At 64.8% G+C, this 56442-nt stretch carries 51 protein-coding genes (2 of these 51 running past the window's edge); 27 read left to right on the top strand and 24 right to left on the bottom strand.

Translation table 11 applies throughout. The annotated features are described in order from the left end of the window. The 4 genes in view from ACQR0W_RS27595 to ACQR0W_RS27580 are tightly spaced (at most 20 nt apart) and all read right to left on the bottom strand, a layout consistent with a single transcriptional unit that may run on beyond the window. Nucleotides 1-417, bottom strand: the 5' portion of a protein-coding gene (locus ACQR0W_RS27595) for an ATP-binding protein (protein WP_434840856.1). The gene continues 375 nt to the left of window position 1, outside the view; 417 of the gene's 792 nt are visible here — the first part of the coding sequence; the start codon lies at nt 415-417; the stop codon falls past the left edge of the window. Continuing rightward, nucleotides 410-1516 carry a hypothetical protein gene (locus ACQR0W_RS27590; RefSeq protein WP_434840857.1) on the bottom strand — a complete coding sequence of 369 codons (1107 nt, stop codon included), beginning with the start codon at nt 1514-1516 and terminating at the stop codon, nt 410-412. The genes ACQR0W_RS27595 and ACQR0W_RS27590 overlap by 8 nt, the downstream gene beginning before the upstream one ends. A gap of 20 nt (nt 1517-1536) precedes the next feature. Next, nucleotides 1537-1899: a hypothetical protein gene (locus ACQR0W_RS27585; protein WP_434840858.1), complete on the bottom strand. Its 363-nt coding sequence runs from the start codon at nt 1897-1899 to the stop codon at nt 1537-1539. 4 nt (nt 1900-1903) lie between these two features. Continuing rightward, complete coding sequence (locus ACQR0W_RS27580) at nt 1904-2470, bottom strand: hypothetical protein (RefSeq protein WP_434840859.1); 567 nt, start codon at nt 2468-2470, stop codon at nt 1904-1906. A gap of 132 nt (nt 2471-2602) precedes the next feature. On the opposite strand from ACQR0W_RS27580, the gene ACQR0W_RS27575 reads away from it, so the two are divergent. From ACQR0W_RS27575 to ACQR0W_RS27565, 3 genes are all read left to right on the top strand, one after another. Beyond that, nucleotides 2603-3013, top strand: coding sequence for a hypothetical protein (locus tag ACQR0W_RS27575; RefSeq protein WP_434840869.1), 411 nt, complete (start codon nt 2603-2605; stop codon nt 3011-3013). Between the two features lie 87 nt (nt 3014-3100). Beyond that, entirely contained in the window at nt 3101-3976 is an 876-nt protein-coding gene (locus tag ACQR0W_RS27570) for a hypothetical protein (protein WP_434840860.1), read from the top strand. A gap of 310 nt (nt 3977-4286) precedes the next feature. Beyond that, on the top strand, nt 4287-5798 hold the full coding sequence (locus ACQR0W_RS27565; protein ID WP_434840861.1) for an AlbA family DNA-binding domain-containing protein: 1512 nt from the start codon (nt 4287-4289) through the stop codon (nt 5796-5798). A gap of 374 nt (nt 5799-6172) precedes the next feature. Here the strand turns inward: ACQR0W_RS27565 and ACQR0W_RS27560 are convergent, their stop codons facing one another. Further along, nucleotides 6173-6478 carry a hypothetical protein gene (locus tag ACQR0W_RS27560; protein ID WP_434840862.1) on the bottom strand — a complete coding sequence of 102 codons (306 nt, stop codon included), beginning with the start codon at nt 6476-6478 and terminating at the stop codon, nt 6173-6175. 236 nt (nt 6479-6714) lie between these two features. Between ACQR0W_RS27560 and ACQR0W_RS27555 the strand changes: the two genes are divergently transcribed. Beyond that, nucleotides 6715-7812 (top strand): DUF4145 domain-containing protein, encoded by a 1098-nt coding sequence (locus ACQR0W_RS27555; protein ID WP_434840863.1) that lies wholly within the window; start codon nt 6715-6717, stop codon nt 7810-7812. A 6-nt stretch (nt 7813-7818) separates the two neighbouring features. On the opposite strand, the gene ACQR0W_RS27550 is transcribed toward ACQR0W_RS27555, so the two are convergent. Further along, entirely contained in the window at nt 7819-8646 is an 828-nt protein-coding gene (locus ACQR0W_RS27550; RefSeq protein WP_434888674.1) for a S1 family peptidase, read from the bottom strand. A gap of 61 nt (nt 8647-8707) precedes the next feature. Between ACQR0W_RS27550 and ACQR0W_RS27545 the strand changes: the two genes are divergently transcribed. After that, entirely contained in the window at nt 8708-9640 is a 933-nt protein-coding gene (locus ACQR0W_RS27545) for a dCTP deaminase domain-containing protein (protein ID WP_434840865.1), read from the top strand. Beyond that, the gene (locus ACQR0W_RS27540) at nt 9609-10628 is read left to right on the top strand and encodes a hypothetical protein (protein WP_434840866.1); all 1020 of its coding nucleotides are present in this window, start codon (nt 9609-9611) and stop codon (nt 10626-10628) included. The genes ACQR0W_RS27545 and ACQR0W_RS27540 overlap by 32 nt, the downstream gene beginning before the upstream one ends. Nucleotides 10629-10675: 47 nt before the next feature. On the opposite strand, the gene ACQR0W_RS27535 is transcribed toward ACQR0W_RS27540, so the two are convergent. After that, complete coding sequence (locus tag ACQR0W_RS27535) at nt 10676-11473, bottom strand: hypothetical protein (protein ID WP_434840867.1); 798 nt, start codon at nt 11471-11473, stop codon at nt 10676-10678. Nucleotides 11474-11911: 438 nt separating this feature from the next. Between ACQR0W_RS27535 and ACQR0W_RS27530 the strand changes: the two genes are divergently transcribed. Beyond that, on the top strand, nt 11912-12118 hold the full coding sequence (locus ACQR0W_RS27530; RefSeq protein ID WP_434840868.1) for a hypothetical protein: 207 nt from the start codon (nt 11912-11914) through the stop codon (nt 12116-12118). Nucleotides 12119-12487: 369 nt separating this feature from the next. On the opposite strand, the gene ACQR0W_RS27525 is transcribed toward ACQR0W_RS27530, so the two are convergent. Continuing rightward, nucleotides 12488-13387 (bottom strand): helix-turn-helix domain-containing protein, encoded by a 900-nt coding sequence (locus ACQR0W_RS27525; protein WP_315750793.1) that lies wholly within the window; start codon nt 13385-13387, stop codon nt 12488-12490. A gap of 184 nt (nt 13388-13571) precedes the next feature. Here ACQR0W_RS27525 and ACQR0W_RS27520 point away from each other — a divergent pair, with 184 nt between their 5' ends. The 3 genes from ACQR0W_RS27520 to ACQR0W_RS27510 all read left to right on the top strand — a co-directional run bounded on the left by ACQR0W_RS27520 (nt 13572) and on the right by ACQR0W_RS27510 (nt 18659). Then, nucleotides 13572-14504: an alpha/beta hydrolase gene (locus tag ACQR0W_RS27520; protein WP_316169889.1), complete on the top strand. Its 933-nt coding sequence runs from the start codon at nt 13572-13574 to the stop codon at nt 14502-14504. A gap of 403 nt (nt 14505-14907) precedes the next feature. Beyond that, a complete protein-coding gene (locus tag ACQR0W_RS27515; protein WP_315750797.1) occupies nt 14908-16113 on the top strand; it encodes an MFS transporter in 1206 nt (401 codons plus the stop codon). Nucleotides 16114-16961: 848 nt separating this feature from the next. Continuing rightward, nucleotides 16962-18659, top strand: a complete 1698-nt coding sequence (locus ACQR0W_RS27510) for a methyl-accepting chemotaxis protein (protein ID WP_316169888.1) — start codon at nt 16962-16964, stop codon at nt 18657-18659. A gap of 23 nt (nt 18660-18682) precedes the next feature. Here ACQR0W_RS27510 and ACQR0W_RS27505 read toward each other — a convergent pair whose 3' ends face one another. From ACQR0W_RS27505 to ACQR0W_RS27485, 5 genes are all read right to left on the bottom strand, one after another. Then, on the bottom strand, nt 18683-19144 hold the full coding sequence (locus tag ACQR0W_RS27505) for an NUDIX domain-containing protein (protein WP_316169887.1): 462 nt from the start codon (nt 19142-19144) through the stop codon (nt 18683-18685). 4 nt (nt 19145-19148) lie between these two features. Beyond that, complete coding sequence (locus ACQR0W_RS27500; protein WP_316169886.1) at nt 19149-20390, bottom strand: DUF763 domain-containing protein; 1242 nt, start codon at nt 20388-20390, stop codon at nt 19149-19151. An 87-nt stretch (nt 20391-20477) separates the two neighbouring features. Then, the gene (metA, locus tag ACQR0W_RS27495; RefSeq protein ID WP_316169885.1) at nt 20478-21458 is read right to left on the bottom strand and encodes a homoserine O-succinyltransferase MetA; all 981 of its coding nucleotides are present in this window, start codon (nt 21456-21458) and stop codon (nt 20478-20480) included. A gap of 12 nt (nt 21459-21470) precedes the next feature. After that, nucleotides 21471-22775, bottom strand: coding sequence for an O-acetylhomoserine aminocarboxypropyltransferase/cysteine synthase family protein (locus ACQR0W_RS27490; RefSeq protein ID WP_315750808.1), 1305 nt, complete (start codon nt 22773-22775; stop codon nt 21471-21473). A 150-nt stretch (nt 22776-22925) separates the two neighbouring features. Continuing rightward, the gene (locus tag ACQR0W_RS27485; RefSeq protein WP_315750809.1) at nt 22926-23882 is read right to left on the bottom strand and encodes an alpha/beta hydrolase; all 957 of its coding nucleotides are present in this window, start codon (nt 23880-23882) and stop codon (nt 22926-22928) included. A 141-nt stretch (nt 23883-24023) separates the two neighbouring features. Between ACQR0W_RS27485 and ACQR0W_RS27480 the strand changes: the two genes are divergently transcribed. Beyond that, entirely contained in the window at nt 24024-24908 is an 885-nt protein-coding gene (locus tag ACQR0W_RS27480; protein WP_316169884.1) for a branched-chain amino acid aminotransferase, read from the top strand. Between the two features lies 1 nt (nt 24909). On the opposite strand, the gene ACQR0W_RS27475 is transcribed toward ACQR0W_RS27480, so the two are convergent. From ACQR0W_RS27475 to ACQR0W_RS27465, 3 genes are read right to left on the bottom strand one after another with little or no spacing between them, the layout of a single operon-like run. Continuing rightward, nucleotides 24910-25791 (bottom strand): acyl-CoA acyltransferase, encoded by an 882-nt coding sequence (locus ACQR0W_RS27475; RefSeq protein WP_316169883.1) that lies wholly within the window; start codon nt 25789-25791, stop codon nt 24910-24912. Nucleotides 25792-25830: 39 nt separating this feature from the next. Continuing rightward, nucleotides 25831-26793, bottom strand: a complete 963-nt coding sequence (locus ACQR0W_RS27470) for an amino acid--[acyl-carrier-protein] ligase (protein WP_316169882.1) — start codon at nt 26791-26793, stop codon at nt 25831-25833. Between the two features lie 42 nt (nt 26794-26835). Continuing rightward, nucleotides 26836-28062 (bottom strand): acyl-CoA dehydrogenase family protein, encoded by a 1227-nt coding sequence (locus ACQR0W_RS27465; protein WP_316169881.1) that lies wholly within the window; start codon nt 28060-28062, stop codon nt 26836-26838. A gap of 342 nt (nt 28063-28404) precedes the next feature. Between ACQR0W_RS27465 and ACQR0W_RS27460 the strand changes: the two genes are divergently transcribed. From ACQR0W_RS27460 to mtnA, 3 genes are all read left to right on the top strand, one after another. Continuing rightward, nucleotides 28405-28677 carry a phosphopantetheine-binding protein gene (locus tag ACQR0W_RS27460; protein WP_315717167.1) on the top strand — a complete coding sequence of 91 codons (273 nt, stop codon included), beginning with the start codon at nt 28405-28407 and terminating at the stop codon, nt 28675-28677. Nucleotides 28678-28767: 90 nt separating this feature from the next. Then, nucleotides 28768-29643, top strand: a complete 876-nt coding sequence (locus ACQR0W_RS27455) for an S-methyl-5'-thioadenosine phosphorylase (protein ID WP_316169880.1) — start codon at nt 28768-28770, stop codon at nt 29641-29643. Between the two features lie 12 nt (nt 29644-29655). Beyond that, a complete protein-coding gene (gene mtnA / locus ACQR0W_RS27450) occupies nt 29656-30762 on the top strand; it encodes an S-methyl-5-thioribose-1-phosphate isomerase (protein WP_315750817.1) in 1107 nt (368 codons plus the stop codon). Nucleotides 30763-30851: 89 nt separating this feature from the next. On the opposite strand, the gene ACQR0W_RS27445 is transcribed toward mtnA, so the two are convergent. After that, nucleotides 30852-31487, bottom strand: coding sequence for an HAD-IA family hydrolase (locus ACQR0W_RS27445; RefSeq protein ID WP_315750818.1), 636 nt, complete (start codon nt 31485-31487; stop codon nt 30852-30854). A gap of 90 nt (nt 31488-31577) precedes the next feature. Here ACQR0W_RS27445 and ACQR0W_RS27440 point away from each other — a divergent pair, with 90 nt between their 5' ends. Both ACQR0W_RS27440 and ACQR0W_RS27435 read left to right on the top strand, forming a co-directional pair. After that, nucleotides 31578-32348, top strand: coding sequence for a S1 family peptidase (locus tag ACQR0W_RS27440; protein ID WP_409998635.1), 771 nt, complete (start codon nt 31578-31580; stop codon nt 32346-32348). Between the two features lie 110 nt (nt 32349-32458). Next, the gene (locus ACQR0W_RS27435; protein WP_316169879.1) at nt 32459-33961 is read left to right on the top strand and encodes a flavin-containing monooxygenase; all 1503 of its coding nucleotides are present in this window, start codon (nt 32459-32461) and stop codon (nt 33959-33961) included. A 217-nt stretch (nt 33962-34178) separates the two neighbouring features. On the opposite strand, the gene ACQR0W_RS27430 is transcribed toward ACQR0W_RS27435, so the two are convergent. Both ACQR0W_RS27430 and ACQR0W_RS27425 read right to left on the bottom strand, forming a co-directional pair. Continuing rightward, nucleotides 34179-35096, bottom strand: a complete 918-nt coding sequence (locus tag ACQR0W_RS27430) for a response regulator transcription factor (protein WP_316170080.1) — start codon at nt 35094-35096, stop codon at nt 34179-34181. Next, nucleotides 35086-38460, bottom strand: a complete 3375-nt coding sequence (locus ACQR0W_RS27425) for a hybrid sensor histidine kinase/response regulator (protein WP_316169878.1) — start codon at nt 38458-38460, stop codon at nt 35086-35088. The genes ACQR0W_RS27430 and ACQR0W_RS27425 overlap by 11 nt, the downstream gene beginning before the upstream one ends. Before the next feature lie 186 nt (nt 38461-38646). Between ACQR0W_RS27425 and urtA the strand changes: the two genes are divergently transcribed. The 7 genes from urtA to ACQR0W_RS27390 all read left to right on the top strand — a co-directional run bounded on the left by urtA (nt 38647) and on the right by ACQR0W_RS27390 (nt 45622). Next, entirely contained in the window at nt 38647-39909 is a 1263-nt protein-coding gene (gene urtA, locus ACQR0W_RS27420; RefSeq protein ID WP_315750826.1) for an urea ABC transporter substrate-binding protein, read from the top strand. 241 nt (nt 39910-40150) lie between these two features. Next, a complete protein-coding gene (urtB, locus tag ACQR0W_RS27415) occupies nt 40151-41077 on the top strand; it encodes an urea ABC transporter permease subunit UrtB (protein ID WP_315751133.1) in 927 nt (308 codons plus the stop codon). A gap of 39 nt (nt 41078-41116) precedes the next feature. Continuing rightward, nucleotides 41117-42256 carry an urea ABC transporter permease subunit UrtC gene (urtC, locus tag ACQR0W_RS27410; RefSeq protein WP_315751134.1) on the top strand — a complete coding sequence of 380 codons (1140 nt, stop codon included), beginning with the start codon at nt 41117-41119 and terminating at the stop codon, nt 42254-42256. A gap of 10 nt (nt 42257-42266) precedes the next feature. Then, nucleotides 42267-43022 (top strand): urea ABC transporter ATP-binding protein UrtD, encoded by a 756-nt coding sequence (urtD, locus tag ACQR0W_RS27405; RefSeq protein ID WP_315751135.1) that lies wholly within the window; start codon nt 42267-42269, stop codon nt 43020-43022. 204 nt (nt 43023-43226) lie between these two features. Then, the gene (gene urtE / locus ACQR0W_RS27400; RefSeq protein ID WP_315751136.1) at nt 43227-43916 is read left to right on the top strand and encodes an urea ABC transporter ATP-binding subunit UrtE; all 690 of its coding nucleotides are present in this window, start codon (nt 43227-43229) and stop codon (nt 43914-43916) included. A gap of 36 nt (nt 43917-43952) precedes the next feature. Continuing rightward, nucleotides 43953-45182: a formamidase gene (fmdA, locus tag ACQR0W_RS27395; RefSeq protein WP_315827910.1), complete on the top strand. Its 1230-nt coding sequence runs from the start codon at nt 43953-43955 to the stop codon at nt 45180-45182. A gap of 98 nt (nt 45183-45280) precedes the next feature. After that, on the top strand, nt 45281-45622 hold the full coding sequence (locus ACQR0W_RS27390) for an FmdB family zinc ribbon protein (RefSeq protein WP_316169877.1): 342 nt from the start codon (nt 45281-45283) through the stop codon (nt 45620-45622). A 29-nt stretch (nt 45623-45651) separates the two neighbouring features. Here ACQR0W_RS27390 and ACQR0W_RS27385 read toward each other — a convergent pair whose 3' ends face one another. The 4 genes from ACQR0W_RS27385 to ACQR0W_RS27370 form a co-directional block, all read right to left on the bottom strand. Beyond that, complete coding sequence (locus ACQR0W_RS27385; RefSeq protein ID WP_315717051.1) at nt 45652-46476, bottom strand: MlaD family protein; 825 nt, start codon at nt 46474-46476, stop codon at nt 45652-45654. A gap of 56 nt (nt 46477-46532) precedes the next feature. After that, nucleotides 46533-47249 (bottom strand): DUF1614 domain-containing protein, encoded by a 717-nt coding sequence (locus ACQR0W_RS27380; protein ID WP_316165663.1) that lies wholly within the window; start codon nt 47247-47249, stop codon nt 46533-46535. A 113-nt stretch (nt 47250-47362) separates the two neighbouring features. Next, nucleotides 47363-47932, bottom strand: coding sequence for a class GN sortase (locus tag ACQR0W_RS27375; protein ID WP_316169876.1), 570 nt, complete (start codon nt 47930-47932; stop codon nt 47363-47365). Nucleotides 47933-48032: 100 nt separating this feature from the next. After that, nucleotides 48033-50300 (bottom strand): marine proteobacterial sortase target protein, encoded by a 2268-nt coding sequence (locus ACQR0W_RS27370; protein WP_316169875.1) that lies wholly within the window; start codon nt 50298-50300, stop codon nt 48033-48035. On the opposite strand from ACQR0W_RS27370, the gene ACQR0W_RS27365 reads away from it, so the two are divergent. Further along, nucleotides 50233-50433 (top strand): hypothetical protein, encoded by a 201-nt coding sequence (locus ACQR0W_RS27365; RefSeq protein ID WP_315813924.1) that lies wholly within the window; start codon nt 50233-50235, stop codon nt 50431-50433. The genes ACQR0W_RS27370 and ACQR0W_RS27365 overlap by 68 nt on opposite strands. A 67-nt stretch (nt 50434-50500) precedes the next feature. Continuing rightward, nucleotides 50501-51274, top strand: coding sequence for a helix-turn-helix domain-containing protein (locus tag ACQR0W_RS27360; protein WP_315717055.1), 774 nt, complete (start codon nt 50501-50503; stop codon nt 51272-51274). 1153 nt (nt 51275-52427) lie between these two features. On the opposite strand, the gene ACQR0W_RS27355 is transcribed toward ACQR0W_RS27360, so the two are convergent. Next, nucleotides 52428-53660 (bottom strand): ABC transporter substrate-binding protein, encoded by a 1233-nt coding sequence (locus ACQR0W_RS27355; protein ID WP_316171971.1) that lies wholly within the window; start codon nt 53658-53660, stop codon nt 52428-52430. Between the two features lie 269 nt (nt 53661-53929). Between ACQR0W_RS27355 and ACQR0W_RS27350 the strand changes: the two genes are divergently transcribed. Both ACQR0W_RS27350 and ACQR0W_RS27345 read left to right on the top strand, forming a co-directional pair. After that, complete coding sequence (locus ACQR0W_RS27350) at nt 53930-55069, top strand: acyl-CoA dehydrogenase family protein (protein WP_316171972.1); 1140 nt, start codon at nt 53930-53932, stop codon at nt 55067-55069. A 214-nt stretch (nt 55070-55283) separates the two neighbouring features. Then, on the top strand, nt 55284-56442 hold the 5' portion of the coding sequence (locus ACQR0W_RS27345) for an acyl-CoA dehydrogenase family protein (RefSeq protein WP_316171973.1). Its footprint extends 11 nt past the window's final position; the window shows 1159 of its 1170 coding nt (coding positions 1-1159); its start codon is at nt 55284-55286; its stop codon lies off the right edge, out of view.

Genomic DNA, 56442 nt, shown 5'->3' with positions numbered 1-56442 from the left:
GTGCTCCAGGACGTTGTCGACGATCTCTCCCATGGCGCCCATGAGACGGCTGACCGCTTGCGAGGCGAACCCCGCAGCGAGCGCCGCCTTGTGAGCTTCGAGTTGGAAGGAGGTCCATCTCTTCGGCTCGGTCTGCAGCACGTCGCATCTCAGGAAGCCGGAGCCGTCGCCGTACGGAGTTGTCCATCGTTGGGAGCCGCCGACCGCCGCATGCAGGATCGCCTCGGTCCCGTTCTGGTGCAGCCACGGCGCCGAGCCCGGTGGAGGCAGGAGACCCGAACGGGCCAACTGAACCATCTCGATCAGCGGACCGAGTTCGCCGGCGGCGAATTCCGGGACGGCGCCGAGTCGCCCTCGCGCTGCGGCGAAAGCGATGCCGTCGAGCGCAGCGAATGTCAGGCTTTCGGGTTCAGGCAACTGCGACCGCCGGCGCTCGAGACGGATCGCGGCGCATCACCTTGGCGATCGCATCGCGCGAGATCTCCCAGTTGGTCTCGAACAGGTCGTCCAACTTCTGCTTGGCCGCGGTGGGGTAGGGCCACCAAGCCACGGTTGCACCCTTCACCGCATGGTACCTCATCATGGTCTTGAGAAAGGTCGTGGTCTCCAGGAATGTCACACCGGCGAAGGCCTCGCACAATTCCGGCAGGAGGTCGCTGCCGCCCCGGACGAGAAGGTGCAGCGGCCGCCCGACGGTCTTCGCCACGCTGCATAGCCAGGCTGCATGTTGGCGCCGGCGGGTGGGGCGCCCCGTCCCCGTCGTGAATTCGAAGCTGACGTGCGAGACCTCCGGATGCTCTGCGATGAACGCCGCCCACCGCTCGAAATCCCATTCCGTCCGGCCATTGACGTGCAGCGCGGCTGGCATTCCGGCCTGCAGGAATTCGCCGTGCGTCAGCGCGATGCGCTTCATGGCGTGCATGTCGTCCCATCGCGGCCTGTCCAGGAACAGGCTGTAGTTCGGGGTCGTAGCCAGGACCACGCCGCAATCCCGGGCGGCTTCAATGATGACCTTCCGCCGGGCTTGCCCGAGCTCCCACCATCGCTCCAGCGGACGGTCTCGCTGGATGGCGGTGAGCAGCAGCGGCGTGTCGGTCGAGATCTTGAAGTTGTCGCTGAGATCGGTCCGCGTGCGGTATTTCGGCAATCCCTCCCTGCGGTCGAACATGCCGTAGAGGGAGACGCTCGCGAGAGCGGGCGCGAAGTGCCGGCTACGTTTCGATCCGTGGAAGATCTCCGGAACGACGAGAGGGAGCACCGGAGCGGGGAGTAGAGGTGCCTGCGGCAGCTTCAGTTCGAAGCCGGCGATCTCTTGGACGCGAAAGGCGTAGTCGGGATTGTTGCGGCAGACACGATCGCAATTGTCCGGATCGTTGCAGCAGAAGCTGAGGCAGCTCCAGACGTTCGCCTCGATGGCCAGGCCGCCACAGAATTTTCTTTCGGCGCATCCCGCGCAGCCGAGCGAGGGCTGGTGGAGCGAGCTGTCGTGCCGAAGCTTGCGCTCGGCGATGTGCATTCGTGATTTCTTGCGGGCGGCTACTGCAGACGGGCGATGCATACGGAGATCTCCACGACGCCGGCCATCTCATGGACTTCGTCCACGACGCCCTGCGCGATGCCGCAGTTGGCCTCGATCGCCGCGACCAGCGCGGCGGGCGCGTCTTCGCTGAGAGCGAGTTCGGTGTGCCCGCGCGACACCAGGAGCCCGTTGCCCACCTTGTCGATGGTGATCTTCTCGCCCTTCTTCACCGGGCCAGACCCCAGCAGGGTCGCTTCGAAAGCCCGCGACTTCGTTGTCGGCAGACGCGTGAAAAGGTCCTGCGTGACCAGGTCGAGCCGACCCTTGTCCCAACACTTCTCGAACTGCGGAGCCGCCTTTTCCAGGAAATCCGCGCCCATAAAATCAAACCCCTTCAAAAATAGGCTTGTAGCGCTTCGATCGGCCTTGACTGATCTCTGCAACCAAACCGAGCATAGCTAAGCTCGCCAAGCGGTTATTCCAGGCCGTCGGGCTCTTGACCGGATCGGTGGCCGCGAAATCCCGCATCAATTCACCGGCGTCGGTCTCCCGACGCTGCTGCACCAGGTCGAACGTCAGGCGCTGCTTCGGATCCAGTTCTCCGATCGGGGTTGCCTCGACGACTTCGTCGCCCCGCGCGATGCAGGACATCAGGACACCGCCACGCCGGCTCAAAAGATCTTCGAGCTCTTCGCGAACGTCGGCGTTCACGTTGGCGACGACCGGATAGAAGTTGGAGCGGCGGCTGCGGATGGCGTCGCGGAAAGCCAGCACGCTTTCGCGCAGGAAGCTGGACGTCGCCACCTTGACCCACTCGAAGTTCAACAAGACGGGCGTGACTTCCGACGGCTCGCTGGCCGTTGCCTTGAGCAGGTCCGCCAACACCATGCGCCCCGTCGTCGCTCCCGACAGGACCTCGCCGTCACCCAACTGGGCCATATTCAAAATCATTTTTATCCTCACGTGTGTGATGTGAGATAACCGAGGTGCCATCACATCGCAAGGGGCCGGCCTCGAAAGAACCCGACTTATCCCCCGATCGCCGGGCTCGACTTCAATGTTCATTATATGTTCTAGTTCGGCATCACCGACCGCCCGGCCAGCTGGCGCATGCCGACCCGAAAACAGATGGAACGGATGGCCGCGGCCGCCGCCGTCGGCAGGAACGCGCCTCCAGCGCCCGCACTGGCTCCGGAGGACGATCTGCCGGCCGAATATTGGGACGCTGTGCTTCGGGACGCCGGCGCCGACGCTAGGCAGGCCGACCCCGGCATCCTGACGTGGCGGCTTGCCGACGACTCGCAGCACCTGCTGCGGGTCGGCTGCCGGCGCTGCGGGCGGACCGTCGAAATCCAGCGGGTTGACGCGGTGCGGCTGTACGGTCTGGACGCGGTCTGGCGGGACGTCGGCCAGCGCCTGCTGGACAACACTTGCACGCAGCGGACCGGGCGCCACGAGGAAGATGGTTGCTGGCCGTCCTACGACACGCCGTAGCCGACGGGACCGGCCAACGTCGATCTCGCAGCTGACGACGTCCATGCTGCAGCTCGCCCTGCGGGCTCCGGATCCGGAGACCTGACCTTGTGCAATTCCACTTCGATCGCCACCATTCAGGCGGATCCGCCGAACGGCGACCAGCGGATCCTTGGAAGACGCCGCCATGCCGAAGGGACAAGCTCCTTGTTTCAGCCGACCATCGTTTCGGATGTTGCGATCGCGACCGTCTTCGGTTTCGCAGCGGCGTTTGCAGTCTATTGGTGGTTCTCGAAATCGCGCGGCGCTTTGCGCTTCATCGACCTTGTGAGCTTTGGCATCGGCTTTCTGGCCATCAGCGCCGGCCTGTTTGCGGTCTACGGCTACAAGAGCGAAAGCACGAAAAATCACCATCACCTGACATTCAAGCTCGACGCTACGGAAGCCAGTCTCGACGCGCACTTCGACATGCTGAAGATCTGCGACCGCATACCTCACACACCCTACCGCCTCGCTCCGATCAGGATCGCCGAATGCGAGAAGCTCGACCAGCATCTCAAGACTCTGAAGGTGAACGACGACTTTCCGATGCCTCTCGTTCCGCCTGACGTGGCTTCATACACGGATCCCGTAGTGCAACGGCTGGCGCAAAACGTCGCCAAATCCGTCGCGGACGCCAACGAGGTCATCAAGGCGTACAACGAGGACGTTGCACACCACGGCAAGCTTACCTTCCTGGAGGGAATTTTCAGGGAGCTCGCGCTGCCCGTGCTCGCGTGGGCGTTCGGGCTTGGCCTCGGTCGACGAACGATCGATCTGTATCGAGACCTATCGGAGACCTCGCAGCAGCGGCTTCGAAGATTCAGCGGCTACAGCCTCGCGCGACCGGTTGCCGAATGCGCTCTTGGATACTTCTCGACCGTCATTTCGGCCCAACGAGCGCGCTTGAAGATGGCACTCAGGCCTAGCCGTCACCGACAATAGCCTCCGTTAGTCGCAGGCGCTGCGGAGCAAGTGGACAAGCTTCAACCGCGTCGATTGCGGATCCCTGCCCGTGCTGACCGCATGGACGAGCACGCTGGCCGAAGGATTCGTTCTGGCAGGAAGCGTCTCGATACTGGCGGCGAAGGAAAGCTGGCCGGGTCGTCTCCGGAGACCGCGCGACCCTTGCGCGACCCCGACATCCTCCGGTAGCAACTGGGGTCAACCATAATCTGAACGAAACCACCGGGATCGGCTCGCCGCTTCCCTAATGCAGCCAGTTCGACATGGCGGTCGCGGGGGAGGGGAAGCGTTGGCCAAGAAGCGGAATCTCTCCGATGCCGAGATCGGCATCGTAAAGGCGATGCTCCGTAAGGGGTGGCGGAACGACGTCATCCACTTTCACTTCAACAAGCCGGACCGCTTGATCAGCTCCGGACGCATCACCCAGATCAAGAAGGGGGTGTACGGGGCATCAGTCGAGGAAGCCCAGCCCGAAGAGCTCGAGGACTTCCTTGCCGCCCGGCAAGATCCGGACGCCAAGTCGCCTCCTACCCCGTCTCCGGTCGACATCCGGATTCTTCGCTCCCTGTTCGTCCGCGAAACCGGCACATGGCGGCTGGTCGGCGGCGAGACCGACCGCATCGAGTGCAAGGCAGGCTTCCGGCTTCAGCCGGAGGATCGGTTCTCGAAGGCACTCCGCGCAATCGCTGGCCTGGCGAACAACAAGGGCGGCTATCTCCTGTTCGGCGTCACCGACGCGACCTATCAGGTGGACGGACTTTCCGACGACATCTTCACGAAGTCGGACATTTCGCTCCTCAATAGAATCCTGGCGGGCGCCCTCGATCCCGTTCCTCATATCACAAAGGGCCTCATCGAGCTCGGCGGCAAGCAGGTCGGCGTGCTCTACGTGGAGAAGCACGACCATGGGCCCGTAATCGCCATCAAGAACGTTGGCCAGGACGTGAAGGAAGGTGGGATCTATTTCCGATACGTCGGCGAGACCCGCCTGATCAAGCCGGGAGAGCTGAGGCGGATCATCGCCGCGCGCGAGCAGCGGGCGGTCGCCGAGTTCAGCGCCCGCATGAACCGCGTCGCGATAGGCAAGGAAGCGACGATCGATCTAGACTCCGGCGAAGTCGCCGGCACCAGCGGCAAATTCCTCATCGACAAATCCCTGCTCCCGAGCATCCAGTTCGTGCGCGAGGGCGAATTCGACGAAAAAAAGGGGGCGCCGGCGCTCCGGCTGATCGGCGATGTCGAGCCGGTTTCGGAAGCGGAAAGGGAGCGGACGAGGATCATCCGCGAGAACGTGACCCCTGACGCGGTCGTCCGCAACTTCCTCCGGAACGAGAAGGTCGCGGAGCCGATGCAGTACATCCACTTCCAGGCACACGCCCAACGGAAGTGGTTTCCCGTGTGGTTCTACATCGACCAGACCCAGTCGACAGCCGCCGAAGTCGCGGAGGATCTGCGCAAACAGGTCGCCACCTATCCGTCGTCCCGCGATGCCCTGGTCGACCGGCTTGCGGGGAAGGACGCGGCTTTTCGGCAGTCCACCGGGAAGGCGGAAGCCCTGCGCGGAAAACTGGCGCGGGGCGACATCAAGGCTCCGACCGACATCGACGAGGACGTCGTGTTCGCAGGAGCGGTCCAAGCCCTGCCTACGATGGTGAAGACAAAGGATCTCGAGACCATAAGAGCGATCCTTCTCGACTGCCTGGATCGGGCGCAGGGCACGGACCCGCGCAGCAGCAATCGTCGCGGAGCCATCTACCGTGCCGCGTCTCGTCTCGACGAATTGCTTTACTCGAAGAAGTGACCGGCATCAGGCCGACATCTACCGCGCCCCGCCGTCGGCTTTGGGCCCGCAGCGGGCCCCCCAGGGCCGGGGGCCCCTCAAAGCGGCCCAGCCGGCCCTGCACCACCGAAAAAGCCGTGAATCGCGCGAATCTCAGGTACTCGTGCGGCCATTGTGTGCCAGTCACGCCTGACCCGAGGCCAATCTTCCGGAGCGAAATGCTGCACTCGATGGATCTGGAGGCGATGGCAGAGGCGCTGACCCGGTCGCCCGACTATCGGGTGCCGCGGCGACGATAGAGGGCGAAGCGCTGACACTTCTGCGGATACTGCACCACAAGATGATCGACATCTACGGTTGGCGCCAGCCCTTCCGCGAGCTGTTGCGATCTCTCTTCAATACCCCTGATCGGGCCCCGCCGGTAAGGTCAGCAACTGGCGTCTAAGAACGCTCACTTTGTATTGAGCATCCATCTGTCGTTGAAAAAGATCGAATAGCACCTGAACGTTCTCGGTCATGGCGGGATCATCGATCGGTGATGGAACGGTCTGGTGCTCCTGAGGCGTGCCCCAGAGCCATCTTTGAAAACGATCGAGATTTGCGTCGCCCACGAAGATCGTGGCTGCCACCCACAAACCCATCATCCAGTCGTAGAAGGCACGCGCCAGTTTCGGGTCGAGAAGACGGGAAAGGAGTTTCATCGCGATCCTCCGTCAGCCCCCAGCAAACCGCTACAATGTAACCGATTCGGCGTAGCATGATCCTGCGAATATCGGGGATCGCCGCGGTCGAAAGAACGAAAACGTGTGGGTGAGAAATGGGGTATTGTCCGATCTGCAAGACGTCGTCGAACCTCGATCAGCCGACACGCGGTGATTACACGCGCGTGGAATGCCGAAAGTGCGGGAAGTACCAGATAACGGGCTCGGGATTGGCGATGTTGGATTCTCGACTGAACGATGCCAAGAGCATCGCGCGCTTGAGCCATGCGACGCGCGTGATGTCGTCGAAGTCGGATGTCGAATGGCCCGAGATCAACTCGTTCAATCTGGACGACATGATCAAGCAGCCGCTGCCTTCGGTTGATCGGCAGATGACCAATCTCCTCGCCTGGGCTGCGACGGATCTGGACGACGACCAACTCGGGGCGGTCGAGTTGCCCGACGAGGAGGATCTCACGGCGGTTATCGGCACACTCGACGGGCAGCGCGTCGACGACCTGATCTCGCAGACAGCCAAAGCTGAATTGATCCGCCTGGTGCCCGATCATGCGATCTCGATCACGCCGGCCGGCTGGGAGCGTCTTCGACCCACGGCCAATTTGGAAGCGCGCTCGAAAGTCGCTGCGCCGGTCTCTTCGAAAACAGGTGCAACTATCAAGGCGTACTGCGGTGCTTGCCACGGCGAGAAGAATTCCTGGCTACGCGCGCAATATACGGACATGGATGGCGAAGGCGCCGGTGCTCGGAGCGAAACCTACCAGACGGTGCAATGTTGCGGGTGCGACAAGCTGTCCGTTAGACACGAGGTCTGGCGATCGGAGTGGGATGAAGCCGATTTCGATGAGCAAGGTCGCCCGACGACACGCCGCGTTACCAGTGTGACGTATCATCCGGCACAGACGATTCGGCCAAAACCGCCGTGGGCTCCAGCCCTCGGTGACGAAGTCCTCCGTGATGTTCTCGACGAGTCCTATCTTGCCCTCAATGGTGGGCTGCGGATGCTCGCGTCAGTTGGAGCTCGCACTCTGCTTGACAGGGCCGGAAATCTTCTCGTCGGCGACGTAAAGGGTGGATTTGAAGGCAAGCTTTCCGCGCTGGCGAACGCCGGGCGCATTAGTCAATCTGACAAGGAAGCGCTCGACGCGGTTGCCGATGCGGGGAACGCTTCGGCTCATCGTGGCTACGTTCCCGAGGCCGAACGTCTGAACCACATCTTCAATATCATAGAGAATTTTCTAGAGCGCGCGTTCATCCTCACGCCGGCGGCCGCCGAAATCCGTAAGGCCACTCCGCCTCGCCCCAAAAGGCATTGACGACGATCACGCGTCGGTCGGCGGATTCATGGGCGGAAACGGGTTGATACCGCGCTGGCCGCGACGAAGGATGTCTTCGACGAGGCCGATGGGAAAGACGCGGCCGAGCTGCAGTCTCTCGAGATCCTTGTTTCCGACAGAGCCGGCGTAGACGCCCGCGAGCTCGAGCTTCATTCGCTCCGCGGCTTGGCTGCTCGTGTCGCCGCCGCGAGATGTCTCCCTCTCCGAGATAAGCAAAGTTCGGTTGTAGACGGGCGAGCCGGACATGCCGGGTGTGCCGGGCGTGTCGACGAGAATCCACGGCCTTCGCTCGACGGAGGTGTCTCGGCCGCTCGCAACCATCGCACCTTTCCAGATCGCAGACCCCGCATGGGTTCCGAGTTCGAAGGGGTGTCCGATGATGACGACATCCAAGCCTGGCTCCAACGCGACCGGGGAATTAGGCGCGAAGCTTTGGGTGAGCGGCAGACGGAAGCGAGGCGTGTCGGTCAATCGAACCAGCGCCAGATCGACCCCGCGCTCGCGATCACCTTCGATCCAAGTGGGCCCATCCGTGTCGTAGAGCGCGACGTCCATATCTTGCGGCGTGGCGCCAGCCGGATCGCGGAGGGTGAACCGCAGCCGACTAGGACTGTCCGGTTTATCGCCGATTAGCGAGCCGGGGTCGTCCGGCCGCCGACCGGTCACGACATGCCAGTTCGTCACCAGCCATCGCGTCGCGTTCGGGCCAGCATATAGAAAGCCCGTCGCGAAGCCGAACGGCTCCGGCCCCTTAATCGTGCTTACGATTCCCTGTAGATAGATGCTGCAGCAAGACGCCGGGGACGTGGACATTCCGTTTCTGTAACACTGCCGCGGCGCTCGGAAAACCCATGAAGTGAGAAGGATGGACGGTATGAAAGTTATGGTGGACCACGAGATCGCCGACGCCATCGCCCGCAAGGAACTCGTGCTCGATGCGGACCCGGAGGGCTGCAAGGGAGCCTGCTACGAGCTTCGGATGGGCAACGTTTATTACGACCTGACCGAGGACGAGAAGCGCTATCCGGTGTCGGCCGGAGGGAACGTGCTTATCAAGCCGAGTCATCGGGTGGTGCTGATCACGCACGAGCGTCTTGCGCTGAATGACAAGATCTTCGCGCGCATAGTGAGCAAGGGTTCATTGTTCAGCATAGGCTTGAGCGCCGTCGCGACGTATGCCGACCCCGGCTTTCACGGCCGTATCGGCATCGTGACGCAGAATGTCAGCAACAAGTATATCGTGTTGCCGTTGCTCGAGCCCATCGCGAAAGTGGACTTCACGGTTCTCGAAACGTCGGCCTCTCATCCGTACAGGGGTCAACACGGATACGAGACCAAGATGTGGCCAGTTAAGACGGAACTGCAAAGGACACGCGAAGAATTGGCAGGTGATCCGCGGCTGCTTGCGTCGGATTCGGTCACGGATGAAGAACCCCACACGCCAGCCTCCGACTCCCTTGCCGGCCTGATCCGTCGACAGATCGATGCTGATCGCGCGCATGGCTTTCCCGTCGACTTCACCGACGACCAAGCGCGATGCAGCCAAATTACGAAGGATTTGGTAGGTTTGTTGGGCGAAGTCGGAGAATTTGCCAACCTCATAAAGAAGGTCGAACTGACCACCACGCGTCCCGGTTATAGAGGTGCAAATCTCGCGGTGGCGGAGCCCGAGCTCAGGCAGGAGCTCGCAGACGTCCAGATCTATCTGCTCCGATTGGCGCATTTGCTCCGAACGGACCTCGGGAAAGCCGTGATAGAAAAGATGCAGTTGAACGATGGTCGATACGCATATCTCAGAAAGACCTAGGCGGACGTTCTTCGTCGGCTTGAATACCGGCTTCGTACATGATGGCGCGCCGGATGAACGGATGGTCGCCTTCTACGAAGAGCGCAGTTCCGCGCTGTTATCTTGCGCGATCATCGGCAACGTCGTATTGCCGGGCGGACATCCGGTCAATGCGACGACGGCGACAATGTCTTCGGACCGTCGTTGGAAGACGTTGGCGACGTCAATCGCTGCCCAAGGGACGACGCCAGGAGTCCAACTCGCGACAGCCTGGGAAAACTACGAGGGCGCGACAAGTTTCCGGCCCAAGAACTGGGTGGAAACGATCGCCAAAAGCCGTGCTCTTGCCGCGTGGGTCAGCTCATCTCGGCTACGCCAGCTCTTCGAGGGTCTGCTCGCGGGAACGGAGATGGCGGCCGAGGCGGGCTTCAGGCATGTCCAGCTTCATGCCGCCCATGGCTACCTTTTCAGCTTGCTGATGGATCGCCGCCTTTATGATGGAGCGGCCGAGTGTCTCGAATTGGCTGGGGCTTGGTCGCAAACCTGCCGCAAGGCCGGCTTGGAAACCTCAGTGAGAATTTCACTGAAGACTGGCGATGCCGATTTCGATCGCGTCGGTGCGACGACCCATCAGGACGCGGCATGCTCCTTGCCGGTCGACATCGTCGACGTTTCTTCGGGCTTCTACAACATAGACAAGCGACTGATCTATCCGAGCACGCGTGCGATCTTGCGCGATCGTCATCGCGAGACACTCGAGCTTGCCGCGCGCCATCCCGGGACGCAATTCATCCTGTCAGGGAAAGCGTCTGGCGTGGTCGATGATCTACCGCCGAACGTCCATCTGGGCTTTTGCCGCGACCTTATCGCCAATCCAAAATTTCTCGAAGGTCGCTCTCACGGCTGCCAGAATTCGGGCAAGTGTCATTACCACTCCCGTGGAGCAAGCAGCGTCTGGTGTCCGCTCTGGGAGCCGGATTCCAAGGCTTTCAGAACTGCGTCGCCTTGACCCCAAGACGCATCGACGATGGGTTGAGGCATCAAGCCTTAGCGTCATCATACCGCCTGAGGACGATCGCGGACGTCCTGAAGCCTATCGAAGGCGTTCCGTATCGCGAGCGAAAGGTTGACGCTGACGAGCGTCACCGCGTGCGAACGACCAGTCATATATTCGTCCTCCAACGAGCACATCTTCTCCCGCGAGCGCGGATCCATGCCGAAGTCCATCGTGTCGACTTCGGTATGAATTGGAACGATGCTTGCGTCCGCCCCGCGCCCGACTATGCGAAACAAAGGGGCGGCGAGCAGGGCCTTGCCCGAGGCGGCCGAACTCGTCTTAAGAGCCAGGTCGTGAATTCGCGTGAGCACGTAAATGGCGTCAGCTATCTCGACGACGCAATCGCCGGGGACGGCGGTGTTGCGCCGATAGACTTCCGATCGATTCCTCAGAAGGTGATGGATCCAAAAATCCTGATCGATCGGAACGCCGCGGTCGGCCTTGCCCCAAGGAATCCCTCCACCCGGGTTCAGAGCTTTGCTTCGCCAAAACACGTTGAGATTTGCGGGCAGGCGGCCATGGCTGGCCCCGTATTCGTCGGTGAAGGCGGCTGCCAGCCGCGCGGAGACGAGCAGTTCGAACCCCGCAGCGTGCAGCGCGCCGACCAGCGCCGCCTGGGCCAGCGCCCCCGCATGGTAGAGTCTGCTACCGGATCGTCCGTCGGCTGCCTGTTCGTGCGCGGATGGTGCCAAACCTTCGTCGACGAGAAAACCGAAATTTCTGGGCGAGAGGCCCGCGGCGAGCGCAATCTCGCGAGAGGTAAAGATGTCATCGGCCAAAACCCGCGGTCTCGCCATTGGTAACTCCCAGTGACTGGAGATTATAACTTACAGTAACTGGTAATTTAGTCAACGCAGTTCGCGAGGAAATCTCGACGAAGGAACTGGGCCCATGACGGCGGGTCTGGCTCGCTGTGCTACACAGCGTCGAGACTCGGACGACCCCGCTGGTCGAAGTCGACGAGACGACGAGGCCGTCGACGACCGCCAGCCGAGCAAGGCGGCTTCGACTGGCGCCGCCGGCCGGCCAATCGCGCGATGCGGACAGTCGACGTCAACGATCCCGCCGCGGTCGAGCGCTCGATGGGCAAGCTGGCGCCCGCCCAACGGCCTACGAGGAGAAGCGCGCCTCGGCGCGGATCCCGCGACGCACCTGGCGGCCAAGATGCCGGCTTCGGATCTCGCCAAGGCCGTCGATTCGCTGATCCATCGCTGCAGCCTGAGGGACGCCTCGTCGTGCCGACGACCTCGGCTCTCGACCCGCTCGATCCGCAAGCCTTCTTCATCATCGTGCAGTCGCAGATCAATGGCCTGCAGGAGGATCCCGCGCCTGCTCGCGAAGCGCGGCTAAGGTGCATTGACATGAACCTCGAGGCCGAAGATCTCGCGAACAGCGCGTTTCTTCCCAACGTGCCGCCGCTCGTCGAAGAGCTCCTGCGCTAGCTCGTCACTATGCAATGGAAGGATAGCTAGCTGCCAGCAAACCTGAAGCTGCTTGCCAACCTGTCGAAGAGCCGCTTTTTGGAAAAGCAGATCGTCGGATTTTGGAGGAGCACAAGGCGGCGTTCCGGTCACCGAGCACGCCCTTATTGGCCTTGTGATCCGTCCGGCAGCTTGGCCGTGATCGTTCGCCGTTTCCCGCTACAATCCGCCGGTCAAATGTGGGTGGCGCAATGGGTAGCCGGCGCCGAGACATAAATAAGCATTTGAAATCGATTGGAAATTATAGTTGTGGGCGCGGACACTCTCTCCGCCAGTCACCCATCCCAGCCATTCCGTTCAGTTGCGAGAAGATGAAATCGCTGCGGGCCGTCAGCCCTCCGGCCTCTTCCGCACGAGCGTGCGCGGGGGCACGCCATATCGACGGCGGAAGAGGCGGCTAAAATGCGAGGGGTCGTTGAAGCCCCAGCGCAGGGCAATGTCGGTGATGCTCTCGGCTCGGCGCGCGGCTTGGAGGTCGCGGCGGCAGCGGTTGAGGCGGCGCTGGCGGATGCATTCCGAGGGCGTGGTGCCGTGCTCGGCGAACAACAATTGTACGGAGCGGACGGATAGTCCGAAGTGGGCGGCGATCTCGGCGCTGTCGAGATCGGGGTCGTGCAGCTGTGCGTCGATGTAGCTCATGATGCGCGCGAACCGCGCGGATGAGCGGCGCGGTGCAGCGTCGCGGCGCACGAGGCGCACAGCCCTGGCGACGATCTCGAGCCCGGTATCGACGGCGGCATGGGCCTCGCGGTCGTCCATCTCGGCCAGCGTGCCGGCGAAGCCCTCGAAGTAACCGGACACGGCGGCGCCGAAGCCGTGCCGGCCGGGCAGATGCAGGGGGCCGCGTCCGATCAGGTCGGGGTGAAAATTCCGGATCACGGCTTCAGGGCAGGCGATCATCATCTTGCGCAGCGGACTGAGCGTGGCGAAGGCGAGCGTCTCGCGCGTGTTCCAGACGATCACGTCGCCCGCTTCGAACAGCACCGTGCCCGTTGAGTCCTCGCCGCGCTCCCGGCCTTCGATCACGGTCATCACGACCACCAGACCGGCATCGGAAGCGCGGCGCATCCCGGCGCAGCCCTGTGCGACCTGCGCTTCGATCACGAGAGCATCGCCTAGCTGCCTCAACTGCTGACGGAGCGAGATGGCCTCGTGAATGGTCCAGCCGAGCAGTGGGTCGAGGGACGTCGTGGGCGCGGTCAGCGAGGCAAACCCTTGCACGTTCGGCATCTGCAACGCTTTCCCTTGGCCGCCCGGAGGCCCTCGCTTGCGGCGGCTGCGTCCGCCCGCGTTTCGCCGTCGTCCGGGTTCGCTTTCGCTGCCGTCCGGGACGTCGGTGCCGCGCTTGGACTAGAGCCTAGGCTGTGACCGCCGTGCAGACAAGGCGGAGAGACGAGAGCAAAGGGAGGTTGCAATGGTCGGTTCGGATCTGCGGGCTGGGTTCGAGAAGGTGGCCTTCAAGGCCGACGATGGTACGGTGCTGCGCGGCTGGCACGTGCCGCCGCAGGGGGACGCGCCGACAGCGCCCATCGTCGTGCTTCATCACGGCTTCAGCGGGCTCAAGGAAAGCTATCTCGACAAATATGCCGCCGCGTTCAGCGCAGCCGGTCTCGGCGCGCTGGTCTATGATCCCCGCAATTTTGGCGAGAGCGAAGGGCGCGTCCGGCAGGAGATCGACCCGATGCAGCAGCTGGCCGACTACCGCGATGCCATCACCTTCGCAATGACCCTGCCGCGCGTCGATCCCAGAAGGCTCGGCGCTTGGGGCTCCAGTTATGGCGGCGGTGTCGCCATCCAGGCGGCGGCGATCGATCAGCGCATCCGCTGCGTGGCAGTGCAGGTCTCGTTCCTCAGCGGCGGCGCGATCTGGAGCCACATTCCGGCGGAGACGAAGGCGCAGCTGTCGCAGCTGTTCGTAGGCGAGCGATTGGCCCGTGCCGCGGGCGAGCCGCCGATGACCATGCAGGTTGTCGCGCAGGATCCGGCGACGACGCCGTGCATCCTGGGGACATCGGACGCCTACGACTGGTGCATGGAGGCGGCGAAGATCTCGCCGCTGTGGCGCAACGAGGTTACCGTGCGCAGCCTGGAGCTCACCTTCAGCTTCGAGCCGGTCGCCTTCTTGCATCGCATCGCGCCGCGGCCCCTGATGTTGATCGCGGCCGAGGGCGACATGCTGATGCCGATCGAGGCGTCGCGGGAGGCGTTCGCGCGCGCCGGCGAGCCAAAACAGTTTGTCAGTTTGCCTTGCGGGCATTTCGCGCCCTATGTCGAGCACTTCGAACAATCATCCTCGGCTGCGCGTGACTGGTTCCGATCACACCTCCTTCAGACGCGCGAAGCTTGAGCTCCGCCGATAGGGTGGGGCGATCGCATATGAGGCGACAAGCTGTGGCGAGCGCTCGTTTCGCGGCCATCCTTCGCGATGGCCGCCTAAGGCGGCCTCTCGGGATGAGGGTCTTTTTCGCGGCCCTCATGGTGAGGAGCGCCGCTCTGCGGCGCGTTAGGCGATGCTCTTGCTTCGCCTTGAGACCCATGGGGGCTGACGATCGGCTGCTCCCGTGCGGCGCTGCTCATGCTGTTCCTGCTCGGGCCGGCGGCCGTGCGTGCAGTTGCCGGCACTGGCACGAGCACCCCGCCGGTGGCGGGGCCGCAATTCCGAAACAGCGGGGCTGATTCGGCGCGAATGCTCTAGAATTAGGATTGCAACGCGCGCCGCGCGTCACCTCCGTGCAGTGCCCCCGTCCGAAATGCCCCCCGTCATCGCCGATCCCTCCCTCCTGCGCGTCCTGATCGTGCTGGCCGTCACCCAGCTCATCGCCTGGGGCACGCTCAGCCTGCCGGCGGTGATCGGCCGGGCCATGGCGGCGGATCTGGAGATGGATCTGACCGCGATCTTCGCCAGCACCACGGTGCTGTACATGTCGATGGGGCTGTGCTCGCCGCTGCTGGCGCGGCCGTTCGTCAAGCACGGTGGCCGCCGCGTCATGATCGCGGGCACCCTGCTGGCTGCGCCGGGCTACGCGCTGCTGTCGGCCGCGCAGGGGCCGCTCTCCTACTACGCCGCATGGCTGCTGCTCGGCGTGGCCGGCAGCGCCACGCTCTCGACCGCCTCCTACATCGTGCTCAACGAGATCGCCGGCCTGCGCGCGCGCAGCGCCATCGGCGCGCTGATGCTGGTCACGGGCCTGTCGAGCAGCATCTTCTGGCCGGTCACCTCGGCACTGTCGGCGCATGTCGGCTGGCGCAGCACCTGTCTCGTCTATTCCGGCCTGCTGCTGCTGGTCTCGCTGCCGCTGTTCGTGTTCCTGCTGCCGCGGCGCGTCCAGGATCATCTGCCGCCGTCGTCCGATGCGGCGGCGTCGCTCCCCGCATCGACGCCGTCGCGCGGCACGTTCTACCTGCTGGTCGGCGCCTCCGGCCTCAACGCCTTCGTCGCGTTCGGGATGGGGGCGGTGCTGATCGAACTCCTGAAGGCCGAAGGCCTGTCGGCGGCCGAGGCGGTCGGCTTCGGCTCGATGCTGGGCGTGATCCAGATCAGCGCCCGCGCCATCGATTTTCTCGGCGGCGGCCGCTGGGACGGCATCAGCACCGCGATCGTCGCCGGACTGGCGCTGCCGGTGGCGATGCTGCTGCTGATGCTGAGCGACGGCTCGCACGCCGCGATCGGCGGCTTCATCCTGATCTACGGGCTCGGCAGCGGCGCGCTCGCCGTGGCGCGAGCCACGATGCCGCTGGTGTTCTACGACAAGGCGGCGTTCGCCAAGGCGTCCGCCCAGATCGGACTGCCGCTCAACCTGCTGTCGGCGGTGTCGGCGCCCATCCTCGTCGAGCTCTTGACCCGCTACGGCAGCAAAGCGCCGCTGGCGCTGAGCCTGGCCTGCTCGTGCGCGGCGGTGGTCATCCTGTTGTTGCTGCGGCAGCGCCGGCCGGCGCGCGCGGCGGTCTCTCCCTGAGGCGTTCGACCGAGTCGCCCGTCGGGCCGGACAATGGGCTCGCCGGGAGCGCCGGGCCGCGGGGACAGGTCGCATCCGTCCTGCGCCACAACGCGAAGTTCGGTCGTTGCTTCAACGACATCGCCGCAATCGCGCCCGCTTGCGCAAATTTTGTTCTTTCGTTTTATCGGAATTCGTGCTTCTCTCTGATTGTCCCGCCTCATCGACGAGGGGCGCTGCGCATCGTCAGGAGCGTTGGGGTGGGATGTGATGGACGGGCAGGCGCCGACTGACGAGCGGCGCCGGCACGGACGGTCAAGTCGCATGGTCCTGGCATCCCGACGCTGATGCCTGCGCGGCGTGCCATTGGCGCGTTGCCGCAAACGGGGGCAAGAACGCCGGTCCCCGGGGAGAGTGCGAAGCAGCCGTAACACCATTGCGCAGGGAAGGCCGGGCAAACCCGGCTGAACCTGTGGTTCCTGCCCCGTGCATTCCTTTCCGCACGGGGGCCGCAGGAATCAGCCGATGCCTGGTCTTCCCTGCGCCCTCGATGAGGTGAGGGCTGAGCTGCACAAAGCTCGGGCGCCTGACGCGTCGCGACGACGAAACTCCGTGGGAACTCGACACCTAACCCACTGGAACTTCGCAGGGAACCGGCCGTCCCCTTGGATGATACCTCGGATTATCGCATGTTAGTTCGAACGATCGCCACCCCAGGTCGGGTTGGTTGTTCTCTGGCTTGAGTTCGCGTGAGTGGACATGATCCGTCCAAAAACTAATTAGTTCGACAGTGTTCGGGCGGCACGGATAGCAAACCATTAATGTACGGTTGGTATCGTGCATACAGTCCACGCAACGAGAACCAGAAAATGCGACACCTGACTGTCTATCAGCGTCTCGCGGCGATCATCGCCGTGATGTCGATCGCACTGTTCGCCGTCTCCGCCATGCAGATCCTGATGCTGCGCGGAACCGTTCTCGAGGAGCGGCAGACCATGGTCCGCAACCTCGTCGAGTCCGCCGTCAAGGTGCTGAGCTATTATGACGCCGCGGCGACCGCCGGCAAGATGGCGCCGGAGCAGGCGCGGCAGCAGGCCTACGCCGCGATCGGCGCAATGCGCTGGGGCCCGTACAACGACTATCTCGGCGTCTACGGAACCGGATCGTCGGATGCCGGCGTGACCTATGTCCACGCCAACCCGAAATACATCAACGTCAACCGCTGGGACTTCAAGGATTCCACCGGCAAGCTCCTGATCCAGGACATCGTGCGCATGGCGCGCGCCGGCGGCGGCTTCGTCGAGTACAAGGTGCCGCGCGCGGGGGGGACGACCGAGCTGCCGAAGATGTCCTATGTCGGCGCCTATGGCAGCGGCGACAAGATGCTGGCGATCCAGGCCGGCGTGTATGTCGACGACGTCGATGCGGTCGTCTATCAGCGCGCGCTGTGGGCCGGCTTCGGCGCGCTCGCAGGTCTGCTGGTGGCCGCGGTCGTCGCCTTCTGGCTCGGACGCAGCGTCGTCGTTCCGCTCGACCGTACCTGCGTCGTGATGGACGAGCTGACCAAGGGCAATCTGGGCCTCGAGGTGCCGTTCACGGATCGCCGGAACGAGATCGGCCGCATGGCGCGCAGCCTGCAGATCTTCAAGGACCATCTCGCCGAGAGCGAGCGTCTCCGGGCCGAGCAGGAGCAGTCCAAGCAGCAGGCCGCCGAGGAGCGCCGCACGGTGCTGGTGCGGATCGCCGACGAGTTCGAGCGCTCGATCGGCGGCGTGATCCAGACCACCGCGACCGCCGCCGGCGAGCTGCAGACCTCGGCGCAATCGATGTCGAGCATCGTCGCCGGCACGACCGACCAGAGCGCGAAGGTGGCCGCGGCCGCCGAGCAGACCGCCAAGAACGTGCAGACGGTGTCGGCCTCCGCCGAGCAGCTGTCGTCATCGATCCAGGAGATCGCCAAGCAGGTCACGCAGTCGTCCTCGATCGCTCAGAACGCGGTCGGGCAGGCGACGCGGACGGAGGCGATGGTCGACCGGCTGGTCCACGCGTCGCAGAAGATCGGCGAGGTCATGGCGCTGATCCAGACCATCGCCGGCCAGACCAACCTGCTGGCGCTGAACGCCACCATCGAATCGGCGCGTGCCGGCGAGGCCGGCAAGGGCTTCGCGGTGGTCGCCAACGAGGTCAAGGCGCTGTCGGCGCAGACCGCCAAGGCGACCGAGGAGATCACCAGCCAGATCGAAGCCATCCGCGACGCCACCGGCTCCACCGTCAACGCCATCCGCGAGATCGGCGCGACCATCGGCCAGATGAACGAGATCACCGACGCGATCGCAGCCGCGGTCGAGGAGCAGGGTGCCGCGACCAAGGAAATTGCCCGCAGCGTCCAGCAGGCGGCGCAGGGCACCCAGGGGGTCATGCAGCACATCGTCGGCGTGCGCGAGGCGTCCGGCCAGGTCGGCGCCGCGGCGGCGCAGGTGCTGAGCGCGGCCTCCCAGCTTGGCAGCCAGTCGGATCAGCTCAAGACCCAGACCGGGCGATTCCTCGGCAACGTCCGAGCGGCGTGACGTCGGCGGCGGATGGTGACAGTTCACCCTCCGCCGATCGCCACGACACGGTCGAGCAGCGCGGCCTGGGCTGGATTGATCCGGACCCTCGCCTCGGCGAGATCGAACCAGGCGGCGCGGTCCACCTCGGGAAAGCGCCTGACGTGGCCGCTACGCGGCGGCCATTCGAGCTCGAACGCGTTGCTGGTGATGCTGTCGGCATCGAGATCGATTTCGGCGGCGAATGCCTCGACCACCTTGCCGCCGCGCTGCTTGATCTCGCCGAGCGGCACGAGCGGCGCCGTCAGCGTCGTGCCGAGCTCCTCGGCGAATTCGCGCCGCGCCACCGCCTCGGCCGCCTCGCCGGCACCGAACTCGCCCTTCGGGATCGACCAGGCGCCGAGATCCTTGTTGCGCCAGAACGGGCCGCCGGGATGCACCAGCAGCACCTCGAGTCCATCGGCGGTGCGGCGAAAGGCGAGCACGCCCGCGCTGCGCGCCGGCATGCCGCTACGCCTCGCCGGTGCGCTGGATGAGGTCACGCTCCCAGCCGAACACCGAACGGCCGTCGAGCTCTGGCGAGGCGGCGCGCTCGGTCGCGATGTAGGCATCGAGCGAGGGGCCGGTCGCGCTGCGCTCCAGCCGGCGGGCCTGGTCGTCGAGCCGCTTCAGCGCCGACAGCGCCTCGTCGCGGCCGAGCTTGGCGTTGCCGACGGCCGATTTGAGCATGCGGATGGTCTCGTCATAGACCTTGATCGGCACCGGATAGGGATGCCGGTCCTTGCCGCCATGCGCCAGCGAGAACCGCGCCGGGTCGCCGAAGCGATACGGCGCGCCGTGCACGACCTCGGCGACCATGGCGAGCGAGCGCACGGTACGGGCGCCGACGCCCGGCGTCAGCAGCAGGTCGGGGAAGTCGACCGGGCCGCGCTCGGCCGCGGCCGCAAGCGTGCCTTGGAGGCGGCGGGCGAATACGTCCTTCGGCCTGACGTCGTGATGCGCCGGCATGACGAGATGCGGCAGCAGGCCCTGCGCCGGCTCCGGCGTGCTCAGCCGTTCGAACTCGGAGACGACGCGGTCGGGGCCGAGCTCGGTGAGCAGCTCGAGCTGGGCGTCGCGCGACGGCGCGGCGCGCTTGTCGGTGAGGTTGACGATCTCGCCCTGGACGGGACCGTCGATGGCGCTGTGCGGAGCGTCGACGAAGCTCGCGAGCTGTTGCGAATGCCAGTGATAGCGCCGGGCCTGGCGGGCGTCGCCATTCATGCCCTGCTGCACGACGGTCCATTTGCCGTCGGCGGTGACGAAGAAGCCGTGCAGATAGAGGTCGAAGCCGTCCTGCACCGCGGCGCTGTCGACCTTGGCGACGAGCTTGCTGGTCCGCACCAGCTCCTCGCCGTCGAGGCCGAGCCGGTCGCCGAGCAGGCGCAGCTCGTCGGGCGTCTTGCGCGAATGCTCGCCGCGGCCGCCGCAGACGTAGATGCCGAGCTCGCCGGACAGCGGCTTCAGCCCGCGCTTCAGCGCGCCGATCACGCTCGTGGTGATGCCGGAGGAATGCCAGTCCATGCCCATGACGGCGCCGAACGACTGGAACCAGAACGGATGCGACATCCGCGCCAGGAATTCGTCGCGGCCGTAATGATGCACGATCGCCTGGGTGATGATGGCGCCGAGCGAGGCCATGCGCGTGCCGAGCCAGGCCGGGACGCGTCCGGAATGGAGCGGAAGATCGGCGCTGCCGGTGCGTCGGGCCATCGGAACCTTGCAAGCGAAGTGTGCCGTGCCAATCTAACAGATAGCGCGCCATTGCGCGATCGCCCCGATGAAAGGCGGGCCTTGGCGCTATCCGGTTTGCCCGAGATGACCGATCCAGTTGCTGAACAGCGTCTGGGCGGCGCTTTCTGCGGCGAGATCGGGCCGCAGCGTCAATCCCGGGAGCTCGGCCGCCAGCGTCGGGTCGCGCCTTTCCTTGGCCCGCCACTCGAACGCGTTGAGCACCGCCTCGCTCTCGGCGCTGAAATAGGATTTCGGCAGCCGCGGGTAGTCGTCGCGCTGCCCGGCGAGAAAGCGCGCGATGTCGCGCATGTATTCGCGCTGCAGGGAGAGCGCGTCATACTCGGGATGGCCTTGAAAGAACACGAACCGGCTCGGCGTCGAGCGCGCGAAAATGTCGACGCCGACTTCGTCCGAGCGGGTCAGGATGTCGTAGCCGCGCTCCGCCAGCAGCGGCTCGTTGACGGCGTTGAGGCGGGAGTGCGGTACCTGAAGCGGCAAATGGATGCCGTGCGTGAGCCAGTCGTCCTGGACCTTCACGCAGTCGAAGATGCCGGAGCATTTGCTCGCCAGCCGCTGCCGCTCGATGTCGTCGAGATGCAGCACGGCCGCGTGGGCCGCGAGACACGACCAGATGGTCGAGCGCGTGTTGGTTCTGGCCCAGTCGATCACGGAGGCGAGGTCCGACCAATAGGGCTCGTCGCGCAAGGCCGCGGCGACAGGCTCGGCGCCGGTCACGATCAGGCCGTCGATGCCGAGCCGATCGAGCGACCCGATGTCGGCGTAGGACTGGGCGACGTGGCTCCTGGCCGCCTGCGAGCGAGAGATGGAGGGCAGCGAGAAGCAGTGCAGGCGGATGCGGACGTGCCGCGGCGCGCACTGCCGCAGCAGGCGGCCGATCTGGAGATCAGTCGCCTTCAGGGCGCTGTCCGGCATGTTGTTGACGAGGCCGATCGAAAGCTCGATCGGGCGTCGGCCGCGGTCGTCGAATTCAGCGGGCGCGAGGGCAGGGCTCGCGATCCTGCGATGTCGGTCGAACAGCAGGGTCATCGGCTGATCGCTCTACTCCGCCGCATCCAGCTGACGCGTGCGAGGGCAGGCCTGGGCGAGCGCCTGGTCGAGATCCTCGATGATGTCGCTGACGTGCTCGATGCCGATCGACAGCCGGATCGTCTCCGGGAGGACGCCCGCCTTGCGCTGGTCGTCCGGCGGCATCTGCCGATGCGTGGTCGATGCGGGATGGCAGGCCAGCGACTTCGCATCGCCGATATTGACCAGCCGTGTGACGAGCTTCAGGGCGTCATAGAACGCCTTGCCCGCTTCCATGCCGCCCTTGATCCCGAATGTGAACAGCGACGACGCCCGACCGTCGAGATATTTCTGGACCAGGGGATAATAGCAGCTGTCGGGGAAGCCGGCGTAGTTGACCCACGCCACGCGCGGATCGTTGCGGAGGAATTCGGCGACCTTGCGTGCATTCTCGACGTGACGCTCCATGCGCAGCGCGACCGTCTCGATGCCCTGCAGCAGCAGGAAGGCATTGAACGGCGACAGCACCGCGCCCATGGTCCGCTGATAGACGCTGCGCGCGCGCTGGATATAGGCGCTGCGGCCGAAATGATCGGTGTAGACCATCCCGTGATAGGACGCGTCGGGCTGGGTGAAGGCGGGAAAGCGGTCGGCGTGATCCTTCCAGGGGAAGTTGCCGCTGTCGACCAGCATGCCGCCCAGCGTCGTGCCGTGACCGCCGAGAAACTTGGTCAGCGAATGCACCGCGATGTCGGCGCCGTAATCGAACGGCCGCAGCAGGATCGGTGTTGCGACGGTGTTGTCGACGATCAGCGGCACGCCGTTGCGATGCGCGACCTTCGCCAGCGCCTCGATGTCGCAGACATTGCCGGCGGGATTGCCGATCGTCTCGGCGAACACGGCCTTGGTGTTTTCGTCGATGAGACGCTCGATGGCGTCGGACGCATCGCTTTCGGCAAAGCGTCCGGTGATGCCCTGGCGCGGCAGGATGTGACCGAGCAGCGTGTGCGTGGTGCCGTAGAGCTGTGGCACCGAGACGATGTTGCCGCCGCCATCGGCAAGATTGACGAATGCGAAGTGAAGTGCCGCCTGCCCGGTGCCGACGGCGAGCGCGCCGACGCCACCTTCGAGCTCGGCGACGCGCTTCTCGAGCACCGCCGTGGTCGGATTGGAGATACGGCTGTAGCGATAGCCCTCGGCTTCGAGATTGAACAGCGCTGCGCCGTGATCGGCGCTGTCGAAGGCGTAGGCGGCGGTCTGATAGATCGGAACCGCGACGGCCTTGGTGGTCGCCTCCGGCTCATAGCCGGCGTGGATTGCAATCGTCTCGTTGCGCATCGGCGATCTCCCCGCTCGCTTCGATCAATGCGGCGAGCTGCTCGTATTCCGCGAGTGGTGTCGTTGTAGGAGCGCAGGCGTAAAGCGGGCAATAATTCGCGACAAGAACGACGAAATAACCCTAACGATATGTGGCCGAAGAGCTTCGAATTAGCGCGCAACAGGGACACGCAGGAGCGACCGGATCTGCTGCCCGACCAGATCCAGTGCGACCTTCGCCTGCGGCAGGATCGCACCGAGGGCGTGGAAATTGTGAACCATGCCGTCGTGACAGACATGCGCGACGGTGACGCCGGCCTCCGTGAGCCGTGCCGCATAGGCATTGCCCTCGTCGCGCATCGGATCGAACTCCGCGGTGTGGATCACGGCGGGGGGAAGCCCAGCCAGCGTCTCGCGGCACAAGGGCGATATCAGGGGATTGGCGACATCGGACTCGCCGGCCAGATAGTCGGCGAGGTCGGCCTGCCAGGTCGCCCTGTCGATCAGATAGCCGGTCCCGAACAACTCGCGCGACGGCCAGGGGTTGGAAAAATCAAGCACCGGGCAGATCAGGCATTGCAGCGCGATCCTGAGACCGGTGCTGCCGGCAGCCTGCTGACAAACCGCGGCGGCGAGCGTGGCGCCCGCGGAATCGCCGCCGATCACAATGCGATTGCCGTCGATGCCGAGCGCGGCCGCGTGATCGATGGCGAAGTGAACCGCAGCGATCGCATCCTCGATTGCTGCGGGGAACGTGTGCTCGGGAGCGAGACGGTAGTCGATCGAGAGCAGCCGGCAGCCGGCGGCGGCGGCAAGCGCGGCGGCGACCTTGTCGTGCGTGTCGATGCTGCCTGCCACGAGACCGCCGCCGTGAAAGTATACGAAGCCGGGCGGCATCCCGGTATCGTCCAGGCCTGCTGCAGGCGTATACAGGCGATAACGAAGCAGCCCGGAGGGACCGGAGAAATCGCCGTCCCGCGTGATGGCGGCGCCGCAGTCGTTGCGCGCGAACTGCATCAGTTTCGCCAGCGACTGCCGGCGTTGCCGGGGACTCGGAGGCTCCCGGCTTTCCGTCACAACGGCCGCCACCATCGAAAGCAGGCGCTGGGCGCGAGGGTCGAGCGGCATGACAGCTCCAGTTAACCAAGGCATCGGGCATTGTGCCCATCCGCAGTGAATCGATCATGAGCGGCAGGTCGCGACCGGGAAATCCTTAAAATATTCACGCCAGAAGTGCAGATACGATCGATGCCGAACGGGAGCGCCGCCATGACCCACATTGTCAAGCCTGTCAGTTACTCGCAGACCTGGACCTTCTTCGACGGCGAATGGCGCGAGGGCAATGCGCCGATCATGGGCGTCCGGACCCACGCGACGTGGCTCGCATCGACCGTGTTCGACGGGGCGCGCGCATTCGAAGGCGTGACGCCCGATCTCGATCGGCACTGCGCGCGGGTGAATCAGTCCGCGATCAATTTCCGGCTCAAACCCGTGGTGGACGTCGAGACCTGGATGGGGCTGGCGCGGGAGGGCGTCGCGCGCTTCGCAGCAAGAGCCGAGCTCTACATCCGCCCGATGTACTGGGCGCAGCACGGCGCCGGCGGTGGTGTCCTGTTCGATCCCGAGACCACCAATTGGTGCCTGTGCATCTATGAGGCGCCGATGCCGCAGCCGACGGGCAACGCCATCACGCTGTCGCCGTTCCGGCGGCCGACGGCCGAATGCGCGCCGGTCGACGCCAAGGCGGCGTGCCTCTATCCGAACAATTCGCGCGCGCTGATCGAGGCGGCCTCGCGCGGCTTCAACAATTGCCTGATGCTGGATCTGCTCGGCAACGTCGCCGAGTTCGGCAATGCCAACGTGTTCATGGTCAAGGATGGCGTTGTCTTCACGCCGGTGCCGAACGGAACCTTCCTCAACGGGATCACGCGACAGCGCGTGATCGAATTGCTGCGAGGCGACGGCGTCAGTGTGGTCGAGACGACGCTTCGATATGACGATTTTCTGAACGCCGACGAGATATTCTCATCGGGCAACTTCGCCAAGGTCGCGCCGGTGATCCGCATCGACGAGCGGACGATGCCGATCGGTCCGGTGTTCAGCCGTGCGCGCAGGCTGTACTGGGACTATGCGCACCAGGCCAGGGCGGCATAGGTCAGGACCCGTAGATCGGAAGCTCGGTGTCGCTGAGATCGCCGAGCCGCGCCGGCTGCGGCCCCTTGATGTACTTGCGGCCGCGGCGTTCGGTGTAGACGCCGTACAGCCCGGCGACCGGTCCGTTGGCGTCGACGATGACGGACACGCGGCCCCGCAGCAGCAGGAAACGGCCGACGGCGCCGGCGCAGGCGACATAGTCTGAGATGTCGCGGCAATAGATCAGCTGCATGGCGGGCAGTGCGAACCGTCCTTGCCGGATGCGCGCCTGCTGCAGCACCAGGGGAATGCTGCTCTGCTTCGACCTGACCACGATGCTGAGACAGCCATGGCGGGCGTGGCGGATCAGCAGATCCGCTTCGTCGGATGGAATGCCGTCTACAGCGCGCGCGTCTGCCGCGACCTGTTGGACTCGAGCGCCCTGGCCCGCAGCGGAGAGCACCGGAACGGAAAACAACAGGCCGTGACAATAGGCACGAAACCCCTGAGCCTCGATGATCGGCCAGGTCCGGCGAGCGGCGCTGATGTTGACGTAGGTGACCTCGGCCCGCCGCTGGGCGATCGCGGTGAGCATCGTCGCGTAGTTGCGAAACGCCGGCTCGACATACCAGCTCGAGAGATTGCACCAGATCCGGGGCTGCGCTGGTGTGCCTCGATTGCTGTAGATCAGCAGCAGGACGCCGACCGCATTGCCGCCCTGCTCGAGCAGGTAGCCGTAGCGCGGATAGCCCTCGGGCGTCGGGCGCGCGGCCTGCCGCTGCAGGCCGCTCGACCAATAGCGGCGGGGGCGCCGGGGAAAGCCGCGCGCCAAGAGATCGGCGACCGCGTCCAGATCGGAGGCTCCGATCTCGCGGCACCGGATCGGTGGCTGGAGCGCGCTCATGAGATGGTCTGCCGATCCCTCGCCGGCGGCTTGGTGGCGTCAGCCGACGGTGCTTGCCTGGCGCTCGAACTGCAGCGCTTCCCGCACGCGCGACGGCCAGCGCGCCGGATCGATGCCGTGGGTGTGGAACAGCGCGACTGCCAGGCGGTCCATGCCGAAGGCCACGCAACCGGTGTGCGCCGGCGCACCGTCGGCATCGTCGATGCCCCAGGTGGTGCCGAAATGCTCGCGATGATAGTTGAAGCTCATGCAGGCGGTCGGCTGCTCCTCAGAGCGCAACGGCACCAGCAGCTCGAATTTCAGCGCCTGCTGCTTCTGGCTGACCGCCTTCATCTGGCCGACGCGGCCGAAGAACGGGTCGCTGGCATGATCGACGCGGAACGACAGGCCGAGATCGCGCGCAATCGCCTGTGCCTTTACCATCCAGCGGTCGCGGAATGCCGAGACGTCGTCGGGCGTGCCGATACAGACATATTCGCGCATCCGGAACGACTGCAGGCGGTCGAGATGACGCGACGGCTCGCGGCGGAAGCAATCGGCTGCGACGTCGAAGCGCAGGCCGCCGACCGGCAGCGCGCCGCGGCTCGCCGCGATCGGATAGACCGGATAGCAGGCCGCGGGCGACAGCACGAGGTCGGCTGGTGACAATGAGGTGGTCCAGTCGCCGCCCTTGTCGAACCGTGCCACGGCTTCATGGATGTCCCGCTCGGTGCCGTGCAGGCCGCAGACGCAGCCGAGCAGGTTGGGGAAACTCTTCAGATAGCCCGACTTTTCGAGCTGGGCGCGGCTCATGACGGGCGGAAAGCGCATGACCTCCGTGCCGGGCTCGCGATGCCGCGTGATGAGCGTCGCGAGCCGCTCCACCACGCCTTCATACAGCGCGGTCCGCGCATAGACTCCATCCGCGCCCATGCGATGGAACAGCGCGCCGGTCAGATGATCGAGCGCGTCGGCCGGCTGGGGTGCAATCTCGGGCGACTGCGGGAGAACGGGAATCGTCATTGTGCAAATCCTGGGTGGAGGCAATGGCTGCAAGCGGCGCGATCATTCATGGAGCGAAGTCGGTACCGTGCTCATCAAGTTGGCCGTGGCAATGTTTGCGAGAATACGGTCGTTGTTGATCATGATCGGCGCCGACAGAACGTCGCGCAGGTGGCGGCCGATCGAGAACTCGCCGTCGTTGCGATAGCCCGAGAGACCGCAGGCGCGCATGGCATGCATCACGGTCTCGACGGCAAGTTCAGAGGCCTGCACCTTCAACAGCGTGATGGAGGATTGGAAGTCGAGCGAACCCAGCGCCCGCTCGTCATACTCATGGGCGACGAAGGCATCCATGTTGGTGACGATCATTGCGCGCAGCCGGGCCAGCGCCATCTTCGCCGCGGTGTAATGCGCAGCTGCCGGCGGCATCTGTCCGCCGGCGCCGCGTGCGGCCTTGCGCAGGAAGCGCTGAGCGCGCTCCACGGCAGCCGCAGCGATGCCGGCCCAGGCCGACGACCAGCACAGATGTGCGAACGGCGTCATCGTCTGGCCGTGGATGCGCTCATAGGGCTCGGTGAACATGCGGTCGGAGGGACAACTCACCTCGAGCGCGAATCCTGTTGAGCAGGTGCCGCGCATGCCCAGCGTTTCCCAGCCAAGGGTGCGCGAGATCGTGTAGTCTTCCCTGGTCAGCGCCAGCAGCACCTGATCGGAGGCGGCGGCGCCGTCGGCGCGCCGTGCAATCGTGACGAGGCCATCGGCTTCCGCGCCATAGGAGATGACCGTGGCGTCGCGCTTCAGCGAGATGCGGCCATTCTCGTGGCCGACGGCCGCAGCGCTTGCGCGGATGTTGCCGCCGTTCTGTCCCTCGGTGGTGGACGAGGCCATCAGCAGCTGCTCGGATGCGATACGGCGCATCAGGGATTCCATGTAGGCGCTGCCGCGGCCGTGACGCACGAGGCAGGCGACCTTGGTCTGGTGCATGGCGAAGATCATGGCGCTGGAGGCGCAGGCGCGGCCGAGCGCATAGCAGGCATCGGCAATGTCGTGAATCGAGGCACCGAAGCCACCGAACTCGACCGGAATCTGCATCCCGAGCAGCTTGTGCTCGCGTGACGCATCGATTGCGGCCTTGGGGAAGCGGCCGTCACGGTCGACCTCGTCGGCTTCCGCGGCGGCCCGCGCGGCAACAGCGGCGGTCCGCTGCAGGAACAGGTCGCTGCGATCGAGCAGGAGGCTCTCGCCGTCGTCGGGGATCGGGTTTCGAAGCGCGGTTCCCTGGAGAGTCATGACCGATCGATACTCCGGATTTTGTCTCGTTGAGAGATCGGCACGTGCGTCCTCGCAAGATCAGGACAGATGCACTGCGCCTTCTTTGGGCTGCACGCAGGGTATGGATTTGATTCAAATACGTCGACGAAATTCAGGGTAAACGCCGCGCCATCGACGGGTGGGGGTTAATTCCTGGTTGTTTTGGTCCGAGAATTCTGGACCAAGCCGTTAGCGTTAAGACGAGTTCAGACTTGGAACGGGATGCGGCGTAACTCTTTCGACGCCGAATTGCATTATCTCCCTGCGCGAGCGTCGATCAGATTCGACGTGCCCGAACAAGCCGCGAGTGAAGAGGTCCCCATGCCGAGTTTCGATGTCGATGTCAGTCACAGGATCGTGGCGCTCGTGCGCGATATCCTCGCGCAGAACGCCACGGCCGCCGACGTGACGGCGGATGCAAAGCTCGTCGACATCGGGCTGACGTCCATGGACATGGTCAACCTGATGCTGGCGCTTGAGGCGGAGTTCGATTTCACCATTCCGCAGGAGCTGATCACGCCGGAGAACTTCCAGTCTGTCGCCACGCTGGAGCGTCTGGTGAGCGGTCAGCTGGCGGCAGCGAAGGCCGCCTGATCCAGTTGCCACGCCCCACGGATCACCGCGTCGCTGTTTTCAATTCGTCGCAAAGCTGGCATTCTCGTCTCGGTTGGAGATGGGGACGTCATGACGAAGGCTGTGCTTGGCATTATCGGCGGCTCGGGCATCTATGATCTGCCGGGACTGGAAGATGCCCGCGAAGAGGTGATCGCGAGCCCCTGGGGTGAGCCGTCGGCGCCGGTACGCCGGGGGACGATCGCGGGCCTGCCGATCGTGTTCCTGCCGCGCCATGACAAGGGACACCGGCTGTCTCCCTCCGACATCAATTATCGCGCCAACATCGACGTGCTGAAGCGCGCTGGCGTCACCGACTTGGTGTCGCTGTCGGCCTGCGGCTCGTTCAAGGAAGAGCTCCCGCCGGGCACTTTCGTGCTGGTCGATCAGTTCGTCGATCGCACCTACAAGCGCGAGAGCTCGTTTTTCGGCAAGGGGTGCGTCGCCCACGTGTCGATGGCGCATCCGGTTTCGCCGCGGTTGCGCATTCATCTGGCGGCGGCGGCCGAGGCGGAAGGCATCGCGATCGTGCGCGGCGGCACCTATGTCTGCATGGAGGGGCCGCAATTCTCGACCTATGCCGAGAGCATGACCTACAAGGCGTCAGGCTATTCGGTGATCGGCATGACCAACATGCCGGAGGCGAAGCTCGCCCGCGAGGCCGAGATCTGTTACGCGACGGTCGCAATGGTGACCGACTTCGACTGCTGGCATCCGGATCATGACGCCGTTACCGTGCAGGACATCATTCGCGTGCTCACCACCAACGCCGACAAGGCCAAATCACTGGTCTCGCGGCTCGCCCGCGAGTTTCCGCGCGAGCACGAACCGTGCCCGATCGGCTCCGACCGTGCGCTCGACACAGCCTTGATCACTGCGCCGGAGGCGCGCGATCCCGAGCTTCTGAAGAAGCTCGATGCGGTCGCAGGCCGTATCTTGCGCGGCTGAGGGGGATCGAACATGAAGGTGGACGGCCGGCACTATCGCAGCATCTGGCTCGACTCCGACGGCTGGTCGGTCTGCGCGATCGATCAGCGCCGATTGCCGCACGAGTTCGTGGTGGCGAAGATCACGACATGCGAGGAGGCCGCTGACGCGATCCGCGGCATGCTGGTCCGCGGTGCGCCGCTCATCGGCGCTACCGCCGCGTTCGGCATGGCGCTGGCGATGCGCGACGACCGCTCCGATCCCGGCATCGACCGCGCCTACCAGATGCTGATCGCGACGCGGCCGACGGCGATCAACCTGAAATGGGCGCTCGACACGATGAGCACCATGCTGCGCCGGCTGGCGCCGTCGGAGCGTCGCGATGCGGCCTATTCCCGCGCCGTCGACATTGCCGGCGAGGACGTCACGATCAACCAGGGCATCGCCGCGCACGGCTTCGCGCTGATCGAGGCGGCCGCGGCGCGCAAGAAGCCGGGCGAAGTCGTGAACGTGCTGACCCACTGCAATGCCGGCTGGCTTGCGACCGTTGATTGGGGCACGGCGACCGCGCCGATCTATCTCGCGCACGATCGCGACATTCCGATCCATGTCTGGGTCGACGAGACCCGGCCGCGCAATCAGGGCGCCTCGCTGACTGCCTGGGAACTCGGGCATCACGGCGTGGCGCATACCGTCATCCCGGACAACACCGGCGGCCATCTCATGCAGCATGGGATGGTCGATCTCGCCATCGTCGGCACCGACCGCGTCGCCGCCAATGGCGACGTCTGCAACAAGATCGGCACCTATCTGAAGGCGCTGGCCGCGCATGACAATGGTGTGCCGTTCTATGTCGCGCTGCCGTCGCCCACGATCGACTTTGCCGTTGCCGAGGGACGGCAGATCCCGATCGAACAGCGCAGTGCGCAGGAAGTGACCGAGATGACCGGCCGCACCGCCGACGGCCGCATCGAGACCGTGCGCATCGTGCCGCCGGGATCGCCAGTCGCGAACTACGGCTTCGACGTCACCCCGGCCCGGCTGGTGAGCGGGCTGATCACCGAGCGTGGCGTGCTGCGGGCCGACGGCGCAGCACTGGCGGCGGCTTTTCCGGAGCGGGCCAAACAGACGAACTATTGAGATCAGCGTCGTTGCGAGCGCAGCGACGCAATCAAGAATCCCACGAAGCCTCCGGATTGCTTCGGCGCAAGTTCGCCGCGCAATGACGATCAGCGCAGGCTCAATCCCGTCGCCGCTTCCAGCTCCGCGATCGCCTGCGATGCGCTGACGACCTTGATCGTGGTCATGCCCATCTCGCGCGCCGGCTTCAGGTTGATGCCGAGATCGTCGAGGTAGACGCAGTCCGCGGGGCTGACTCCGAGCGTCTCGGTCATCATCTGGTAGATCCGGGGATCGGGCTTGCGCAGCCCGATCTTGGCCGATTCGATCACGTGATCGAACAGCACCATCACCTCCGCGACGTACAACGAGCGGCCGCCCTGGCTGCCGGTTGCGTTCGCCGGGAGATTGTTGGTGATGCAGCCGGTCTTGCATTCCGCCTTGATGCGTCGGAGCGCCTCGACCATGTCGGGCCGGAGATCGCCGGCGAGCAGCGGCAGCACCTCGCGCCCGCTGACCGCTGCGCCACCGAGTGCCAGCGACTCCTCGGCAAACAACCTATCAAACGTCTCGAGGTCGATTTCGGCGCGCTCGAATTTCGCCCAGGCGTTCTCGAGATGGTTGGCGGCATTGGTGTTGCGGATGATGTCGACGGGATAGCCGCGCTCCTTCTCGAACCGCGCGAATGCCTCGAACGGCGATGTCGTCATCACGCCACCGAAATCAAAGATCACCGCCTCGACCATGTCAGTCCCGTCCTCCCTCGATCCCTGGATGATCGCTAGCACGGGACGCCGCACTTGGCGACCTCGGCGGCAGCCGCTATTGCTGCCGCGATGAAGCCGTCTCACGCAATCATTGCAGCCGCCGTCCTGCTGGCGCCATCGCCAATCCTTGCCATCGTCGGCAACGCGCCGGCGCTGAATGACGGCATCGGCCGCTCCGTGGTCACGATCGTCGGCTCGCGCGGCAATTTTTGCAGCGGCGCGCTGATTGCTCCGAAGCTGGTGCTGACCGCCGGACATTGCGTGCAGCCGGGGCTCGATTACCGCATCGTGGAATACGATCGTGACCGCAAGCCGGTTCTCAAGACGGTCCGGAGGGTGGCGGTGCATCCGAGCTTCAGCGTGCAGGCCATTCTGGCGCATCGCGCCACCGCCGATGTCGCACTGCTGGAATTGGAGGCGCCCGCGGAGGCGCGCGTGCCGGTGGCGCTCGGCGTGCCGCAGCCGCCGCTTGCCGCCGGCAACGCGTTCACGGTCGCGGGGATCGGCGTCGCGATTCCCGGCGACGGCAAGAGCGGCGGCGTGGTGCGTGGGGCTGCGTTGGTTGCGACGGGCAAGCCAGGCACGTTGCAGATCCGGCTGGTCGATCCGGCGACGCAAGGCGCGCGGTCCGGACTGGGCGGATGTACCGGCGACTCCGGCGGCCCTGCGTTCGAGACGCAGCCGCGGGGTCAGGTGCTGATCGGCGTCATCTCATGGTCGACCGGACCGAATCTCGGCGCCGGCTGCGGCGGCATGACCGGCGTCACGCCGCTCACGCTATATCGCGATTGGGTCGCACAAATCGCGCGGCAATGGGGCATGCCGCTCAGCGGAAATTGAGATCGTTCAGGGCTGGGTTGAGGCTCGCCGTCGCGGGTTGACCATCGTCGTGATCGGGTTCAGCCTGTCACGCGAGGAAACACCATCAAGACCAAAGCCCAGGGACTCACATGAACGTCATCGCGCCCATCCGGGAGGCCGCGTCCTCGCACGCGACCGAACACTTCGACGTGCTGATCGTCGGCGCCGGCATCTCCGGCATCGGCAGCGCCTATCAGCTGAGCAGGCAGATGCCCGACAAGCGTTTCGTGATCCTGGAGAGCCAGGACAGCTTCGGCGGCACCTGGCGGACGCACCGCTATCCCGGCATCCGCTCCGACAGCGACCTGCATACGTTCGGCTACAGCTTCAAGCCATGGGTCGGGCCGCCGATCGCGACCGCGGAAGAGATCCTCAAATACATGGGTGACGTGATCGAGGAGAACGATCTCGGCCGGCACATTCGCTATGGCCACCGCATCGTGTCGGCGAGCTGGTCGAGCGCGACCGGTCTCTGGACGGTGCAGGCGGTGAAGGGCAGGGATCAGCAGCCCGCCACCTTTACAACGAATTTCCTCTGGATGTGCCAGGGCTACTACCGCCACTCGAAGGGCTACACGCCGGAGTGGCCGGACATGGCGGAGTTCAAGGGCCGCATCGTGCATCCGCAGGTGTGGCCCGAGGATCTCGATCTCACGGGCAAGCAGGTCGTGGTCATCGGCTCCGGTGCGACCGCCGCGACCATCCTGCCATCGATCGCGGGCCAATGCGCACACGTGACCATGCTGCAGCGCTCGCCGACCTACTTCCGCATCGGCCGCAATGCGATCGAGCTGGCCGAGGAGCTGCGGAGACTGCAGGTGAAGGAGGAATGGATCCATGAGATCGTCAGGCGCAAGATCCTGTTCGAACAGGATTGGTTCACCAAGCGCTGCCTGACCGAGCCAGACCAGGTGAAGAAGGAGCTGATCGGCCAGATCAGCGCCATCCTCGGACCCGACTACACCGCCAAGCACTTCACGCCGAGCTACCGTCCGTGGCGGCAGCGCATCGCCTTCGTACCGGACGCCGACCTGTTCGAAGGCATCAAGAGCGGAAAGGCTTCGGTCGTGACCGACGAGATCGAGCGGTTCACGCAAGACGGCATCAAGCTGAAGTCCGGCGACGAGCTCAAGGCCGACATCATCGTCACCGCGACCGGCTTCGATCTTTGCGTGCTCGGCGATATCGCATTCTCCATTAACGGCAAGCCGCTCGACTTCGCCGACACCGTGACCTATCGCGGCATGATGTTCACCGGCGTGCCGAACCTGGCCTGGGTGTTCGGCTATTTCCGCGCCAGTTGGACGTTGCGCACGGACCTCGTCGCGGATTTCGTGTGCCGCCTGCTCGCGCACATGAAGGAAAAAGGCGTGAGCAAGGTCGTGCCGGCGTTGCGCCCGGAGGATCACAACATGCCGCTGCTGCCATGGATCGACCCGGAGAACTTCAACCCCGGCTACATGATGCGCAACATGCACCTGCTGCCCAAGCGCGGCGATAAGCCGGAGTGGCAGCACAGCCAGGACTATTGGAGCGAGAAGGACCAGATCCCGGCAATCGATCTGGATGATCCGGCGTTCGTGTATGGGTGAGCTTTTGACGGCCGGTGTGCCGCTCCGAAGACGGCGTCGTCCCCGCGAAAGCGGGGATCCATAGCCACCGGCAGGTGTGTTGGGCACAACGTCAACTTTCGTCCCGCCTCAAGCAGCATCACGCGGTATCGGTCCCGGGTCGGCGCACGCCGGCGCTTCGCGCCGCAGAGCTTGCGCGGGACGGCAGTGATGGTTGGGGCACGCTGGTCGGCCCGCCTCATCCCTCCCGCCGCGTCACCCCCGTCGCGACCGCCGCGGCGGCGGTGCGGTTCTCGACGCCGAGCTTGGCGTAGATCTGCTCGAGGTGCTTGTCGACCGTGCGCGGACTCAGTCCCAGAATCTGCGCGATGTCGCGGTTGGTCTTGCCCTTGGAGAGCCATGACAGCACCTCGCCCTCGCGCGTGGTGAGACCGAACTCGCTGGAGAACTCCTTGGGCAGCTCACCGGAGGACTCCTTGGCGAGCCGCAGCAGGAACTCGTTGGGCCCGGCTCCGCCCATGTAGTAGAGGCGCAGTTCGGGATGATCCGGGATCGAAGCGGCGGCCTTTGCACCGCCCTTGCCGTTCTGCGCCTGATCCAGCCACAGCCGCAGCGCCTCCGGCAGCACGACGTCGTCGGCGGTGCCAAGACTGTCCGACAGCAGCTTCTGCGCCTGCGGCGTTGCCCACATCAGCCGTCCCTCACGGTTGACGGCAAGCAGGAAGCGGCCGGAGACATCGAGTGCGGCGCGCGCGCTCTGCGTCATCCGGGCGTTCGCGAGATGCACGCGGATGCGCGCCAGCATTTCCGAGACCGCGATGGGCTTGGTGACGTAATCGACGCCGCCGGCCTCCAATCCTTTCACGATATGCTCGGTATCGGCGAGCCCGGTCATGAAGATCACGGGGACGTTGGAGAGGCCGGCCTCGCGCTTCAGCTTGCGGCACGTTTCGAAGCCGTCCATGCCCGGCATGACCGCGTCGAGCAGGATGATGTCCGGCGTGATCTGGTCGACGATGCGCATCGCGGCCGCGCCGTCGAGCGCCACCATCACGGTCATGCCGGCGCTATCCAGCGCGTCGGTGAGCAGCCGAAGCGTTTCTGGCGAGTCGTCGACCACCAGCGCGACGTCACGCTTCCTGCTGTCAGTGCTCATAGGCATGCAAGGTCTTCAGAGTTGCCATGTACTGATCGAGATCGAAGCGGTCAACGAGCGTGCGCATATGTGCGACGAAGTCGGCATGCTCCGGATGCGCATTGCGGATCTCGTCGAGCTTGAGCTGAATGGCCCTGATGTAGCCGATCTGGCCGAGGCTCATCAACTCCTCGACATAGTTGAGCGGGGGCTTGGATCCGGTGTCCGGCCGCCAGCGTGGCGAAACCACGGGGATATCGGTCTGGTAGCTCCATTCGAGCTTCAGCAATTGACGTATCGCCTCCAGCAGCCTTGGGATGTCGATCGGCTTCATCAGGTAGCTGTCGTGAAATGGTTGCGCCAACGGCCGGCCGTGCGCTTCGAGCGCGCTCGCAGATGTCATCAGGATCCGGGCCTGATGATGACCGCTGTTGCGCAAGGTCTCGGCCACTGTCCAGCCGTCCATGCCGGGCATCGAGATGTCCAGAACGAACAGATCCGGCTGGCAATGTTGTGCAAGCGCGAGGCAGGCGGGACCGTCGGGCGCGCTCAGCAGGATGAAGCCGAGCGGCGTCAGCACCTCGCGCAGGAGGTCGCGATGCACAGGATCATCGTCGGTGATCAGAATCGTCCTGCGCGGCCCGAGATAGCCGGCCACCGGCGCCTTCACCGGTGGATGCCGTGTCGGGTTGGTGACCTCCGACAGCAGGATCTTGACCTTGAACGTGCTGCCCGCGCCGACTTTGCTCACGACCTTGATGTCGCCGCCCATGACGCCGGCGAGCAGACGGCTGATCGTCAGGCCGAGCCCCGTACCTGTCTGCGGCTGCGCAACCCCGAGCGCGCCGCGCTCGAAGGGCGCGAAGATGCGCTCCAGATCGTCAGGCTGGATGCCCGGACCGGTGTCGATCACCTCGAATTCGGCCACCGGGCTCCGATAATGCACGACGAACTGGACGCTGCCTTCCCCAGTGAATTTGATGGCATTCGACAGCAGGTTGATCAGGATCTGGCGCAGCCGCTTCTCGTCGGCATAGACGACCAGCGGCAGCACGGCAGGCCGCTTGAACACGAAGTCGACGCCCTTCGCCGCAGCTTGCAATCGGAACATGCCCACGAGCTGATCCAGGAATTCGCTGAGACGGACCTCGTCGCGCGACAGATACAGCCGCCCGGCCTCGATCTTGGAAATATCGAGAATGCCGTCGATCAGGCCGGACAGATGATCGGCGCTGCGGCGGACGACGCGGACCTGGTCCCGCGGCTTCGGCGCAAGGCTCGTGTCCTGCTCGAGCAGTTGCGCATAGCCGGAGATCGCGTTCAGCGGCGAGCGCAGCTCATGGCTGAGGCCGACGACATAGCGGCTCTTGGCGAGATTGGCCGACTCCGCCACCTCCTTGGCGCGTTGCAGCTCTGCGTCAGTGCGCTTGTGCGCCTCGATCTCCTGAATCAACAGCTGCGTCTGCCGGCGCGTCTCGGCCTCGGCGGCCCGACGGCTCTGCTGCGCCAGCACGAACAGCCAGGTCACCACGCCGATGATGATGGACAGGGCGAAGAACACCTTCCACAGCACATCGGAGATGATGCCCTTGAAGCCCGGCAGCGCTGCGGACGTCTCCAGATAGATCATGCCGAGCGTCAGCGCGACGAGCCCGGCCGATGTCAGAAATACACCGACATAATGGCCGAGCTGCGAGTTGAACTTAGCCAGCAACGACTCTGGCAGCATGCCGCTGAGCGCCGCTGCGACCTGAGCCTGGGCCCGCGCGTGCGGCTTGCACAGGTCGTGGCAGCGGGCGTCGAGCGAGCAGCACAGCGAGCAGATCGGACCGGCATAGGCCGGGCAGGAGGCGGTATCCTCCGGTTCGAAGTGATGCTCACAGATGCAGCATTGGATCCGCTCGATGTTCTGCCAGCTCCGCTTTGGCTTGCGTGCCAGATAGTATTTGCCGTCGGTCAGATAGGCGATCGTAGGCGCGGTGACGAGCGCGACGCCGAGCGCGACGAAGGTCGACAGCGCCTTTCCGGTCGGCCCGAACAGGCCATAGAAGGCGCTGATCGAGACGATCGTCGCGATCGTCATCGCGCCGACACCGACCGGGTTGATGTCGTAGAGATGGGCTCGCTTGAACTCCATCTGCGGCGGGCGCAGGCCCAGCGGCTTGTTGATCACGAGGTCGGCGACCAGCGCGCCGACCCAGGAGATCGCGATGTTGGAGTACAGCGCCAGCGTTTGCTCCAGCGCCTTGTAGACGCCGATCTCCATCAGCAGCAGCGCGACGACGACGTTGAACACCAGCCAGACCACGCGGCCGGGGTGGCTGTGGGTCAGGCGGGAGAAGAAGTTCGACCAGGCGATCGAGCCGGCATAGGCATTGGTGACGTTGATCTTGATCTGGGAGACGATCACGAAGGTGCCGGTCAACGCAAGCGCCAGGTCCGGCCGGGCCAAGACATAGCGGAACGCCTCCAGATACATGTGCGCGGGTTCGGCGGCGTGGTCGGCGGAGACTCCGTGGCTCAGCGCGAAGAAGGCGAGGAACGAGCCTGCCAGTAGCTTCAGTGCCCCGAGCACGATCCAGCCAGGTCCGGCCGACAGCAGCGCGATCCACCACGAACGCTTCGATGTGCGGCTGTCGCGCGGCAGGAAGCGCAGGAAGTCGACCTGCTCGCCGATCTGGGCGACCAGCGAGAACACGACCGCCGCCGCGGTCCCGAACAGCGCCAGATCGAGATGGCCCATGGGATCGCCGTGCTCGCCGGGAAACTGCTGCCATTCGACAAAGGAGTGCGGGCTGGCATAGGCGATTGCGGCAAAGGGCAGGATGTGCAGCACGACCCATAGCGGTTGCGTCCATAGCTGGAAGCGACTGATCAGGGTGATGCCGTAGGTGACGAGCGGGATGATGACGACGGCGCTGATGAGATAGCCGATCGGCCGGGGAATGCCGAAGCACATCTCCAGCGCCGAAGCCAGGATGACCGCCTCGATGGCGAAGAAGATGAAGGTGAACGACGCGTAGATCAGCGAGGTGACGGTCGAGCCGATATAGCCGAAGCCGGCGCCGCGGGTCAGCAGGTCGATGTCGATGCCGCATTTGGCCGCATGATAGGCGATCGGCAGGCCGCAACAGAAGATGATGACGCTGGCGACCAGGATCGCGGCGGTCGCGTTGGTGACGCCATAGTTCAGCGTAATGGTGCCGCCGATGGCCTCGAGTGCGAGGAACGAGATCGCGCCCAGCGCGGTGTTGGCGACGCGGGCGGCCGACCAGCGCCGTGCGCTCTTGGCCGTGAAACGGAGCGCATAGTCCTCCAACGTCTGGTTGGCGACCCACTGGTTGTATTGGCGCCTGACGCGGTCGATCCGCTGCCGCCCTGCCACTCTCGAACTCCTCACCCGCGAGCGCTTGTCCGCACGCTCGTCCTGCCCCTCGCAAGACTTACGCAGAGCCTACGTCGCGCTTTTGCGGTGCAGTATACGCAATCTTGCGTATCCGTGCGTTGCACAAAGCGCGCCATCCTTCGTCTGACCCAACGCGTGTCCTCGAACCAAATGAATGGGGTGCTCATGTCAGACGAAACGAAAAAGGGCCTGAAGTCGCCGCTTCGGCGCCAATTGCTGATGGGAATGGCCGCGATCCCGGCGCTGGCCATGATGCCGCGGCCGTCCTTCGGCGCCGGCCCCGCAACCTCCGCTGTCAACACCACCGGCCTTGCAGTCACGGATAGCGAAGTCACCGTCGGTATTCTGCATTCGGTCACAGGCACCATGGCGATCTCCGAGACCGGGTCAGTGCAGGCCGAGAAGCTCGCGATCGAGCAGATCAATGCCGCGGGCGGTGTGCTCGGCCGCAAGATCAAGTACATCCAGGAAGACGGCGCGTCCGACTGGCCGACCTTCGCCGAGAAGGCGAAGAAGCTGCTGGTCAACGACAAATGCGCCGCCGTGATGGGCTGCTGGACCTCTGCCTCGCGCAAGGCGGTGCTGCCGGTGTTCGAGCAGTACAACGGCATGCTGTACTACCCGACCTTCTACGAAGGCCTCGAGCAGTCCAAGAACGTCATCTACACCGGCCAGGAAGCCACCCAGCAGATCATCGCCGGCCTCGACTGGGTCAACAAGACCAAGGGCGCGAAGACCTTCTATCTGCTCGGCTCCGACTACATCTGGCCGCGCACCTCGAACAAGATCGCGCGCAAGCACATCGAGGGCCATCTGCAGGGCTGCAAGGTCGTCGGCGAGGAATACTTCCCGCTCGGCCACACCCAGTTCAATTCGGTCATCAACAAGATCAAGCTGACCAAGCCGGACGTGATCTACGCGATCATCGTCGGCGGCTCCAACGTCGCGTTCTACAAGCAGCTCAAGGCGGCCGGCATCGACATGTCGAAGCAGACGCTGCTCACCATCTCCGTGACCGAGGACGAAATCGACGGCATCGGCGGCGAGAACATCGCGGGCGCCTACGCCTGCATGAAGTACTTCCAGTCGCTCGACAATCCGAACAACAAGGCCTTCGTCGCCGAATTCAAGAAGATGTGGGGCGAGAAGACCGTCATCGGCGACGTGACGCAAGCCGCTTACCTCGGTCCGTGGCTGTGGAAGCTGACGGTGGAAAAGGCCGGCAGCTTCGACATCGACAAGGTCGCCGCCGCCTCGCCTGGCATCGAGTTCAAGGGCGCGCCGGAAGGCTACGTTCGGATCCACGAGAACCACCATCTCTGGTCCAAGACCCGCGTCGGCCGCGCCAAGGCGGATGGTCAGTATGAGCTGATCTACGAGACCGCCGACTTGGTCGAGCCCGATCCGTTTCCGAAGGGCTACCAGTGAGCTGATCTGTCGCGTCTCATAGCAACAGGCGAATGAGATCGCTGATGCTGCTGCGCGGGAAGTGCGCTCCCTCCCCCCTTGTGGGGGAGGGCTGGGGAGGGGGGGTACCCCACCCGCAGCTCGGCGCGGAGGCCCCCCTCCCTAGCCCTCCCCCACAAGGGGGGAGGGAGCGATCTTGGCTGCGGACACACTGTGCCGGCGCCGATCCATTTTGCAGCAGGGCATCACGAGAGGACGGATCATGTTCGGTGACTATTCCATCGGCGACCTCGGGGCCATCTTCGCGATGCAGGGCTTCGCGGGCCTCATCCTGTTTTCGGTCTATGTGCTGATGGCGCTGGGGCTTGCCATCATCTTCGGCCAGATGGGCGTCATCAACATGGCGCATGGCGAGTTCATGATCCTCGGCGCCTACGTCACCTGGATGACGTCGAACGCCTTCCAGCATTTCCTGCCCTCGTTGTTTCCTGGCTCCTTCTTCGTCGCGATGATCTTCGCCTTCATCGCCTCCGGATCCCTCGGCATGCTGGTCGAGTGGGCGATGATCCGCCGTCTCTACAGGCGGCCACTCGACACGCTGCTCGCCACCTGGGGTCTCAGCCTGATCCTGCAGCAGGCCTATCGTTCCGTGTTCGGCGCGCGCGAGGTCGGCGTCGAGTTGCCGGATTGGATGATGGGCTCTTGGCAGGCGACCGACGCCATCCAGATCCCAATCAACGGCATGTTCGTGATGTGCTTGACCATCCTGATCACGATCGTCGTGGCCTACGTGCTGTTCCTGTCGCGCTGGGGCAAGCAGGTGCGCGCTGTGGTGCAGAACCGCGTCATGGCGGGCGCCGTCGGCATCAACACCGAGAAAGTCGACCGCTACACCTTCGGCCTCGGCTGCGGCATCGCCGGGGTCGCCGGCTCCGCCTTCACCATGATCGGCTCGACCGGTCCGACCGCCGGACAGCTCTACATCGTCGATACGTTCCTGGTCGTCGTGTTCGGCGGCGCCGCCAGCCTGCTCGGTACCATCGCATCGGCCTTCACCATCTCCCAGGCGCAGTCGACCATGGAGTTCTTCATGTCCGGCTCGATGGCCAAGGTGCTCACGCTGTTGGCGATCGTCGCGATCCTGATGCTGCGCCCCCAGGGGCTGTTTGCCCTGAAGGTCCGCAAGTAGCCGAAACGCGCAGGGAATAGGGAATCAGAAGGCACGGTCATGATCATCAACACGCGCTTCTTCAACCGCTCCGAGCTCATCGGCTTCGCTTCGCTGCTGCTGCTGCTCGTCGTCATCCTGCCGCTGGCACTCGACATCTTCCGCCTCAACCTCGTCGCGAAGTATCTGACGTATTCCTTCGTCGCGATCGGCCTGGTGCTGTGCTGGGGCTATGGCGGCATTCTCAGCCTCGGGCAGGGCGTGTTCTTCGGCCTTGGCGGCTACTGCATGGCGATGTTCCTCAAGCTGGAAGCCTCCAGCGTCGCCAACACCAAGATCCAGTCGACGCCGGGCATTCCGGACTTCATGGATTGGAATCAGCTGACGCAGCTGCCGTTCTTCTGGAAGCCGTTCCAGAGTTTCCCGTTCGCGCTCGCCGCGATCATCCTGGTGCCGGCGATCTTCGCCTTCATCATCGGCGCTGCGATGTTCAAGCGGCGGGTCGGCGGCGTGTACTTCGCAATCATCACCCAGGCGATCGCGGCGATCATGACGATCCTGATCGTGGGACAGCAGGGTTACACCGGCGGCATCAACGGCATCACCGACCTGCGCACGCTGCACGGCTGGGACATCCGCACCGACCACGCCAAGTACATCCTCTACTTCGTCGAGGTGTTCTTCCTGTTCGCAGCGATCCTCGTCGCCCAGTTCATCCGGCTGACCAAGCTCGGCCGCATCCTGGTGGCGATGCGTGAGCAGGAGGACCGGGTCCGCTTCTCAGGCTACAGCGTCGCCAATTTCAAGATCTTTGCTTTCTGCGCGGCCGCCGTGTTCGCCGCAGTCGGCGGCGCGCTGTTCACCTTGGAAGTCGGCTTCATGTCGCCGTCCTTTGTCGGCATCGTGCCGTCGATCGAGATGGTGATCTACACCGCGGTCGGCGGCCGGCTCTCGATCTTCGGCGCGGTCTACGGCTCGCTCCTCGTCAACTTTGCCAAGACCAGCCTCTCGGAGACGTTCCCGCAGCTCTGGCTGTTTGGCCTGGGAGCGCTGTTCATCGCCGTCGTCCTCGCTTTCCCAAACGGCCTCGCCGGCATCTGGGGCGACTACGTGCAGCCGCGCATCGACAAGCTACTGGCCTCCCGCACCAAGAAATCCGGCAATGGCGGCCTCGTCGCCAACGGCGCCCCCGCAGAGTGAGGACACAGCGATGCTCATCGGTCATCAGCCCAAGGAATTCCTGCTCGCGGTCGAAGCGCTCACCGTGTCGTTCGACGGCTTCAAGGCGGTCAACGATCTCTCCTTCTATGTCGAGGAGAACGAGATCCGCGTGATCATCGGCCCGAACGGCGCAGGCAAGACCACTGTGCTCGACCTGATCTGCGGAAAGACCAAGGCGACCTCGGGCTCGATCCAGTTCCGCGGCAAGGAGCTGACGAAGCTGCGCGAGAACGAGATCGTCAAGGCCGGCGTCGGCCGCAAGTTCCAGACGCCGTCGGTGTTCGAGGATCTCACCGTGTTCGAGAATCTCGAGATCTCGTTTCCGCGCGGTCGCACCGTTTTCGGCTCGCTGACTTTCCAGCGTGACGCCGCAGTCAAGGATCGCGTCGAGGAGGTCGCCGAGATGATCTTCCTCAAGGATCGTCTCAAGACCTCGGCGGCCGTGCTCAGCCACGGTCAGAAGCAGTGGCTCGAGATCGGCATGCTGCTGATCCAGAACCCGGACCTTCTGATGCTCGACGAGCCCGTCGCCGGCATGAGCGTCAGCGAGCGCGCCAAGACCGCCGAGCTGCTGAATCGCATCATCAAGGACCGCTCGGTGCTCGTCATCGAGCACGACATGAAGTTCGTCGAGGACATTGCTCACAAGGTCACCGTGCTGCACCAGGGCCAGATCCTGTCCGAGGGCACGATGGAGCGGGTCAAGAACGACCCCAAGGTCGTCGAAGTCTATCTGGGGCACTGAGCCGATGCTCGGGAAATCGCTCGATCCACACCCTCGCTGCGCCCCCCCTCCCCCTTGCGGGGAGGGGTCGGGGGTGGGGGTCCACACGGGCAGTCTCGCCCGGAGCCCCCCCCTCCCCAACCCTCCCCCACAAGGGGGGAGGGAGCTTAGTGCCAATGCCGCTCGATCGGCCGTCTCACTCCCTCTTGCATAGGAAGATATCCGATGCTCGCAATCTCCGATCTCCATGTCGCCTATGGCCAGAGCGAGGTGCTGCATGGCCTGAACGTCAAGGTCGCGCCCAACGAGATCGTTGCGATCATGGGGCGCAACGGCATGGGCAAGACCACGCTGATGAAGTCGCTGATGGGCATCCTGCCGGCCAAGAGCGGTTCGATCGCGATGGACGGCGCCGAGCTCGCAAGCCTGAAGAGCTATGAGCGTGTCGCCAAGGGCCTCGCTTACGTGCCGCAGGGCCGCATGATCTTCTCGACCATGACGGTGAAGGAGAACATCGAGACCGGGCTCGTCGTGTCCGGCGGGTCCGAGGTGCCCGGCGACATCTACGAGCTGTTCCCGGTGCTGCTCGAGATGAAGGGACGCCGTGGCGGCAATCTCTCCGGCGGCCAGCAGCAGCAGCTCGCGATCGCGCGCGCGCTCGCCACCAAGCCGAAGGTGCTGCTGCTCGACGAGCCGACCGAGGGCATCCAGCCGTCGATCATCAAGGAGATGGCGCGCACCCTGAAGCGCATCCGCGACGAGAAGGGGTTGTCGATCGTCGTCTCCGAGCAGGTGCTGAGCTTTGCGCTCGACATCGCCGACCGCGTGCTGGTGATCGAGAACGGCGAGATCGTCCGCGACGATCCGCGCGACCAGGTCGATGCTGCGCAGGTCTCGAAATATCTGTCCGTCTAACCACTCCGTGCAAGCAAGTAACAAGGGGAGCTTCTGATGCCTGACACACTGATCAAGGTCGATCTGACCAAATCGGCCTACGAGAACGACAAGGTCCACAACCGCTGGCACCCGGACATTCCGATGGTGGAGTGGGTCAATCCGGGTGACGACTTCATCATCGAGACCTATGACTGGACCGGCGGCTTCATCAAGAACAACGACTCCGCCGACGACGTGCGCGACATCGATTTGTCGATCGTGCACTTCCTGTCGGGCCCGATCGGTGTCAAGGGCGCCGAGCCGGGCGACCTCCTGGTCGTCGACCTGCTCGATGTCGGTCCGCTGAAGGAGAGCCTGTGGGGCTTCAACGGCTTCTTCTCCAAGCAGAACGGCGGCGGCTTCCTGACCGACCATTTCCCGCTGGCGCAGAAGTCGATCTGGGACATCAAGGGCCTCTACACCTCGTCGCGCCACGTGCCCGGCGTGAACTTCGCTGGCCTCATCCATCCCGGCCTGATCGGCTGTCTGCCCGATCCGAAGCTGCTCGCGACCTGGAACGAGCGTGAGAATGCGCTGATCGCCACCAACCCGACCCGTGTGCCCGGTCTCGCCAACCCGCCGTTCGCGCCGACCGCGCATGCCGGCCAGGCCAAGGGCGACGTCAAGGCCAAGATCGGCGCCGAGGGCGCCCGCACCGTGCCGCCGCGCGAGCATGGCGGCAATTGCGACATCAAGGACCTGTCGCGCGGCTCGAAGATCTACTTCCCGGTCTACGTGCCCGGCGGCGGCCTCTCGATGGGCGACCTGCACTTCAGCCAGGGCGACGGTGAGATCACCTTCTGCGGCGCCATCGAGATGGCGGGCTGGCTGCACATCAAGGTCGACGTCATCAAGGATGGTGTGGCGAAGTACGGCATCAAGAACCCGATCTTCAAGCCGTCGCCGATCACGCCCAATTATCGCGACTACCTGATCTTCGAGGGCATCTCGGTCGATGAGACCGGCAAGCAGCACTATCTGGACGTCCACATCGCCTATCGCCAGGCGTGTCTCAACGCCATCGAGTACCTGAAGAAGTTCGGCTACTCCGGCGCCCAGGCCTATTCGATCCTCGGCACCGCGCCGGTGCAGGGCCACATCTCCGGCGTGGTCGACGTGCCCAACGCCTGCGCCACCTTGTGGCTGCCGACCGAGATCTTCGACTTCGACGTGATGCCGTCGTCGGCGGGTCCGATCAAGCACATCAAGGGCGACATCCAGATGCCGATCTCGCCGGACAAATAACGGTCTCCCTGCGCGATGGGTGCGGGACGGCAGCGTATTCGTCGCCCCGCATCCGCCGCGCGTGAGTTGATGACGATTGTTGCGCAGGAGACGAGACGATGCCGGTCTATGAATATCTCTGTGATGCATGCGGTCCGTTCACGGACATGCGTCCGATGGCGGAATGTGATGATCCGCAGGTCTGTCCGCAATGCCAGGACATGGCGCCGCGCGTGATCCTCACCGCGCCCGCCTTCGCCTGCATGCCGGCGGAGCGGCGCACGGCGCATGCCACCAACGAGCGCAGCCGTCACGCGCCGCAGACGGTGGCCGAGTACAAGGCCAAACACGGTGCAGGCTGCGGCTGCTGCGGGCCTAAGAAATCGCCGCGGCTGATGACCAAGACCAGGAGCGGCGCCAAGGGCTTTCCGACGGCGCGGCCCTGGATGATCAGCCACTGAACGAACGCGAGGGGCGGCGCGTCCGCCCCTCAGCGTGACGCCGGCACGCGGCGCGGACCCGGACCCGCCGGCTGGCCGCCGAACTTGACGGTCATCGCATTGGCGCCGTCGCTGATGTCGACCAGCGTCTTGCGGCTGTCGTCGATCACCTTGGCAGATTTGCGCTTGAAGCCGTCGACCAGCTCGCGCATCGACTTGATCTGGTCGAACAGCTGGCCGGGATTGCCGTCGGCAAATCCGGGAATGGCGCCGTCGATCTTGGTCACGAGCGTGTCGAAGCCCTTGAAGATGTCCTCGGCCTTGTCGATCGCGGAATCGAACGCCGCGGTCTTGGCCTGCAGCGAGGCGGTCTCGCTCTCGAAGCTCTGTAGCGCCTCCTTGATGGCCGGCGCATTGCTGACGACGTATTTGTCGATGTTGTGCACCGTCTCGACCATCGTCTCCTGGTCCTTGAGATCGGCCGTCAGCACCGGCACGCCGTCGCGATCGAGCGGCACCGGCGGCGCCGTCGGCGCGCCGCCGACCAGCGAGATCGCGGCGATGCCGGTCAGGCCCTGGAACTCGATGCCGGCGGTGGTGTCCTTGCGGATCGGCGCGGACTTGTCGAGCGTGATCATGGCAACGATCTTGCGCGGGCTTTCCAGATTGATCGACAGGATCTGCCCGGCCTGCACGCCGTCGAAATTCACCGGCCCGCCCTTGCGCAGGCCCGCCGCCGAGCCGCCGTCGAACACGACGCGCATCATGCTGCGCTGCTCGGCAAGGCGATGCTTCTGCTTGATCAGGACGCCGCTGATCCCGGCCGCGACGGCCGCGATCGTCAGGGTTCCCACGATGAGATTGATCGCGCGCATTCCGTGCCCACTGCTGTCTCGCTCGATTTTAGCCGCTATGTCTCCCGGTTGAAAGCTCAGCGCGCAAGGCCCGGCCGGGAGGGCGCGGCGAGGCCGGCCAGCAGCACCGCCAGGATACCGGTGAGAAAAATGCCATCGAACGTCCCGGCACCGCCGATCGAGGCCACGGGCGCGCCAAGGCTGCCGATCTTGTCGAGGTTCATCAGGTCGGCGCCGACCAGCGTGCCCATCGAGCCGCCGATATAGGCCAGCGGCGCGGCATATTCGCGCGACAGCAGGAACGCCAGGATCGCGGTCACGACAACCGGCGCGAACACCGGCACGGCGATGCCGACGCCCTGCACCGGCGTCGCCATCGCGTGGATGATCACGGCGATCACCAGCACCGCGATCGCGGCGCGCAGCCAGAGCTGGTAGCGCAGCATGAGATAGGTCGACATGATTGTCGGGATCACGGCGCCGCCGACATTCACAGCGAGCAGCGTGCCGGGCCATTGATGCACCAGCGGCACGACATATTGCATGCCGAAAAAGTCGATGATCTCGCCGGAGCGCGCGACCTGCCCGGGCAGCATGGTGATCGGAATGTTGAAATAGCTGCCGACCAGCGAGCCGAACAGCAGCAGCATCGCGGTGCCCGAGCTGACGCCGAGCTTCATGTAGGCGTAGCGCAGGATGCCGAGCTGGATCAGGACGATCAGGACGCCGAACGCCAGCACCAAGATGGCGAAGAAGGCCGGCGTGATTGGCAGATACTGGACCTGGGAATGCATGTCGGAAGCGCTTGGGTGTGAGCCTTGCTGAGCCCGTGGGATCATCCCACGGGAGCGGCAGGGTGACAAATGGGCATTCGTCGCCTGGTTCCCAAGAGCGGCCATGCTCGTGTTCATTCGCCCGCAGCGATCATTGTGGCGTGCAGCACATAACGCTCCGGCCCCTGTGTCAGGGCGTCGAATGGCCAGCAGGTCGACAGCACCAGTTCGGCGCTGTCGGTCCCTGGATCGATCCCCGAGGCATCGAAGCGCACCACACGGGCGGCGTCGGCGCGATAGCGGAACGTCTTGCCGTCACGCCTGACGATGTCGATCTCGTCGCCGATTTTGATGTCGCGCAGGAAGCGGAAATGCGTGTCGCGGTGCGCGGAGTACACCACGACGCCCGGCTCGCCCGGCTCGGCGCTGCCTTCGACATGGCCGGCACCGAAGGCTAGCGCCTGGCCGCTGGAGCCGGCCAGCGCGATGGTGGAGACGCCGAGGCGCTTCACTTCGATGCGCGCCACCGGGACGGTGTCGGCCCAGGACCACGGCTTCACCGGATGGCCTGTAGCGATGGTTTGGCCGAACGCGCGGTCGAGCAGCGCTTGCGCGAGAACGGCCTTGGCGTGGATGAAGGCGCCGTGGCCGAACAGGATGACGCCGATCAGTGCTATCGCGAGAGGGATGAGGAAGCGGGGCATTGTCTCTCCTCCCGTCATTGCGAGGAGCGAAGCGACGGAGCAATCCAGAGTCGGGTCCTGAGCCCTGGATTGCTTCGTTTCGCTCGCAATGACGTGCTCCTTAGTTGGCAACTCGCCGCCTGATCGCGACCAGCCAGATCAGTTCGAGCATCAGCACGCCCAACCCGAGCAGCATGCTCAGCTCGGCATCGGTCGCCGTCTTCGGCAGGGTGATCGTCGCGGGCGACGCTGGCACCACCGGTCGCTTCACCGCGGCGAGCTGGACGTCGCCGTCGGCCTCAGCGCGGCGCTCGTTCTGCATTGCCGGCACCCGGCCGTGCTCGCCGAACACCTTCTCGAAGTCCCAGCCGGCCGGCAGGTTGATCGGCAACTCGGCGAGCCTCAGCGGCTCGCCGTCGGGACGGCGCGGCGTCTTGTCGACGGCGACGAGGCTGGTCAGGCGCGTCACCAACTGATGCTCCAGCGCCAGCTTGAGAATGGCGCCGTCGGCTTCCTCCGGCGTCATCTGCCGCATGGTCCTGGCCACCTCGGCGTCGCCGATCTTGCGCCGCGCCCACAGCTTTGAGAGGCCCTTGCCCTCGGCGGCGCCGGACAGCGGCAACGTGATGGTCCATGGCTGGTCGCCGATGCGGCCCTTGAGCTGCAGCGATCCGGCGAGACGGTCGATCTTGGCGGCGAGCACGAGCGGCTCGTTGCGATAGACGTCCGGCAGCACGGCTGGCGTGAGATCGGCGGAGGCTTCCGAGAAGCTCGCGCTGAGCCCGGTCACGATCGGGTTCTCGAGCTTGGCGAAGAGATCGCGCATGCGCCCCTCGACCTGCTCGACCGAGCCGATATGGGTGAAGGCGCCGCGGCCAAGCTCTGAGGCGCGGGTCATCAGATAGGTGTTCGGCGCCGAGCCGATGCCGACCATGAAGATGCGCGAGCGGCCGCGCATTGCGGTAATGGTCTCGAATAGCTGCTGCTCGTTGCCGATGGCGCCATCGGTGAGGAATACCACCTGTCGCACGCGGTCGCCGTCGCTGCCATCATCGGTCAGCGCCGCGCGCATCGCCGGCACCATCTCGGTGCCGCCGCGCGCGTCCAGCGAACTCACGAAGCTGGTGGCGCTGCCGACATGCTCGGCATCGGCCGGCACCGAGGCGGGGAAGAGCACCGTCATGGTGTCGTCGAAGCGGATCACGTTGAAGCGATCGTTCGGCTGCAGCCGTCCCAGCGCATAGAGCAGGCTGGCCTTGGCCTGGCGGATCGAGGTGCCGCCCATCGAGCCGGAATTGTCGATCACGAAGATGACGTCGCGCGGCTGCGGGCGCTGCGCCGTTGCAGCCACCGCCGGCGGCGTGACGAAGGCGAGCAGATAGTCGGCGTCGCCAACCTGCTCGTGAAACAGCCCGACCGACGGCATCGTCGCAGCGGCCGGCTTCCAGGTCAGCTCGAAGTCGCGGTCGGCCGGCACCACGCCCTCGGCCAGGGTGACGACTCGCGTCTTCGCATCGAGGCTGTCGATCGTCACCTGGTGATGGTGGCTCTTGACCTCGCCGAGCGCAAAGCCGGCCTGCAGCCGCACCGCGATCCTGGTTGGATTGACCGGATCATTCTTGGCCGGATCGAGCACCTCCGGGGAGATGCGTTTGCGGTCCGGTACCGGATCGTTCGCAGCGGCGCCCCAGCCGTTGCTATCAGGGCGCAAATCGACGCTCTGCACGATCGGCGCCGGATTGTAGCGCGGCGCGACGACCAGCGGCACCCGCAGCGAGAATTCGCCGGCCGCCTGCGCCACCGGCTGCTGATATTCGATCTGCACCAGCACGGTTTCGCCGGGGCCGATATTGGCGAGCGAGTTGGTGAAGATGTTCGGCCGCTCCTGCTCGGTCAGCGCCGCGGTCTTGCCGTCGCGCTTGGCCTGCTCGTAGATCACCTTGGCCTGTTCGCGCGGCTTGATGTCGCCGACCACGACGCGGTCGCCGACGAGCATCTTCAGCGAGTCCACCGCGCTGTCCGGCGGCAGCGGATAGACATAGACCGCCTCCATCCATTGCGAACTCGTGTTCTTGAACAGTTGCGTCACGCGCGCCCGCGCCGTCGGCCCCGACACGACGATATCGACGTCGATGCCGAGCCGCGGCGCCTCGGCGTAACCGGCGTCGCTCTTGAACAGCAGCGCCCCGGAGCGGGCATCGCCCGGCCTGGTCAGCGGCGCCAGCGGCCCTTCGGCGGACCAGCCAGGGGTGACGCTGAGAAACAGCGCCGTGAAGCCGACCAGCAGCACGGCGGCGGCCTGCAGCAGCAGGAATAGCAGCATGGTCACGATCCACGACCGGACCGGATGGGTGCTGCTTCTGATATCGTGGTCCATCGTCTCGCTCATCATTGGCTCCGCAACGAACAATTTCGGCATGCCGACACTGAGCGCAGCGCGCCAGCGCCGCGAGCGGAATGGTCGGTCTTGTTCGGCCGCCGCCCGCCCGCGCATGTCCGGTGGTGGTCGAGAGCGCGGCTGATCTGTCCGGGTTTGTGCTGATTTGTCCGTCTGCTAGAAGAGGTGCGCACCACGCGGCAGGGGACAGGATGTCGATACCGGACAACAGCGAGCTTTCCGACGAACAGAGCCGGCAGGTCGCGGAGACCATCCGCGAGGAGATTGCGCGGCGCCGGATGTCGCGGCAGGCGCTGGCGGAGCAGGCCAAGCTGAGCCTCTCGACCCTGGAGAAGGCCCTCGGCGGCCGCCGCCCGTTCACGCTCGCTACCATCGTCCGGCTCGAGCAGGCGCTCGGCATGTCCCTGCGCAAGCCGCCGAGTGCACCTCTCGCCGCACCTGCCGCAAGCGGCGGCATTGCGCCCGACAGCCTCGGCTCCTATTCGCGGCGGGCTGTGGAGTGGATCGAGGGCACCTACGTCACCTTGCGGCCGTCATTCGGCGACAAGGACGCCGTCTATGCGTACCGCACCGACATCGTCTGGGACGATGCGGCGTCGTCGCTGGTGTTTCGCGAGGGCGCGCGGCTCGATGCGGCGTTCACGCAGTTCGGCGAGGTCGCCGTGCCCAACCAGTCCGGCTTCGTCTACCTCGTCACCAACCGCCACGGCCAGCACCGGCTGATCACGGTGTCGCGTCCCACCATTACCGGCGAGATGTACGGCATCATCACGACCTTGCTCGCCGGCCGCGGCTCGCTGCTGACACCGATCGCCGCGCCGATCGCGCTGCTGCCGCTGCGCAATGTCGATGAGCCGAGCTTCGGCCGGCTCGGCGCGGATGACCGGCACTACCCGCTGTATCGCGAGCACCTGCGCAAGACGGTCGAGGAGCCGTTCGCGCTGTTCGTGCAGGGCGTGCCGTGACGTGTTGGGCGCAAAACTCACCACCGTCATTGCGAGGAGCGAAGCGACGAAGCAATCCAGAGTCTCGCACTCAGCCTGGATTGCTTCGCTTCACTCGCAATGACGGAGCATGTTGGGGGGGGCGGCATCGCCTCAACGCACCCCCGTCATCCCGGCGAACGCCGTGATCCATAACCATAGGGCGTGGGTTGAGGCAGGATAGTCATGAGCATCTCGCCCCTCATGTCTGCTGCGGCGTATAGGTCCCGGATCGGCGCCGCGGCGTGCTGGCGCACGTCACGGCTTGTCCGGGACGACGGGAGGGGAGATCGGATTCACATCTCAAACAGCGCGAACGTTGCGAGCAATTCGGGTCTCAGCAACGCTCGGAAATTGTGAAAGAGGGGCACAAAGATACAGTCTCGCGGCGGGTGACGCCCGAGCTATGCGACCGGTTCGTCCCTCCTGAAAGTGCAGAGGGCGCAGGGAATGCCGGGTGAAGGCCTCACCCATGGCCCGCCTGCGAAAAGAATGCAGGCGGCAGGTACCACAGGCAAAGCCGAGCACGCCGGCATTCCCTGCGCGATGGGTTGAACGCTTATACGCAGTCTCCCTGGTGCGCCGGCTTGTTGGCCACCATGGCGACAATGCGCTTGCGCGCATTGCGCTGGACACCAGCTTCGGGGTGTCAGGACGCTGCGACTTCACGTCCGCGAGCGATCGTTCGTCCGCGCCCTCGTGAGAAGACGCTGCGATCTCTCGCGGCCACCGCATCCCCGCCTCGCGTGTCGTGACGATCGCGCGCAACGCCCCTCTGCGGTGAGGCGGGATGTCGAGAGATGATCATGGATTCGGAAAAATAGCAATAAGTTTTTGGATGGCAGAATGTTGCGTCACGGGCAGTCTGCTCCCCTCCCCCTTGCGGGGAGGGGTCGGGGGTGGGGGTCCACGAAGACCGCTCGAAGTATTGGGGTGATGAGAAGGAATTGTTCTGGGGGGTGGTTGCGGCGCCGAAATGCGCTGTGCCCTTCACGGCCTTTGGAGTGCGGAGACCCCCACCCCCAACCCCTCCCCGCAAGGGGGAGGGGAGCCGATCGTCGGCGTAGAGAGAGGGGGGCTCAAGCGATGCGGCGCGTCGTTGGACGATTCCGAGTGAGGCGCCGCAGCGACGCTGCTATCCCCCGACGTCCGCGCTGATGATGTCGCCGAACAGGTCCCATTTGCCGCCCTTGAACTGCATCATCTTGAGCTGCTCGATCGGGGCGAAATCGTTCGGGCCGGTGTTGACCTTGATGCCCGGGATCAGGGTATCCGGCGCGAAGTCCTTGAGGCTGGCGGCCTGCTTCATGACATTGTCGCGGGTGAGAGTGTCGCCGCACTGTTTCAGGGTCTGCACCATGGTCTGGGCCGCGGCATAGCCATAGGCGAGGTTGGCGTCGGAGATGTTGGCGCCCGGCATGTACTTGTCGATGAAGGCCATGAACTTCTTCATGCCCTCGTCGTCCTTCCACTGCGGGTCCGACGGATCCTTGAGATAGCCGGCGGACAGCACGCCCTCGGACGCCTCGAGGCCGGCCGGCTTCATCACCGCGCCGATCGAGATCGAGACGTCGGTCATCAGATGCATCGGCTTCCATTCCAGCTCGGCGATCTTCTTGATCGCCTGCGCCGCGAATTTCGGCGTCGAGATGTTGACGAACACGTCGGCGCCGGTGCCCTTGAGCTTGACGATGTGGGAGTCGATCGATGGCTCGGTGGTCTCGTAGCTCTCCTCGGCGACGACCATGGTCTTGGCCTTGTCGCCGAGCACCTCCTTGATGCCGAGGACGTAGTCCTTGCCGAAATCGTCATTGGCATAGAAGATCGCGATCTTCGCGTTCGGCTTCTCCTTGAGGATGTACTTGGCGAAGATCCGCGCCTCGACGCGGTAGCTCGGCTGGAAGCCCATGGTCCAGGGGAATTCCTTCGGGTCGTTCCATTTGCTGGCGCCGGTGGCCAGGAACAGCTGCGGCACCTTCTTGGCGTTGTGATATTTCTGCACGGCGGTCTGGGTCGGCGTGCCCAGCGCGTTGAACACCAGGAACACCTCGTCGCTCTCGATCAGCTTGCGCACCTGCTCGACCGTCTTCGGCGGGCTGTAGCCGTCGTCATAGGAAATGAAATTGATCCGGCGGCCGTTGATGCCGCCCTGATCGTTGATCATCTTGAAATAGGCCTCCTCGGTCTTGCCGATGATGCCGTAGGCCGAGGCCGGGCCGCTATAGGCCTCGACGTTGCCGATCCTGATCTCGGTGTCGGTGGCGCCGGTGTCGTATTTCTTTTGCGCAAGCGCGGTCTGGCTCGCCAGTACGGAAAAGGCGGCCGCGGCCGCGAATGAGAGCAGTGTCCTGGTCGTCATCGGCAACATTCCCTGGGCTTCCTCTGGTTGAATTTTCGTGATTGTCGTTCTTGTTCTTGGCTTGCGGCGATGGCGACCATGGAAGGCCGCTCACGGCAACGAGTGGGCAGATGTGTGCAATGCACTGTCTTGCGTCCAGGCGCTGGCCGTGGGAGGCCGGCCGGGCCGACCGGGCGCGCCGCAGGTGATTTTGCCGGTCAGCCACTCCACGCAAGTTGATACGGGCGTTTCCGGCGCATCTTCGGAAGCGCACGAAGCAGGATGCTCCCGGCACCGCCATGACGAAAAGCCCGTTCTACACGGCCGAGCACGAGGCCTTCCGCGACGTCATCAAGCGCTTCGTCGACAAGGAGATCGCGCCGTTCGCGAGCGCGTGGGACGAGGCCGGAGAATTTCCGCGCGCGCTGTATCTGAAGGCGGCGGAGATCGGCCTGCTTGGGCTCGGCTTCCCGGAGGAATTCGGCGGCGTGCCGGCCGACCAGTTCATGAAGATCGTGTCGTCGCAGGAACTGGCGCGTGCGGGTGCCGGCGGCATCAGCGCCAGCCTGATGAGCCATACGATCGGCGCGCCGCCGATCGCGCGCGCCGCGCAGCCGCAGGTGAGGGCGCGCGTGCTGCCGGAGATTCTGGCTGGGCGCAAGATCTCGGCGCTGGCGATCACGGAGCCGAGCGGTGGCTCAGACGTTGCCAATCTCAGGACCCGGGCCGTCCGCAACGGCGATCACTATGTCGTCAGCGGCGAGAAGACATTCATCACCTCCGGGATGCGGGCCGACTACATCACGGTCGCGGTGCGCACCGGCGGACCGGGGCCGGCGGGCGTCAGTCTGCTGCTCGTGCCGGGCGACACGCCGGGGCTGACGCGCACCAAGCTCGACAAGATGGGCTGGTGGGCGTCGGACACCGCGACCCTGCATTTCGACGGCTGCCGCGTGCCCGTCGAGAACCTGATCGGAGAGGAGGGGCAGGGCTTCAAGCTGATCATGCACAATTTCAACAGCGAGCGGATGGGCATGGCGGCGAGCTGCACGGCCTACGCCCGTGTCTGCCTCGACGATGCGATTGCCTACGCCAAGGAGCGCCAAACCTTCGGCAAGCCGCTCGCGCAGCACCAGGTCATCCGCCACAAGCTGGTCGACATGGCGCAGCGCGTGGCGGCATCGCAGGCGATGCTGGAAATGCTGGCGTGGCGGCTCGAACAGGGTGACAATCCGGTCGCCGAGATCTGCATGATGAAGAACCAGGCGACGCAGACGATGGCCTACTGCGCCTCCGAAGCCGTGCAGATCTTCGGCGGCGCCGGTTTCATGCGGGGTGTCCGCGTGGAACGGATCTATCGCGAGGTCAAGGTCAACGCCATCGGCGGCGGCACCGAGGAGATCATGAAGGACCTGGCGAGCCGGCAGATGGGATTGTGACGCGTGCCTCCCGCGCGCGTCATTCCGGGGCAGCCCGCAGGGCTGAACCCGGAATCTCGAGGTTGTTGCAACGAACGCAAAGCAATCTCTGGATTCCGGGTTCAAGGCCTGCGGCCTTGCCCCGGAATGACGAGCGTGACTCAGTCAAATGAGACCATATCGAGATTCCCGGTTCGGTCGCTCGCGATCGCTCCGGAATGACAGGGAATGAAACATGCTCTTCTCCGCCGACCACGACGAACCGCGCCGCATCCTGCAGAAGTTCATCGCCGCCGAGATCAATCCTCACGTCGACGAATGGGAGGAAGCCGGCATCTTCCCCGCGCATGAGCTGTTCAAGAAGCTCGGTGACCTCGGCTTTCTCGGCCTCAACAAGCCGGTCGAGTTCGGCGGCCAGGGGCTGGACTATTCCTACGCGCTGATGATGGCGGAAGAGCTCGGCGCCATCAATTGCGGCGCGATCCCGATGGCGATCGGCGTGCAGACCGACATGGCGACGCCGGCGCTGGCGCGGTTCGGCTCCGACGAGGTGCGCAAGGAGTTCCTGGCGCCCGCGATCTCAGGCGACTACGTCGCCTGCATCGGCGTCTCCGAGCCCGGCGCGGGCTCCGATGTCGCCTCGATCAAGACCCAGGCCCGCGGCGATGGCGACGACTACGTCATCAATGGCGGCAAGATGTGGATCACCAACGGCACCCAGGCCGATTTCATCTGCCTGCTCGCCAACACCAGCGACGGATCTGTCCATCGCAACAAGTCGCTGATCTGCGTGCCGATGAAGAGCAAGGGCGTGCAGGTCGCGCGCAAGCTCGACAAGATGGGCATGCGCTCGTCGGATACCGCGCAGATCTTCTTCGACAACGTCCGGGTGCCCAAGCGCAACCGCATCGGCGAGGAGGGGCAGGGTTTTACTTATCAGATGATGCAGTTCCAGGAGGAGCGACTGTGGGCGGGCGCCGCCTGCCTGAAGGCGCATGAGTCCATCATCAACGCGACCATCGAGTACACGCGCAACCGCAAGGCCTTCGGTCGCTCGATCCTCGACAACCAGGTCGTCCATTTCAAGCTCGCGGAAATGCAGACCGAGGTCGAGCTGCTGCGCGCGCTGACCTACCAGGCCGCGGAGGCGCTGATCGCCGGCGAGGACGTGACGCGGCTCGCGACCATGGTGAAGCTCAAGACCGGCCGGCTCGGCCGCGAGCTCACCGACGCCTGCCTGCAATATTGGGGCGGCATGGGCTTCATGAACGAGACCCCGGTCAGTCGCGCCTATCGCGATTCGCGCCTGAGCTCGATCGGTGGCGGCGCCGACGAGGTCATGTTGACCATCCTGTGCAAGATGATGGGGACTTTGCCCGGCACCGGCAAAGCCG

It is taken from the genome of Bradyrhizobium sp. HKCCYLRH1034, assembly GCF_051168375.1.
In the GTDB taxonomy this organism is placed as follows: domain Bacteria; phylum Pseudomonadota; class Alphaproteobacteria; order Rhizobiales; family Xanthobacteraceae; genus Bradyrhizobium.
The sequence above is the reverse complement of the archived record's forward strand: the minus strand, read 5'-3'. Positions and strand labels throughout refer to the sequence as shown.

Bases quoted from the DNA above. Each gene is read 5' to 3' on its own strand.
- ACQR0W_RS27380 (WP_316165663.1), bottom strand. From the start codon at position 47,249: ATGCATTCCCAGGTCCAGTATCTGCCAATCACGCCGGCCTTCTTCGCC.
- ACQR0W_RS27510 (WP_316169888.1), top strand. From the start codon at position 16,962: ATGCGACACCTGACTGTCTATCAGCGTCTCGCGGCGATCATCGCCGTG.
- ACQR0W_RS27370 (WP_316169875.1), bottom strand. From the start codon at position 50,300: ATGAGCGAGACGATGGACCACGATATCAGAAGCAGCACCCATCCGGTC.
- urtB (WP_315751133.1), top strand. From the start codon at position 40,151: ATGTTCGGTGACTATTCCATCGGCGACCTCGGGGCCATCTTCGCGATG.
- ACQR0W_RS27550 (WP_434888674.1), bottom strand. From the start codon at position 8,646: ATGTCCACGTCCCCGGCGTCTTGCTGCAGCATCTATCTACAGGGAATC.
- ACQR0W_RS27475 (WP_316169883.1), bottom strand. From the start codon at position 25,791: ATGAGCGCGCTCCAGCCACCGATCCGGTGCCGCGAGATCGGAGCCTCC.
- ACQR0W_RS27590 (WP_434840857.1), bottom strand. From the start codon at position 1,516: ATGCACATCGCCGAGCGCAAGCTTCGGCACGACAGCTCGCTCCACCAG.
- ACQR0W_RS27445 (WP_315750818.1), bottom strand. From the start codon at position 31,487: ATGGTCGAGGCGGTGATCTTTGATTTCGGTGGCGTGATGACGACATCG.
- ACQR0W_RS27460 (WP_315717167.1), top strand. From the start codon at position 28,405: ATGCCGAGTTTCGATGTCGATGTCAGTCACAGGATCGTGGCGCTCGTG.
- ACQR0W_RS27455 (WP_316169880.1), top strand. From the start codon at position 28,768: ATGACGAAGGCTGTGCTTGGCATTATCGGCGGCTCGGGCATCTATGAT.
- ACQR0W_RS27365 (WP_315813924.1), top strand. From the start codon at position 50,233: ATGGTCACGATCCACGACCGGACCGGATGGGTGCTGCTTCTGATATCG.
- ACQR0W_RS27520 (WP_316169889.1), top strand. From the start codon at position 13,572: ATGGTCGGTTCGGATCTGCGGGCTGGGTTCGAGAAGGTGGCCTTCAAG.
- ACQR0W_RS27580 (WP_434840859.1), bottom strand. From the start codon at position 2,470: ATGATTTTGAATATGGCCCAGTTGGGTGACGGCGAGGTCCTGTCGGGA.
- fmdA (WP_315827910.1), top strand. From the start codon at position 43,953: ATGCCTGACACACTGATCAAGGTCGATCTGACCAAATCGGCCTACGAG.
- ACQR0W_RS27560 (WP_434840862.1), bottom strand. From the start codon at position 6,478: ATGAAACTCCTTTCCCGTCTTCTCGACCCGAAACTGGCGCGTGCCTTC.
- ACQR0W_RS27355 (WP_316171971.1), bottom strand. From the start codon at position 53,660: ATGTTGCCGATGACGACCAGGACACTGCTCTCATTCGCGGCCGCGGCC.
- ACQR0W_RS27440 (WP_409998635.1), top strand. From the start codon at position 31,578: ATGAAGCCGTCTCACGCAATCATTGCAGCCGCCGTCCTGCTGGCGCCA.
- ACQR0W_RS27390 (WP_316169877.1), top strand. From the start codon at position 45,281: ATGCCGGTCTATGAATATCTCTGTGATGCATGCGGTCCGTTCACGGAC.
- urtD (WP_315751135.1), top strand. From the start codon at position 42,267: ATGCTCATCGGTCATCAGCCCAAGGAATTCCTGCTCGCGGTCGAAGCG.
- ACQR0W_RS27515 (WP_315750797.1), top strand. From the start codon at position 14,908: ATGCCCCCCGTCATCGCCGATCCCTCCCTCCTGCGCGTCCTGATCGTG.
- ACQR0W_RS27535 (WP_434840867.1), bottom strand. From the start codon at position 11,473: ATGGCGAGACCGCGGGTTTTGGCCGATGACATCTTTACCTCTCGCGAG.
- ACQR0W_RS27490 (WP_315750808.1), bottom strand. From the start codon at position 22,775: ATGCGCAACGAGACGATTGCAATCCACGCCGGCTATGAGCCGGAGGCG.
- ACQR0W_RS27505 (WP_316169887.1), bottom strand. From the start codon at position 19,144: ATGCCGGCGCGCAGCGCGGGCGTGCTCGCCTTTCGCCGCACCGCCGAT.
- ACQR0W_RS27525 (WP_315750793.1), bottom strand. From the start codon at position 13,387: ATGCCGAACGTGCAAGGGTTTGCCTCGCTGACCGCGCCCACGACGTCC.
- ACQR0W_RS27375 (WP_316169876.1), bottom strand. From the start codon at position 47,932: ATGCCCCGCTTCCTCATCCCTCTCGCGATAGCACTGATCGGCGTCATC.
- urtC (WP_315751134.1), top strand. From the start codon at position 41,117: ATGATCATCAACACGCGCTTCTTCAACCGCTCCGAGCTCATCGGCTTC.
- ACQR0W_RS27430 (WP_316170080.1), bottom strand. From the start codon at position 35,096: ATGAGCACTGACAGCAGGAAGCGTGACGTCGCGCTGGTGGTCGACGAC.
- mtnA (WP_315750817.1), top strand. From the start codon at position 29,656: ATGAAGGTGGACGGCCGGCACTATCGCAGCATCTGGCTCGACTCCGAC.
- ACQR0W_RS27435 (WP_316169879.1), top strand. From the start codon at position 32,459: ATGAACGTCATCGCGCCCATCCGGGAGGCCGCGTCCTCGCACGCGACC.
- urtA (WP_315750826.1), top strand. From the start codon at position 38,647: ATGTCAGACGAAACGAAAAAGGGCCTGAAGTCGCCGCTTCGGCGCCAA.
- ACQR0W_RS27500 (WP_316169886.1), bottom strand. From the start codon at position 20,390: ATGGCCCGACGCACCGGCAGCGCCGATCTTCCGCTCCATTCCGGACGC.
- ACQR0W_RS27540 (WP_434840866.1), top strand. From the start codon at position 9,609: ATGGTCGATACGCATATCTCAGAAAGACCTAGGCGGACGTTCTTCGTC.
- metA (WP_316169885.1), bottom strand. From the start codon at position 21,458: ATGACCCTGCTGTTCGACCGACATCGCAGGATCGCGAGCCCTGCCCTC.
- ACQR0W_RS27485 (WP_315750809.1), bottom strand. From the start codon at position 23,882: ATGCCGCTCGACCCTCGCGCCCAGCGCCTGCTTTCGATGGTGGCGGCC.
- ACQR0W_RS27555 (WP_434840863.1), top strand. From the start codon at position 6,715: ATGTTGGATTCTCGACTGAACGATGCCAAGAGCATCGCGCGCTTGAGC.
- urtE (WP_315751136.1), top strand. From the start codon at position 43,227: ATGCTCGCAATCTCCGATCTCCATGTCGCCTATGGCCAGAGCGAGGTG.
- ACQR0W_RS27465 (WP_316169881.1), bottom strand. From the start codon at position 28,062: ATGACTCTCCAGGGAACCGCGCTTCGAAACCCGATCCCCGACGACGGC.
- ACQR0W_RS27470 (WP_316169882.1), bottom strand. From the start codon at position 26,793: ATGACGATTCCCGTTCTCCCGCAGTCGCCCGAGATTGCACCCCAGCCG.
- ACQR0W_RS27545 (WP_434840865.1), top strand. From the start codon at position 8,708: ATGAAAGTTATGGTGGACCACGAGATCGCCGACGCCATCGCCCGCAAG.
- ACQR0W_RS27385 (WP_315717051.1), bottom strand. From the start codon at position 46,476: ATGCGCGCGATCAATCTCATCGTGGGAACCCTGACGATCGCGGCCGTC.
- ACQR0W_RS27360 (WP_315717055.1), top strand. From the start codon at position 50,501: ATGTCGATACCGGACAACAGCGAGCTTTCCGACGAACAGAGCCGGCAG.
- ACQR0W_RS27350 (WP_316171972.1), top strand. From the start codon at position 53,930: ATGACGAAAAGCCCGTTCTACACGGCCGAGCACGAGGCCTTCCGCGAC.
- ACQR0W_RS27585 (WP_434840858.1), bottom strand. From the start codon at position 1,899: ATGGGCGCGGATTTCCTGGAAAAGGCGGCTCCGCAGTTCGAGAAGTGT.
- ACQR0W_RS27480 (WP_316169884.1), top strand. From the start codon at position 24,024: ATGACCCACATTGTCAAGCCTGTCAGTTACTCGCAGACCTGGACCTTC.